Here is a 55400-nt window from a genome sequence, read left to right on the forward strand (position 1 = left end):
GCAACCACTACGTCGGCAGGACCTTCATCCAGCCCTCGCAGGACATGCGGGACTTCTCGGTGCGCGTGAAGCTCAACCCGGTCCGCAGCATGATTCAGGGCAAACGCATCCTGATCGTGGAAGACTCCATCGTCCGCGGGACCACAACTCGCACGAGGGTCAAAAAGCTCCGCGAACTGGGCGCACGGGAGATTCACATGCGCGTGAGCTGCCCGCCCATCAAGCACCCCTGTTTCTACGGCATCGACTTCTCGTCCAAGGGCGAGCTGCTGGCTGCAAACACGTCCGTTGACGACATTGCCCGCTATCTCGGCCTCGACTCGTTGCACTACCTGTCCATCCCCGGCCTGCTCAGCTCGGTTTCCGAAGGAGACGACTACTGTCTGGCCTGCTTTAATGGTGAGTACCCGGTCGAGGTAGGCGACAAAACCGGCAAGATGTGCCTTGAGCGTGACGGTGTAGTGCCGGGCATCATTAAGGAATTCTGCTAGGAGGGACAATGGCCGGTGTGAGCAAGTGGGTCGAGACGGCCCGGCGTGTCCTTGATACCGAGATCGACGGTCTGAAAGCCGTGCGTGACCAGCTTGACGGCGGTTTCACCAAAGCGGTGGAGGCCATGGCTCCTGCACCGGGCGAGTGGTCATCACCGGCGTAGGCAAATCCGGCCTTGTGGGCCGCAAGATTGCGGCCACGCTCTCCAGCACCGGGACCCCGGCCTTTTTCCTGCATCCCGTGGAGGGCGCGCACGGCGACATGGGTATGATTCGCGACGAGGACGTGGTGCTCGCCATCTCAAACAGCGGCAACACCGATGAAGTCAACGCCATCCTGCCCACCCTCAAGTCGCTAGGGGCGACGATCGTCTGCCTTGTGGGCAAGCAGGGGTCAAGGATGGCGGAGCTGTCCGACATCGTCATCGAAGCCCGCGTGCCTCGCGAGGCCTGCCCCATGGGACTTGCGCCAACTGCGAGCACCACCGCTCATCTGGCGGTTGGCGACGCCCTCGCCGTGAGCCTCATGGAGCACAAGTCTTTCAAGGAGAGCGATTTCCAGCGGTTTCACCCCGGCGGTTCTCTCGGGCAGCGATTGCTCATGTGCGTTGACAGCCTGATGCATACCGATGCTATGCCGGTGGTTGGTGTTGGCGTCGGCGTTGATGACGCGGTCCGTGTGCTCAACGAAGGGCGTATGGGACTTGTGGCGGTGGTCGATACCGAAGGACGCCTGGCCGGTGTTTTGTCCGACGGCGATGTCAGGCGGCTGTTCTGCGCCGGGACGCTGCAGCAGGCCGTGAGCATCGATGAGATCATGACCCGCGATCCCAAGCGCGTTCGTCCCGGTGACAGTGCTGCGGAGGTACTGGACATCATGGAGCTGAACCAGATAACAGTTCTTCCCGTGGTCGGTGAAAACGAGCGGCTTGCAGGGCTTGTTCACCTGCACGACCTGCTCGGCAAGGGCCAGCTCAGGTTTGCCAACCCGTAATCCGGACGGACCGAACTCCGCCGGAACAGGAGTTTCGTGACGGATACCAGCGGAAAAGACCCGCATGTTTGCGCCAGATGCGCCCAGCAGGGGCCTACTTGCTGCCGGTTGGAAGCCGGGCAGGAAGAGGTCTGTTTCCCTCTGTCCGTCACCGAGCAGGAGCGCATCCGCGAAGTCCTGCCTGATACCGGCGGGTTCGAACAGGAACCCAACTCCCGCGCCTTTATCAACAATGTGCGACGCCTTTTCCCGAACGAGGACGAGGCGGTGCATGAGCTTTTTCCGGTCAAGGGCACGCATGTGCGACTTGCTCTTGGCAAGGACGGCAGTTGCCGGTTTCTCGGTCCGAATGGATGTGTCATTCCCAAGGAATCGCGTCCATACTATTGCCGTCTGTATCCCTTCTGGATAACCGGAGGGGAAGTCCTCGTGTTTGATTCGCCAACCTGCCTTGCGAGGCGGGAGTGCCGGAGCATCAACTGCATGTTCCGGGTTATCGAAACCAATGCCGCCACCGTGCGCGACCTGTACGGCAGGCTGCGTCTTGCATGGGGCTGCCGCCGTCACGCGGCATGCGCCCGGTCAAGCGTACCTTCTAGATAGAGACTATGAAGATACTCAAAATACTCGGAATCGCCTTCATCTCCTGCGTTCTTCTCGGCATCATCGGTGCCGTGTTCCTCTACAACTGGGCCGCAAAGGATCTGCCGGGATTCAAGAACATCACCGACTACAATCCGCCGCTGGTGACCACGGTGTACGCCAAAGATAACGAGGTGCTCGGGTATCTCTACAAGGAGAAGCGTTTCCTTGTGACCATCGATCAGATGAGCCCCTGGGTGCCCAAGGCGTTTCTTGCCGCTGAGGATGCCTCCTTCTACCAGCATGAAGGCGTGGACCTGACCGCCATCTCCCGTGCCTTTGTCATCAACATGAAGGCCGGACGGGTGAAGCAGGGCGGCAGCACCATCACGCAGCAGATCATCAAGCGGCTGCTTTTAACAAGCGAAAAGAGTTACGAGCGAAAGCTCAAGGAGGCCATCCTCGCCTACCGTCTGGAACGGTATCTGACCAAGGATGAAATCCTGACCATCTATCTGAATGAAATCTTCCTCGGTGCGCATTCATTTGGCGTTGAGGCGGCCGCGAGAACGTATTTCGGCAAGCACGCCACTGAATTGACCATTGCCGAGTCCGCGCTTCTGGCCGGTCTGCCGCAGGCGCCGAGCCGCTACAATCCCTATCGAAACCCGGAATTGGCCAGAAGTCGCCAGCTTTACGTGCTGGAGCAGATGCTTGTACACGACTGGATCACACGCGAGCAATATGACGAGGCCGTGGCCCAGCCGCTGGAATACACAAGTATGCCCGAACCCTCGTGGGAGATCGGCCCTTATTATCTGGAAGAAGTACGCCGCTGGCTAATTGACCGCTATGGTGAGGACGTGACCTACAATGGCGGCCTGACCGTAACCACTGCCTGTGACATCAAGCACCAGAAAGCTGCGGACGCAGCACTCAAGCGCGGGCTGGAGGACTCGGCCCAGCGTCGCGGCTGGACCGGACCGCTGGATAATATCTCTCTCGGCAACGCCGGAGAGTTTTTCGAGGAAGGCCCCCAGACCCGCGAGGAACTTGAAGAGGACCAGTGGGTCAAGGCCGTGGTGACATCCGTCAAGAAGAAGGGTGCCAGTGTCCGCTTTGGAAAGCTGGACGGCTATGTGCCGCTTGCGAGCATGTGGTGGGTGCGCGAGCCGGACCCCAAAAAGTCGCATGAGCAGGTGCGCGATCCGGATGACGCCAGAAAGGTGCTCAAGAAGGGCGACGTCATCTGGACGTCGGTGCTCAAGGTACCCGAGAAGGCGTCCAAGCCGGTTGATCTCGCGCTTGAGCGAGAGCCGGAAGTGGAGGGGGCCATTGTATCCCTTGACCCGCGCACAGGCGAGGTGGTGGCGCTTTCCGGCGGCTACTCCTTTAGTCGCAGCCAGTTCAACAGGGCTACGCAGGCTCGCAGGCAATGCGGTTCGGCCTTCAAGCCCATCGTCTACTCCACGGCCATCGACAACGGATTCACCCCGGCCAGCATTGTCATGGATTCGCCCATCGTGTTTGCCAACGACGAAGAGGCAAGCTCTGGCGGCCGGAAAACTTTGAGAACACCTTCAAGGGGCCGACGCTCCTTCGCACCGCGCTGGTCAAGTCCAAGAACACCTGCACCATCCGCATCGCCCAGAAGCTCGGCATCCGTAAGATCATCAACCGTGCTCAGGCCCTCGGTCTGGAATCAGAGTTTCCTGAAGACCTGTCCGTGGCGCTCGGCTCGGCGTCCGTGAGCCTGATGAACATGGTGCAGGCCTTCAGCACGTTTGCCCGTGGAGGCTCCTATGTCGAGCCGCGCATGGTGCTGTCCGTCAAAAGCGCTTGGGGCGAGGACATGTATACCTCCAAGCCCCGCGTGGTCGACGCCATCAGCCCGCAGACCGCCTATATCATGGCCACGCTTATGAAGCAGGTCGTCAGCGACGGCACCGGTTGGCGCGCCCGGGCGCTCAAGCGACCGGTGGCGGGCAAGACCGGTACCACCAACAACGAACAGGACGCATGGTTCATGGGATACACGCCGTATCTCGTCACCGGCGTTTACGTCGCTTTGATGAAATCAAGCCCATGGGTCGTTGGGAGACCGGCTCGCGCGCGGCAAGCCCCATCTGGGTGGCCTACCGCAAGCAGGTCGAGGAGGACTATCCTTATGAGGACTTCCCCCAGCCCAAGGGCATTGTCATGGCCAAAGTGGACGGCAGCACCGGCAAGCTGGCCGGTCCCGGCTCGCGGGAGAGCTACTTCCTTCCCTTCAAGGAAGGGACTCAGCCTACCGAGATGGTCGGCTCCGGCTCCGGCGGTTCAAGTGACCCGGGCAAGGCCGGGGACGACCTGTTCAAGCAGATATTCTAACGAAACCACAAGGAGGAGCCCATGCGGCTGGACATGTTTCAGGTCGATGCCTTTGCATCGAAGCTCTTTACCGGAAACCCGGCTGCGGTGGTGCCGCTGTACGAGTGGCTCAGTGATGAACTGATGCAGGCCATTGCCATGGAGAACAATCTCGCCGAGACCGCTTTCTTCGTGAAGCGGGGAGAGTATTACGAGCTGCGCTGGTTCACTCCGGAGTATGAGATGGACCTCTGTGGTCACGCCACGCTCGCCACGGCGTATGTCCTGTATGAATACCTTGGGTACAGCGACCCGGTGGTAGTGTTCGAGACCAAGAGCGGGCGTCTTTTCGTGGAGCGCGACGAGGACGGCGGGCTTTCCATGGACTTTCCCGCCTGGCCGCCGCATGAGATGCAGGTGACGGAAAGGGTCGCCAAGGCTCTCGGTGCGCGTCCAGATGCGTTGTATGCAAACGATCGGGACATGATGGCCGTGTTTTCTTCCCGCGAGGAAATCGAGGCCCTCAAACCTGACTTCAGGCTGGTCTCCAAGCTCGACTGCATGTGCATGATCTGCACTGCGCCGGGGTTGGATTACGATTTCGTATCCCGTGTCTTCGTTCCTGAAGAGGGCATCCCCGAAGACCCCGTGACCGGCTCGGCGCACTGCGCGCTGGTACCGTACTGGGCCGATCGTCTCGGCAAGACAACGCTTCATGCCTATCAGGCTTCCCGGCGCGGTGGCGAGCTTCGCTGCGAGTTCATGGGCGACCGGGTGCGTCTTGCAGGAAAAGCCGTGAGCTATCTTATCGGAACCATACTGCTGGAGGACTGATGCCGCTTATTCGCGTCGAGACAAACATTCAGGTTGAGGAACGCCGCATACGGGAGACCGTTGGTGCCCTATCGCGTCTTGCGGCCGATCTGCTCGGCAAACCCGAAACGTACGTCATGGCCGTACTGGATCCGGGAAAAGCGTTGTGTTTCGGGGGAACCCACGAGCCAGCAGCGTTCGTGCAGCTACACAGCATCGGCCTGCCGGAGGATAAAACCCCGGATTTTTCGAGAGAAATCTGCATCTTTCTGCAAAGCGCTCTGGATATTCCTTCCGAGCGTATTTACATTGATTTTGGCGACATTCAGCGTCATCTCTTCGGCTGGGACGGGAGAACGTTCTGATGCGTGAGGCCATTGTCGGCCTTTTGGTGATGATGTGTCTGCTTGTCGCTGGGAACTCCAGTGCTCTTACCATTGTCGTTGAGGAGACTACTCCTGCCGTGTTTTACGGTCAGGACGGCCGCCTTACCGGAATCTTCGTCGATGTGATCGAGGAATTGAAGCGCAGGACTGGAGAAGACGCGAGTATTGAGGTGGTTCCTTGGGCACGGGCGTACAGAATTGCCCGGGAACAGCCCGACACCCTGTTGGCTCCCACGACACGTACCGCGGACCGCGAACACATGTTTTTCTGGTTGGGGCCGATCATCACGCAGAAGTGGGCTATTTATGGCCTTGAAGGGCGCGCCCCGCTCACTTCCATGGAAGAGGCGCGAACGCTTAGGAGTATTGGCGTGGTGCGCGGTGATGCGCGGGCGGAATTCCTGCGTGGACAAGGCTTTACGAATCTTGTGGAGGTCAAGGCCGGTGAGCTGAACGTGGTCAAGCTCAAGGCTCGCCGCATTGAAGCCATGGTCAGCAGCAACATCGGCATTGCCGGGTTCTCCTTCGTCGAAGACGTCAGCGCCAGTGGGATCGTTCCGCTGCTCACGCTCAAGGAAGTCGGCCTGTATCTGGCCTTTTCACAGGGATCCGATCCCGTGATGGTGGACAAGTGGCGCACCGCTCTGAACTCCATGCGCCGCGACGGGACGTTTCAACGCATCCACGAGAAATGGCTGCCCGGGCAGCCGCTTCCGGTTCGGTAAGCCCCGCTCGCTTCTCTAGTCAGCCGGGCGGTGAAGTCCTTTTCCCGGCGTGAATACCAGTTCATATCCCAGGATATTGGAATACTTCTCTGCAACCTTGTCGAGAAACCCGGACTCGACCATCTCCTCATACGCCGCATCAAGACGATTGAGTATTTCCTTGTCCGTTCCATTCGAGAGCATGATGTAGCTTGGAGCTTTCTTCAGCACGAGCGCCATTTCAAAGCTGTCCATCGGAAGGTTTTCGTCGGCCAGAAGTGCGGGCATTTCTATGTCGGAGCTGACGATGAGGGCGTAGCGGTTGGCATCGATCTTTCGGATGTTCAAGTCGAAACCGGTAGAGAGGTCCATGTTGACGCCCTTGCTCAGCAGGTAGTCTGTGCGCCAGTCGCCCAAAACCCCGCCCACTACAATTTGTTTGTTCGCTATGTCTTCCAGCGACTCGACATCGAGTTTTTCGCCACTTCGTTTATAGAGCGCATGCGTCCTCGAAATGACCGGCCCTATGAAATGAAAGCCGAGCTGTTCCCGCTCCTTTGTTTTTCCTGCCGTGAAGAGCATGACGTTGCCGTTTGACTTCGCATGTTCGTATGCTCGCGTCCAAGGCATGAGCGTCACCGTTCCCTCCAGTCCCGCCCTTTTGAGCATTTCCCGGACAATGTCGACGCTTGTACCGACAGGTTCGCCTTCGACATTCTCATAGTTAGCCGGTGCCTCAACATCGGTAAAGACTTTCAAATCAGGCTGGGCATGAACGTCTCTCGCATTGGTCAGCGCAATGGTCAGTGCAAAAAGAAAAACTATGCATTGTTTCATTGTGGGTCCGTGAGTCTATGATGTGAATGCGGTGTACGAAGTATGTATTAACACAAAATTTAACGAATCAGTTCTTGTTTTCAATTATTAATGGCTAATGATTTCATGGGCTGGCCCATGCTGGATTACCAAAAAAAGGGGCCGCTATTGCGACCCCTTGTGAGATGATGCTTCTAGAGAAGCTGGATTTTCCAGTTGAACGTACTGGTCCGATTCGGCTTGGGAACCGCCTTGGGCCAGAATTCGCGCATGGTCACGAACATGCGGAAGCCCGCCTTTTCCAGATTGCGCCGTTCCTCGGTCAGGTCGAGCTCCCAGCCCGGATATATCCAGTAATTCTGGCCGTGTTTGCGAATCCACGCCACCTCGTTCATGGGGCTTCTGATGGGCTCCTCTTCGCGGATGCCCTCAGCCAGTATCCGGGAGATGCCGAAAGGCCAGAGACCGCGAATGACGATACCGAGCGGCAAGGGCGACCCCTTGAGCAGGGCGTAGGTGTCCTCCCTCGGCAGTTCCGGGCTCACAAAGGCGCTCTTGAAGCCGAGGTCGGCCAGCGCGCCTAGCGCCATGCGGTTGGAGACGTTGCAGAACGGTCCGGCAATGAGTTCCACCTTGTGGTCCGTAAACAGGGCGGCCTGCCACGGGGCGTTCAGCACGAACCGGCGGCCTCCCTTGCGCACGGCCTCGCGGATGATGGAGCGCCAGCGTTTTTCCTCGTCAGGCCAGATGACGGGCGGCATCCACCATGTGATGTGTCCCGCGGACTTGGACGAGGCGTGTTGCAGCGTGCCTCGCTCCAGCCACAGGGCCGGGTCACCAAATACTTTGCCGGAAGGCGGCGAGCGAAACAGTGAGATGTCGCGGGGGCGTCCCTGCTTGTCTTTCACCTGTTTGGGATACTTGGGTTTGAACTCCGGTGCTTCGCGTTCCTCGCCCGTGGTCTCGGGCAGTTGCGAGGCAAGCTCGCGTATGAGCTTTTCAAGCTCGGGTTCGCGCCTGTCCACGAGGAAAACCTTGGCGTCGAACGGGGCGACCGGGCCTCGATGCCCTTTCTGGGGCATGATGTCGAAGCGCCCGCGTCTGGGGATGCGCTTGCGGACCTTGATGGTCCGGTGCCCTTTCTGGTCCTCGTAGCCGATGCGGATCAGGTCGCCCGGCAGGAGTTCCTCTCGCGTCTGGAAATAAAAGCGTTTGGCCTCGCGCTTGACCTGTCCCACGAATTTGCCGGAACCGGTCTCTTGCCCGGGCGCGACCGGAGTGAACGGACGCTGCGGTAGGAATACGGAGTGGCTGGTGGGGCGACCGAGCGCCAAATCAAGAAGGTCCTGCGCCATCTTTTTCTGCTGCGCATCCGGGTTGTCGCGCAGGATGGTGTAGGCCTTGGTGGTGTAATAAACGTAGTGCGGCCCCTTCTTGCGTCCTTCGATCTTCCAGGAGGCCACTTGGGGAACCGAGGTGAGCGGCTTGGTCAGCACATCGAGGCTCAGGTCCATGCAGGAGAACAGCCGGTCGGGCTTGGCCTGCTTTTCGGTGCGCCGGTAGAGCCTGCGGCAGGGCTGCACACAGCGTCCGCGCAGGCCGCTCTTGCCGCCAAGGAAGCTGGACCAGTAGCAGCGGCCAGAGACGCAGTGACAGAGCGCGCCGTGGACAAAAACTTCCAGCGACATGCCTTTGGGGCAGGCCTCGGCCATCTGCTTGATCTCGTCAAGGTTCAGTTCGCGCGGCAGCACCACACGGTCTATGCCGAGCTTTTTTGGCCGTTGCCAGCTGCGGGTTCGAGAGGTTCGCCAGTGTGGAGAGGTGCAGTTCTCCCTTGTATCCGGCTTGGCGTGCGATGGACGGCAGGGCAAGATCCTGAAAAATGAGCGCATCGGGCTTGACGTCTTTTGCTAGCCGCTTGATGAGCCTGCCTGCGGATTCCACATCTGAAGGCTTGACCAGCGTGTTCATGGCGACGTAGGTCTTGACGCCGCGTTCGCGTCCGAGGCTTGCCAGCGCGGCAAGCTCACTGGTAGAGAAGTTCTTCGCCTGCATTCGGGCCGAGAAGTGCTTCAGGCCCACGTAGACCGCGTCGGCCCCAGCCGCGACTGCGGCGAGGTATGAGTCGCGGTCACCGGCCGGAGCCAGAATTTCCGGTTTGTTTTTCGTCATGTATCTCTTCCAAGGATGGTTGAATGGCCCTCAGGAATTGTCGAAATGTCAAGGTATTGGATATCACCCCGGTGGGTGAAACGCAAAGGCCGGGCGAGTTCTTCGAGCTGCGGCTTGAGCGTCCGGACTGGGACGCGTGGAAGCCGGGCCAGTTCGTCATGATTCGTCCGGTGGACTGGCCCATGGATATCCTTTGGGGCCGTCCGTTTTCCATTTGCTCCGGCGACAGTCGGTCTGTGACCCTCTTCGTGCAGAAGGTGGGGCGCGGCACCGCGCGTCTTGCCGAGCTGAAGAAGGGCGACACCGTGGCCCTGTGGGGGCCGCTCGGCAACTCCTTTGCCGTGGAGCCGGACACGCCCACGCTCATGCTTGCCGGGGGCATCGGCATAGCTCCCTTTCGCGGCTATGTCGAGCAACATTCGCACCCTGAAAATCTTAAGCTCTTTTTCGCACACCGGATGCCGCTTGGCTGCTATCCCCATGAGGGCATTGCAGCGGTGGCGGATGTTGAGTGCATGGCCGAGGAAAAGCCCGAGGACCTGCAGGCCATCATTGCCCGCATGGGCGAGCTTGTGAACGAGTACAGGGACGGCCTGATTCTCTGCTGCGGGCCGACGCCGTTCATGAAGACCGCGCAGAGGTTCGCGCTGGAGGCCGGGGCGAGGCTGTACGTTTCGCTGGAGAACCGCATGGCCTGCGGCGTGGGCGCCTGTCTCGGTTGCGTCTGCAAGGACGGCGAGGGGCATCATGTGCAGGTTTGCACCAAGGGGCCGATCTTCCGGGCCGACAACGTGGAATTGTAGGAGGGGACATGGAAGTCAGTGATCTCAAGGTATCGTTCGGCGGCCTGTCCATGTCCAACCCGGTCATGACCGCGTCAGGCACGTTCGGCTTCGGGCTGGAGTTCGCCCCCTACGGCGATCTCTCCAGACTCGGCGGCATTGTCGCCAAAGGCATTTCCATGAAGCCCCGAGAGGGCAACCCCATGCCGCGCATAGCGGAGACGCCCTGCGGCATGCTCAACGCCATCGGCATCCAGAACCCCGGGGTCGAGGCGTTCGTCAAGCAGGCGCTTCCCGCGCTCAAGCGGCAGGACGTGGCCGTGGTTGCCAACCTCTACGCCTGTGACGCGGAGGAGTTCGGCGAACTGGCCGGAATCCTCTCGACAGAAGACGGCGTTGCGGCGCTGGAGGTGAATGTCTCCTGCCCCAATGTCAAAGAGGGCGGGGCGGCCTTCGGGCAGGACCCGGCGCAGATCGCCAAAGTCACCGAAGCCGTGAAAAAGAGGGCGGGCGGCAAGCCTGTCATGCTCAAGCTCTCGCCAAACGTGGCGGACATTGCCACCTGCGCTCGTGCTGCCGTGGAGGGTGGAGCAGACATCCTCTCGCTCATCAACACACTCATCGGCATGGGCGTGGACATCCGCAATCGTCGACCGAGGCTGGCCAACGTGGTGGGCGGCCTGTCCGGACCTGCCATCAAGCCCGTTGCGCTTCGTTGCGTGCATCAGGTCTGTCAGGCTGTGGACGTGCCGGTCATCGGCATCGGCGGTATCGCTTCGGCCGAGGATGCTCTGGAGTTCATCATGGTCGGTGCCCATGCGGTGCAGGTCGGCACGGCAAACTTCCTGCGGCCGGATTTCGCCTTCACATTGGCCGAGGATATGGCCCAACTGCTCACGGAACTATGCGTGGAGCGGCTTGAGGACTTCCGCGGTAGTCTTCAGCTTCCGCTGTAAATTCCATTTGTTGAGAAAAAATGTAATTTCTCTGCAATTTGGGGTTGCCAGCCCTTTTGAATTTGGGTAAACACCCATTCTCACGACGCGGAGAGGTGTCCGAGTCCGGCTTAAGGAGCACGCCTGGAAAGCGTGTGTCCCTTTACGGGGACCGGAGGTTCAAATCCTCTCCTCTCCGCCACGACACCAATAAGGCCCACCGAATTATCGGTGGGTCTTTTTTTGTTATTTGACATGCAGGGCAAGGGCAGGAGGCGGTTTCTGATTCGGGATAACGCTGACAAGTGTTGAGTAAACGTTTGTTTTACGAACCAATATTGAGTTCATCTATGTATCCTGTTATCCTTGTTGGGAAACATCTTTTATGAGGTAGGTATGAAAGGCTTCTTGAGGTCGTTGTTCTGCGTGGTTGGAAGCGCGGCTGTCTATCTTTTTATGGTTCAGTCCTGCTTTGCCAATGAGGTTATCGTTATTAACTCCAGCTACTCGGTGCCGTTATCTTCGGCAAAGAGCGACGGTTTTTTCGATCTTGTGTTAAAAGAGGCTTTTGGGGGAATCGGGGAGGTTGTGGATATTCAGCTTCGCCCCGCTGAACGCTCATTGCGGGATGCCAATGAAGGACTGGCCGATGGGGATGTCGGCAGGGTCGAAGGTATTGATCTCGTATTTCCGAACTTGGTTCGTGTTCCCGAGCCAGTCCTTGATGAACGTTCGTTCGTTGCCTTTTGCCTGAAAGGGCGTGTTCAGGGGAATATCTCCTGGAATGAACTTCATAAGTACAGAGTTGGTTATGTGCATGGCTGGAAGATTTTTGACCTGAATACGAATACTGCCAAGGAGCGAACCTCGGTCGTTAACACAGAGCATTTGTTCGAGATTCTGAAGGCCGGAAGGATTGACATAGCCCTTAGTGCCCGCCTTGACGGGCTTGCTATGGCAAGTCGGCTCGGCATTAACGATATTGAAGTTCTTGAGCCGCCGCTTGCGGTGAAAAAGATGTATCTGTACCTCAACAGCAAGCACAGCGAATTGGTCGAGCCCTTGGCGGCGTCGTTGAAAAAAATGAAGAAGAATGGTCGTTATGATGCGTTGATGCGGACAGTGGAGAAACGGTATTTTTCTCTTAAAGGCGGCCATGGCGTTGATTGAACCGGTTACTAACGCCTTTTTTGTAACGTCCCGCTCGATCCAAGTCTTTTCCCTTAATCAGACTCTGCGGGCTTGACACTTGGCCCGTCTGGTGCGTAAGAAACATCTCCCTCGCGGCGGATGCCGTTTTGAGGGAAGCCGGGCGGCGGTATCGCCGTGAACCCCGTCAGGCCCGAAAGGGAGCAGCGGTAGTGGTTGATCCCGGGTGTCCGGTTTCCCTGGAAGGGGCGTCCTGAAAAGGACGCCCCTTCTTTTTTACTAACGCCCGTTTGAATGCGGGCATCCTTCCATAGGACGCGCCATGCACGCCAGTTCCGTCCCGGCCTTTATTGAGCGGCATTTCCTCGGTCTTGCCGTGATTCTCTCTGCCGCGGCACTTTACGAACCTGAATGGTTTGTCTGGATCAAGCCGTACATCCCTCATGGCCTCGGCGTCATCATGTTCGGCATGGGGCTGACGCTGACCTTCGAGGATTTTCGGGACATCGTCCGCAAATGGCGGACTGTCGGCCTCGGCGTACTGGTTCAGTATACTGTCATGCCGATTCTGGCCTTTGCTGTCGCATCCGTGCTCGGCCTGCCGAACGAAGCTCTTGTGGGGATGGTCGTAGTTGGTGCGTGCCCCGGGGGAACGGCCTCAAACGTCGTCGCACTGCTGGCGCGGGCCAACGTGGCACTGTCCGTTACCATGACGCTTGCCGCGACTTGCGTGGCGCCGCTCGCAACGCCGCTGCTTACGTGGCTTATTCTGGACGCCCGTGTGGATATTGACGTGGCGGCCATGATGCAGTCCGTGTTCTGGATTGTGGCATTTCCCCTTTTCGATGGCCTCGTGCTGCGCCACCTGCTCAAGAAGCGCCTCGATCCGGTGATCCACTGGTTCCCTTCGGTTTCCATCGTGACCATATCGCTGCTCATCGCCTGCATCATCGGTCTGAATCGCGACACGCTACTGGCGTTTCCGGCGCTCGTTGCTCTTGCCGTGGCACTCCACAACGCGGGCGGACTGCTTGCGGGGTATGCCGCCGGGCTCGCTGCCGGGTGTGACAAACGCGACAGGCGCACGCTCGCCATTGAGGTGGGTATGCAGAACTCAGGGCTCGGCGTGGCGCTTGCTGTGAAATACTTCGGTGCTGCCTCGGCTCTCCCTGGTGCGCTTTTCAGCCTCTGGCACAACGTCACCGGCATCCTGTTGGCCCGACGCTGGAGCCGCTGACTTTCCATTAATGCATTTTGTGAACAGAAAATCCGGATTTGCGCTTGACTGGTAATACTAATTTTATAACAGTATGCCTCCAGTGATGAGGGATTTGTGATTTTTATTTTTACTGTATGTATTCACGGGAGAATGTGATGAAACGGATTGTCTGTCTCAGCCTGTCGGCTCTGCTTGTGGCTCTTTTTTCTTTCAACGCTTTTGCGCACTTCGGCATGGTTATTCCCGATACCGATGAGCTTACGCAGGACAAGCGCACGGTGAACATGGACCTTTCCTTCTCACACCCCATGGAAATGCAGGGGATGGAGCTTGAAAAACCGGCCAAATTCTTCGTGGTTGAAAATGGCGAGACCCGCACCGACCTGCTGGGAACGCTCAAATCCGCCAAGGTCATGGATCATCAGGCTTGGACCGCTTCCTATACTCCCAAGGCACCTGGCCTGTATGCATTCGTGATGGAGCCGGTCCCCTATAAGGAAGACGCCGAAAACAACTACATTCAGCACATCACCAAGGTGTATGTGGACGCTTACGGCGAAGGTGAAGAGTGGAACAAGCCGCTTGGCCTGCGTACCGAAATCGTCCCCCTGACCCGCCCGTTTGGCAACTACGCCGGGAACGTTTTCCAGGGTATCGTCTACTTTGAAGGCAAGCCCGCGCCGTTCACCCGTGTGGAAGTCGAATACTACAACGAGAAAGGCGAAAAGCAGGCTCCCAATGATCGCATGGTCACGCAGGAAGTGCTGGCCGACGCCAACGGCGTGTTCACTTTCGCCTGTCCGTGGAAAGGCTGGTGGGGCTTTGCTGGCCTGACCACTGCTCCCGAAGAGTACAAGGGCCGTGAGTTTGAACTCGGTGCAGTGCTTTGGGTTGAAATGAAATAGAAGTAGGATGAGTGAAATGGAAAGGGCCGCCGGTGTTCCGGCGGCCCTTTTTTATTGATGCTGTTCAGATGGCTCGAGGCGATCGTCGTTGTCCTTGTGCAGCAACTCAATCATGGGTGTTACGAACTCATCCGGGAACGTTCCGGCCATGGAGCCGATGAAGCTTCCGACAACAGAGCCGACAACCAGATTGGCACCATCGGCACTTCCTGCCACCTGAACAAGTGTGCCGAGCAGGGTGCCTGTCATGCCGCCGAGCACCATGCCGTCATAATGTACGCCACGATACGGCTTCATGCCTCGGATTACGCGTGAAGCGTCCTTGATGATAAACCCGGCAAGCCCGCCAACGAATGCGGCGCTGATCGCAAGAATTGCGCCGGGAAATAGGTAGCGCAGGGAAAAGCCGTGGGCGATTGTGCCTTCCACCAACCCGGCTAGCGCACCGATCAACATGATGGCATAGAACGCCTTTTCCTTGATATCCAGTTTCGGCTTCATGTTTCCTCCGGAAAGAAATTCCTCTTTCAGGTTGATGCGAAATGCATGCCGCGCAGCCATTTTCTAAACGTATAATTTAAACACCTGTTTACATTAAACTTTTGTTTACAAAATTTGACGGACTGGTTACACAGCCAAAGGCTTGCGTTTGCAAGGAATTTGACTGGCTCGTCACAGGAGTGGGTACCTTGTGACGAATTCTATGACAAAATGGTATAATTCTCGTTGTTTGCAAGGGGGAAGGATGAAACGGTTCATTTTCTGTATCGCGACGTGTTTTTGTGTCGCATTGATGGCTGCGGCGACACCTATGGAGTCCCGTGCAGCAGGTTTTGCTCTTTATGAATGGAGCAACCGCGGCAACGGTATGGGCGGAGCAATGATCGCGCTCGCTGACGATGCTTCTGCGCTTGCCTATAATCCGGCCGGTATCACGCAGCTTGAGGGCACACAGACCATGGTGGGCGTAAGCCTTATCGCACCGAGTGCCAGTGTGGATATGGGCGGCAAGACATATAAAAGCAAAAACAAGCTTTATGCTGCCCCGCACGCCTATGTCACCCAGCAGATGAGCGATAAATTATGGTTCGGTGTTGGTGGTTTTTCCCGTTTCGGCGTCGGCACCAACTACGACCATGACTGGGCGGGCAGGTACAACGTCTACAAGGGCGTTATGAAAAGCTACACTGTCCAGCCAACCATGGCTTTCAAGGCGACGGATAACTGGTCCTTGGCTCTTGGCGTTGATATCATGCGTGCCGCTTTTGAGCAGAAGAAAAAAAGAAACATTGCGGGTACTGATTACGACATTCACATCAACGCGGAGGGGTGGACCATTGGTTACAATCTGTCCACCCGCTATGAGTTTGATGATCAATGGAGTCTCGGGCTGGTCTACCGCGCCAAACAGAAGATGGTCGGGCGTGGCAGTTTCAACATGAATCTTGCAAACACTGCCAGCGGTGTGACCATGGAAGCCTATTTGCCCGGTAGCGCTGCAGCCGGCCTTGCCTACAAGCCCACTGAAGACCTTAGCCTCGATTTTGATGTCGTCCGGACTTTCTGGGCCGACTACAAGCAGATCGAGTACTACTACAATAACGACACCAGCTCCATGACGGCCAAAAATTACAAGGATGTATGGCGGTTCCAGCTTGGTGCAGAATACGAGTTTATTGACAATAACTACCTTCGCGCCGGTCTCGTCTACGACCAGAGCCCCATCCGCGAAGGGTACGAGGACTTCATGCTGCCGACCAATGACCGTACCATCTACTCCCTCGGTTACGGGTACAGCAACGGTCCGTGGACCATCGACTTGTCCGGAATGTATGTGCATATGGAAGGCCGAGTGATCGAGGCTCGAGGAAACGAAATTCCCACCACCGCACACATTCAGGATAGCCGGGCGCTTATTACCGGTCTTTCCGTTGGATACAAGTTCTAGACAGCAATGCCATACGGCTAATCAGGCGGGAGTCTTCGGACTCCCGCCTTCTTTTTGTTGACAGGCCGGGCGGCTTGCATTGAACTGTCCCGACAATGCTCACCGTCAGCAATCTTCAGCACATCTATCCGGGCAATGTGGAAGCCCTTCGCGGCGTTGCCCTTGATCTGCGCGAGGGAGAACTGCTCTGCCTCGCAGGTGCCAACGGGTGTGGTAAGTCCACGCTGCTCGCCGTTTTAGCGGGCATTCTGCCCGTTACCGAAGGGGCCGTCTCCGTGAAGGGGCGCGAGGCTGGGCCGGAAGATTTGAGGGGCGTCTGCCGACTGCTCATGCAGGACCCTGACATGCAGATACTCGGTGCCACCGTCGAAGAGGATTTGCATCTGGGGCGTGGCGACAATGATCCGGAGCAGGCTCGGGCCGTGCTTGACGGGCTTGGCTTTGACGCCCCGCACGATCGTCCGGTTCACGCGCTCTCATGGGGTATGAAGCGTAAGCTCTGTTTAGCCGGGGCGTTACTGGACGATCCCGGCGTTCTTCTCTTCGATGAACCGTTCAGCGGTCTCGACTATCCCGGCATCCGCGAAATGCGCCGCGTGCTTCGGCATAATAGGGAACAGAAACTGACGCAAGTGGTAGCTGCGCACGATCTCGAATGTGTGGCCGACATTGCGGACCGGTTTGCGCTGCTTGCAAAGGGGCGCATCGTGGCCGTGGGCAGTGCCGATGACGTCTTCGACAAACTGCGTGAGAACGCCGTACGCCCGCCGTGTTCATGGCATCTGGGACGTACGGTCGCCCCTTGGGATGGTTCAGAATGAGGGCGGCGGCGTTTCTGGACCGCCTGGACCCCCGGTTGGCCCTTGGTGCCTCTTTCGTGTTCGGGGTGCTCATTTGGCGGGTGGATCCGTTGATAGTGGCCGTCCTCGCGGCACTGCTCGTGCTGCTCGCCTACAGTCTAGGCTGGAACCGTCGCGGCGGAATCGGCCTCAAGCCTTTCCTGCTCTTTGTTCTACTCTGGTCCGGTATCAAGTTCGCCTTCGAGCTCTGGGACGGAGCGACGATTTCTGATGCCGGCATGGTGGCGGGAGTGGTTGCGGTGCGACTGGCCGCGCTGCTCCTCCTTGGTTTGGTGCTCGCCAACGGTGTTTCCACCAGAAAAGTCGGGCTTGCGCTTTCGTGGGCGTTGAAACCATTTGCGGGAAAGAACGCGTGGCAGGGAGCGCTCGCCTTTGCCATCATGCTGGACATGATCCCCCAGACCCGCAGAACGCTGGAGCAGCTCAAGCAGGCCCAACAGCTCCGCCGTGTTACGTTGCCGGTTTTCAAGCGGTTGACCGTGGTCCCCATGGCGCTGGTGCGGATCATGGCCCGGTCTACGTGGACGCGCAGCGTCGCTATCGCCTCGCGCCGGTTGGATCGACCGGAGGCGTGGAGCGGCGGTCTTTGCTGGCAGTCATCCGACACCGCTTTTCTTGCGCTCTTCCTTGTCATTGTTCCGGTTCTCGCTATATATTGAGTTTTGATCCCTTTCCGTCATTTGTCTGAATCGAGATTGGAGGTTGTCATGGCCGGGTATGAGAACATGACCGTGCAGCAGACCCGTGAGTTCATGGGCAGCAGAAAACCGGACGAGTACCTTCTTCTGGATGTGCGCCAGCCGTGGGAATACGAAGAGCTGCACATTCCGGGGGCCATGCTCATTCCGCTCCCCGAGGTGCCGGAGCGGCTCGGCGACATCCCCCGCGACAGGCCGGTGATCACCTATTGCCGTTCCGGGGGCAGAAGTGCGGCTGCCGCGCGGATTCTGGCCGGGGAGGGCCGGGAGGTTGTCAATCTAGTGGGCGGAGCCTCGGCATGGCAGGGAGATGCGGCCTTCGGGCCCGTCGACATGGGCCTTGTAGGTATTCCTGCCGACTCAACAGTGGAGCACGCCCTCGCTGCTGCCTATGGAATGGAGATGCGGCTAGAGCGATTCTACGGCGAGCGCGTTGTTGCCGCAGAGTCGGAAGACGAGGGCGAGCTTTTTCTTACGCTGGCGGGGTACGAGGACACGCACAAGCGAACCATCTACGTCTCTATGAAAAGATGACCGGCGAAGCCGTGAGTCGGGAAACGTTTGAATCGATGGCCCGTGAAGCAGGGGCCAACCTAGCCGAAGGCGGCGTGGAGCCGGAGGTGTTCATTCAAGAATTTGGCGATATGTTTGAGGGCCTTGAAGGGATCATTCAGCTCGCCATGATGTTCGAGGCACAGGCCCTCGACTACTACTCCCGCTGTGCCCGCCGGGCGCAGGACGGGGACGCGGCCGATGCGTTCGTGCATCTTGCGCGCGAGGAAAACGCCCATCTCAAGTTGCTTGGTAAGTTTATGGACAAACTCGGGGAGCGCGAATGAGGATAGATCTGCAGAGCGAAATGCTGATGGAGTTTGATGACGACGTCCGTTTCAAATGTCGCTTCGTCGGCTTCATAAAAGACGAATGCGTGATCGTTCGTGTACCGGTGGTTCCGGGAATTCGTGGCCGTATTGAGCCGGGCAGCGAACTCACGCTTCGGTATCTCTTTGAAGGCAACATCGTATCCTTCGCCACAGAGTCCCTCCAATACAAGGCCACGCCGTACTCGCTGCTCTTCGTTCGCTATCCCAAGGACCTCGAAACCTACGAACTTCGGAGCGAAAAGCGTGTCTCCTGCCGCCTGCGCGGCCAGATAACCAAGAGCAAGACCTCGTTCAAGGGGATGGTGACGAATCTCAGCGAGAGCGGATGTGCGTTCACCATGGATTCATCGCAGGACATGACCGATTTTATTGAAAAGGATGATATTGTTTCCGGCGAATTCCGTACCATCGACGGTCAGACGCCGTATCCGTTCCGGGCCAAGGTCATGCGACGCAGCGCGCGCGGCAAGGAGGTCACGCTCGGGCTTGGGTTTGAGAAGAGTTCCGGCGGGTTGCCTGAAGCGGTGGTGGAATATCTGAAGGAAGTGAGGGAGTTCGAGGCGCTCCTCGCTGCCAGCGGAGACTAGCCTTCGAATTTCCTTTCAAGCCGAAGCATTTTGAGGTTCGGCAAAACAATGCCGACCACCACAAGGACCGCTCCGCCCACCTGCAGCGGCACCACATGCTCGTCCAGCAGCCAGTGGGCAGCCATAAGTGTTGCCACGGGTTCCACGCTGGAGAATATCGAGGCGTAGGCGCTGCCCACCTTTTCCACCGCCAGATAGAGAAATCCCACCGCGATGACCGAGCAGATGAGGCCGAGCGAGAGGCCGATGGCGAGCGTCTGTCTGGTCATGTTCAGGTAGAAATCCATATCTCCGGCAATGTTATATGCCAGCCCAGCGAAGAGCAGCACGTAGAGGGTGGCCTTGAGCGGCTCCGTGTCCCGCAGAAGCACCTGCACCACCATCAGGTAGGTGGAGAAGGTGGCCATGGCCCCGAACGCCAGCATCAGGCCGAACGGATCCATCTTCTGCAGGAAGGCGTCATAGAAGACCAGTGCACACCCGGTGAAGACCAGCAACAACGAGAGAATCACGGTCCTGTCGATCTTCATCTTGAAGAAGATCGCCGAAAGGATGGTCACGGTGACCGGATAGAAATAGAGGATCAGTGCGTCCGTGGCTGCCGGGATGTATTTCGCTGCCGTGAGGAAGCAGTATGACTGGATGGGATAGATCAGAAGACCGATGAGCGCGCAGCGAACGAGCATTTTCGCATCGGCGACAAGGGCACGGCGGTTGGTCGCGAAAAGCCACAGGAACAGCAGGGCCGCCCCGAAGGTGAAGCGGCATTGCAGCATCTCCACGGCGGTCATGCCTACGGCGTAGCCCATCTTGGCAAAGATGACCAACATGCCGAAGGCTATGGCGGATATGATGGAATAGATCAGTCCTGCAAGCATAGTTTCCCGTGATTATGGTATATTTACCAGAATCGGGAGCGTACGCCGCACCAAAGGGTCATGCAAGCTTTTTCAGGTAGGCCAGATATTCCTGATTGCCCTTGGGGCCGAGAATTTTCGAAGGTACGACGCCAAGGCATTCAAGGTGCAGTTCGGTTCGGAGGAAGCCGAGCACTTCCCGGACAACCCTGTCCCTGAGCTCCTCGTCGCGGACCACGCCCTTGTCGGTCTGGCCCGGGCCCACCTCGAACTGTGGCTTAACCAGCGTGACCACCTCGCCGCCGTCGCGCAGGAAGCGCATGCAGGCGGGCATGATCTTGGTCAGGGAGATGAAGGAGACGTCGGCCACCACCATGTCCACCGATTCGGGGATGAGGTCCGGCTCGGCGTGCCGGAGGTTGGTGCGCTCGATGTTTACCACGCGTTCGTCCGTACGCAGCCGCTCGTGGAGCTGGCCGTATCCCACATCAACGGCGTAGACGCGCGTTGCACCGTGCTGGAGCAGACAGTCCGTGAATCCGCCGGTGGAGGCTCCGGCGTCGAGGGCGACCTTTCCGGCGCAGTCGATGTCGAAGGTCTCGATGGCGGTGAGGAGCTTATGCGCGCCGCGGCTCACGAAGCGGGTGTCTTCGGGAACCGTGAACTCCGTATCTTCCGGGAACTGCTGTCCCGGCTTGTTCACGGGCGTTTTTTGGCCGCGCTCCATGAAGTGGACCTTTCCGGCCATGATAAGGCGCTTGGCCTTTTCACGGCTCTCGGCGAGGCCCTGTTGATGGATGAGCTGGTCTGCACGGAACTTCTTTGCCATGGCGGAGTTGCTATCACTCCCGGCGGGAGCAGGCAAGCGTCATGAAGAGGGCCGCCCGAAGGCGGCCCTGTGATGCTACTTCATGTCATAGGACGTCGGTCCGTCGCTGTAGTCGGTTTCATTGAGCCACCGTGCGGGGTAGCCGATCGCCTTTGCCGGGGAGCCGGGGATGTTGATGTACCCGTCGGAATACTTGGCGATGAGTGTCTTGCCGAGTGCCCGCCAGTGACTCAGCACGTCTTCCGCGTTCTTCATGCCGAATTGTGTCATGGCCTCGATGGCCTTGTCTTTCGGCAGTCCGGCAACTTGCTTGTCCACCATCGCCACGGCTGCAAGAGCGTTCTCTTCAAGTTCGTTTTGCAGGGGAAGGATGTCCACCTGCGTCATGCGCTGGAAGTTGAGGCGCGACCAGTTGTTGACGAAGTCGAACGCCCACCACGCGGAGGATTCGTCGTACTCCTGCGGGTTGCCGCTCTGGTAGCTTTGCGGCAGGGCCGAGGCCTTGACGTAGAACGGGGCGAAGACGGTTGTGTAGGAAACGTCCGGTCCGAACCAGAGTACGCCCTTTGCCGGTTCAGGGGCGTCAGGACGGGTCTGGCACACAAAAGTATATCCTTGATAGAACACCGAAATGGCCCGTTCCCACGCACCGTAGAATTTCTTTGAACTGCTGACGTCGTTCTGGTTGCCGTCATAGGGGCCGACAAAGCGGTGCGGGTCGCCGTAGGGACCTGCGGCAACGCCTTTTGTGAGGTCGAACTGGGTGCCTTCGTAATGGTCGCGGTAGAGGCTGAAGACGTCGCGGACATGAAGCTTGCGGGCGGGCTTGACCGAGAAGGGATAGTCTCGGGTGAAGCCGTCCTCGACCCACGGGGAAAGCCCGAGGTCCGGATTGACGCGGTCCAGCACGCGCCAGACGCGGCGTAGCGAGTAGTAGGGGTGGTTGTATTCGCCGGGGCTTACCGCGCGCAGCCAGTCCAGCCTGGTCTTGCCGTCCCACCATCCAACGGCCTTCAAGCCGGATTTGAGGTGTGTCGAATAGAGGAAATTGTCCGGGTCGTCCCAAACCACGTCACGGATGCGGAATTCGTTGGCAGCCACGAAGAATTCACCGTCCGGGACGCGCTTGGCCACCCATGCGGAGTGGTGCCGCTTGTCGGGCAGGGCGCACATCTCGAAGACCCATGCCTCGTTCTGGTCGGCCACAAGCAGGGTCTCGCCCGTGGAATAGTAGCCGTATTCGTCGATGAGCCAGCCCATGAGTTTCACGGCCGTTCGGGCGTCGCGGCAGTTTTCAAGCGCGATGCGGGAAAGCTCGGCGCTGTAGAATATTCGCATGGGCTTGCCGCTCTTGCGGGCCTGTTTCGCGGTCACGGCATCGGGTTCGAATTTGGCGCCGTTGGTGCATTCGCCCATCATGAGGTTGTGCTCGTTCATGATGCCGTAGTTGCCGTCGAAGTAAACGTAGGACATGGCGTCCTTCTTTCCGGCTTTCTCGCGAATATCCTCGAACGGCACTTGTCCGAGGGGCTGGGTTTGGGGGAATCCCGGCGTGTCGTATCCCGGCCCGCGGTTCTTGGAAACGATTCGCGGATAGGCGATGTTGTCGCCGAGGATCGTCCGTTCTCCGGTCTGTTTGACGGACGGGACCCGAATGAGCCGCTGGTCGCCCAGTTCATCGTCGTCGGAGTGGGCCACCATGGCGGAACCGTCCGCGCTGGCCCCTTTGGTGACGATCATTGTTGTGCAGGTCAGGCCGGGAACGGCCCATACCGCGAGGGCGACGAGGGCAAGCAGGGTGGCGAGAATGCGTTTCATGAGTGCTCCCGTATGGTTGTGGTATTTTTTATCCATCTAGCACATACGCTGGCGATTGTATTGTATAGATTCGTCGGGCATGGCTTGCGGGTTGTGCGGTTTGGTGACACAGTGCGCCTCATCAAGCCCAAGGAGTGGAGTCGATGCGAGTAGCCGCTGCGGTGAGCGGAGGAATGGACAGCCTTCTGGCGCTTGTGGCCCTCATTGAGGAAGGCCATGAGGTCATGGCCGTTCATGGTCTTTTTCTGGAGTCGTCAAAAGAACAGGAGCAGGCGGTTGCCGGGCTGCGACAGTCCTGCGATGCCCTTGGGGTTCCATTTCACGCCCTTGATCTTCGCCGTGAGTTCCGGGAACGGGTGGTGCAGCCGTTTCGTGAGGCGTACGCCGCCGGATTGACTCCGAACCCCTGCGCCGTGTGCAACCCGTCGGTCAAGTTCGGCATTTTTTATGACCGTTGCCGTGAGCTCGGGGCTGATACCATCGCCACCGGCCATTATGTTAAGACCGGCGAGGTGCCGGGCATGGGCCTGATGCCGTTGAGAGGCGCGGATCTGAGCAAGGATCAGAGTTATTTTCTTTCCCTCGTCCCGCGTGAGCGATTGCTTTCGGCCATCTTTCCGCTGGCGGACGTGTACAAGAAGGACACTCTCGCCAAGTTGCGTGAGCGTGGTCTTGAACCGCCGATTCCTTCTGAGAGTCAGGATGTCTGTTTTGTGCCGGACGATGACTACCAGTCGTTTCTTCAACAGCTTGGGACCATGCCAAAGGGCGGCCCCATCGTGCTGCGGGACGGAACCCGCGTCGGTAGCCACAAAGGACTCTGGCGGCATACGCAGGGCCAGCGGCGAGGGCTTGGCGTGGCGTGGTCCGAAGCGCTTTATGTGTTGGACAAGGATGTGGAGGCCAACGCGCTCATCGTCGGACCGAAAAGCGAATTGCCGAGCGGTGGATGTGTGGTGCGCGAACCGAATCTCTTTTCTGACACGTCCACATGGCCCGAGGTGGTGGAAATCCGCACCCGTTATCGGCAGGCCGGGAAGCCCGGACGCTGGGAGTTCTCAAAGGACAGGTTGGTGCTGACCTTCATTGAGCCGCACTCGCGGCCCACGCCGGGGCAGGTTGCCGCTTTGTATACCGAGGACGGCGTACTGTTGGCAGGCGGCGTCATCGAACAGGCGTTGTAGCTACATTCCCCAGCCGAGCCCCGGCTCCCAGCTTTCTTCCATCTCCTGCTGCTGCGCTTCAGCGCGTACCCGTCGCATGGTGTTCAGGATTGCGTCCGCGTCGCGGTCCGTGTGCTTGAGGAAGTATCCGGCCCACCAGCGAATTTCCGAGGTCTGCCGGAAGTGGTCCCTGTCCCGGAAGGAGGCCAGTTGCCGCAGCCCTTTTCCCCGTTCACCCATGGCCACCTGCGAGAGGCCGAGGTAGTACTGAGCGTCCGGGCTTTCCGGGTACTGCTTCAGAGATTCGGCAAAGATTTCGGTGGCCTTTTTATAGTTACCGTTCTTGAACTCCCTGAATCCCTGTTTGTTGAGCTTGTAGGCCCCGGGAGGCGAGGGGTAGAGGAAATCGCCGTATCCGCTTACGGTGATGGCCCCGGCACCGTATCCCACGCTGCCGCTCGTCGCTATGGTTTGGCATCCGCCCGTCAGGCAGGCCAGCAGTAAAATTGTCAGTGTCACGCTGATAGTGTGTCGCATTTTCTTGACCCTTGATGGCTTTGGGGGTAGCACCCCCGGTCAAGGCGAGTGGCCGGTACCGATTCGCCGGGAACAATATACATGAAAACGTATTATACCGCCACGCTGGGCTGCAAGATAAACCAGTACGAAACACGCTCCGTCAGCGAAGCGTGGACCGCCGCCGGTGCCAAGGAGACTGAGGATCCTTCCCGGGCCGAGGTCATCCTCATCAATTCCTGCGCGGTCACGGCCAATGCCGTGGCCGATCTGCGCCGTATGGTGCGAAAGCTCAAGCGTGAGAATCCCGAAGCAGAGATCGTCATCACCGGCTGCGCTGCACAGGCCGCCCGTGACGAGATCGGTGAGATGCCGGAGATTTCCCGCATCGTGCCGCACAAGGACAAGGCCGCACTGCTGCAGGGGCCGACAGCCCCGTTGCCTGAAACGCGCACAAACGCATTTCCGCCGTTTTCCGTGTCCGGCTACGGCCGCGCCAGAGCGGTGGTCAAGGTGCAGGACGGCTGTTCCCACCGCTGCACATACTGCATCGTGCCGCTCGCTCGCGGCCGCAGCGTCAGCCGTCCTGAAGGTGAAGTGCTCGACGAGCTTGCCCGCCTTTTGGATGCGGGCTTTCGGGAGATGGTGCTTTCCGGCGTCAACCTTCGCCAGTTCGGGCGTGATTTGCCAAATGAACCGGATTTTTGGGATCTGCTGCGCCGCATTGAGGACCGTTTCGGCGACGAATGGGGCGGCAGGGCGCGGCTGCGGATTTCTTCGCTTGAACCGGGTCAACTCGGCGACAAGGCGCTGGAAACACTTTCAGAATCTCGGCTGGTTTGCCCGCAGCTTCATCTTTCTCTGCAAAGCGGAGACCCTGATGTGCTGCGCCGCATGGGACGCGGGCATTACCGGGCCGAGCAGGCATTGGAATTTCTTGAGCGATTGAAGGATGTTTGGCCGGTTTTCGGACTCGGTGCGGACGTTCTGACAGGCTTTCCCGGCGAATCCGACGAAGAATTCGGCCGGACCGTTGAATTTTGTAGGCGACTGCCTCTTTCCTATGCGCATGTTTTCCCGTATTCTCCGCGCCCAGATACTCCGGCGGCTGTCATGAAGGATCAGGTGGCCCCGGCAGTGAAGAAGGCCCGTGCGAAGAAGCTCAGGGAGCTTGCCGGAAAGAAGAAGTCGGCGTTCCTGAAGCGACTGCTGGAACTGCCGAGCCTTTCGGTCCTTGTGCAGGACGAAGAGGGCAAGGGCGTGAGCGAGTTTTACAGCTCATGTCGACTGGAGCCACCCGGCGGCGATATCAGATCGCTGGTCGAGTGCAGGCCGCTTCGCATAGAGCGGGGCGTCATTGTTTGTGAAGAATTGAAACGCCGCTGCTGACAGTAGCGGCGGCTTCGTATACCGTAGCGAAAATGCAACGAGGATTCATCGTATGGCCGTGAGTATGACCGGATTCGGCAGATGTGAGACCGGTGGCGAGGGATTTACCCACGTGTGGGAAATCCGCAGCGTCAACGGAAGATTTCTGGACGTCAAATGGCGGCTTCCCGGCTTCCTGCGCTGCATGGAGACCACCTGGGAAAAGACCGTCAGGAAGTTCGGTAGCCGCGGCAGGGTGGATATCTCCCTCAATCTCGAGGTCAAGAGCCCGGAACTGCTGGGCGTGACCCTCAACGAACCGCTGGCCGTGTCCATGATTTCCCAGCTTGAAACGCTGGCAGAGAAGTACGGACAGGCTTACTCCCCGGATTTCAACCGTGTCCTCGGCATGGCCAACCTCTGGCGCGACGCCGGGGCCGAGCCGGACCCGGAGCTTCTGGAAAGCCTCGGCAAGGGGCTTGAAGAGGCTTTGGCCGAGTGGCGCAAATCCCGCGAGGCCGAAGGTGTGGACATGATCCGCGACCTCAAGGACCGCGTGGCTGTGCTTTCCGGGTATGCCGAAGGCATCGCGCAGCGCATCCCCGAAGTGCTTGACGTTAAGCGTGAGGCTTTGCGCAAACGCATTCAGGAAACGCTTGAATCCGCGGGTGCCGAATTCGACGAGGATCGCATTCTTCAGGAAATCGCGATTCTCACTGACAAGCTGGACGTTTCCGAAGAGCTGACGCGTCTTGACTCCCATCTCCAGCGTCTGGACGAAGTGCTGGACGTTGACGGTGACGCGGGCAAGAAGCTCGACTTCATCCTTCAGGAAACCTTCCGTGAAATAAACACCTGTGGCAACAAGGCTCAGGACACCCGTGTCAGCAGGCTCGTGGTGGACTTCAAGGCCGAACTGGAAAAGTGCCGTGAACAGGTGCAAAACATAGAGTAGGTGCGCATGCAGAAACAGGGACAGAGACATGGACTCCTGAACATTGGTTTCGGCAACTTCGTGGTCATCGGACGCGTTGTCAGCATCGTCAACCCCACGTCCGCGCCCATGCGGCGATTGCGTGAAGACGCCCGTCAGGAAGGACGGCTCATCGACGCAACGCAGGGCAGGAAGACCCGCGCCATCATCATAACCGACTCCAATCACGTCATACTATCGGCCATTCAGGCAGAGACCATCGGCCAGCGTTTCAGCGCAGAGGAGGGCGAGTAGATGTCGGAGGCTCCGAAACCCGCGCGCAAAGGCCTCGTCTTCGTGGTCTGCGCGCCCAGCGGAACCGGCAAGAGTACCTTGATAGCCCGGCTCCGCGAGGAGTTTGACGGCATCGGATTTTCGGTCTCCTATACTACGCGTCAGCCCAGAAAGGGCGAAGAGGACGGCGTGCACTACCACTTCGTCAGCCGTGAAGGGTTTGTGGCCATGCGCTCTCGCGGTGAGTTCTGCGAGTGGGCCGAGGTTCACGGCAACTTCTACGGGACGGCCACCCAGCCGGTGAAAGACATGCTGGCGGATGGGCGCGACGTGCTCTTCGACATCGACGTGCAGGGCGCGATACAGCTTCGCAAGACCTTTACCGACGGCGTGTTCGTCTTTTTGTTGCCTCCCTCCCGCGAGGAGCTGCTCAGGCGGCTCGAGGGGCGCGGTACTGACGCGCCTGATGCGGTCCTGAAGCGCATGAACAACGCGCGTGGTGAAATGGAGCAGGCTGAGAACTTCGATTTCTGGGTTGTGAACGACGATCTGGAAAAAGCCTACAGCGAGCTTCGTTCGGTCTATCTGGCCGGAAAAACCCGTCCTGCGCTCTATAACGGAATCCTTGAAAAGCTGCTGAAGGAGTGGGACTGATGGCCGAATTGGTCATTGCGCTCGACTATCCCGAGGCCGCCCCGGCGCTGGATATGGCGCGCCGTCTTTCCGGGACGGTCCCGTGGGTCAAGGTAGGGCTCGAGCTATTCACCGCCGAGGGGCCAGCACTCCTCAACGAGCTGAAATCGCTCGGCTTCAACGTCTTTCTGGACATGAAGTTCTTCGACATCCCCAACACTGTTCGCGGTGCCGTGCGCAGCGCTGTCCGCAGTGGTGCGGACATGGTCAACATCCACCTTTTGGGTGGTCGGCGCATGGCCGAGGCGGCTCTGGAAGGGCGTGACGAAGGTGCCTCGCCCGGCGCGCCGCTGCCGATTCTGCTTGGCGTGACCGTCCTGACGAGTATGGATCAGGAAGACCTGCCGTTCGAATACTCCGGGGCCATCGGGGAGCTGGTTCTTGACCTTGCTGTAAAAGGCGAGCAATATGGATTAAATGGCGTTGTATGTTCCGCTTGGGAGTCCGAGCGCATAAAACGCCTCTGCGGCGACGGTTTTTTTTGCCTGACTCCGGGAATCCGCCCGGCTGGCAGCGATGCCGGAGATCAGCGTCGGGTGATGACGCCTTCACGGGCGGTCGCAGCCGGTTCGGACTACCTTGTGGTGGGCAGGCCGGTGACGCAGGCCGAAGATCCGTTGCAGCAAGCCGTTGCAATCATGAACGATATGGGAGCCTGAATCCCGGGCTCCGCACGAGGTGCACATGAGCGCTGATCAGCAGGGAACCAAACAGCCATCCCAGCCGGTTGCCGGTCTCGGGGACAACAGGATCAGCGGCGTCTTCTCAACCCAGAGCGTGGTGAAGGTCGGCACTGGCACTACCCAGCGTAAGACTATCCAGAAGACCTACTGGTTCTGCGAAGAACGCGAAGACGGCGGCATTGATGTCCAGCCGCTCAACAAGCATTATGTTCCCTCCGGACCCAAGAGGGATGTCCCACGCGAAGAGTTTCTGGAGAAATTCAGCCCCGAACCCGAGTTTTACGTGCAGACGGTTTACCCCGCCATGCAGGAACTTAACGACACCATCGTGCGTGGCGAAAAACACCGTGCGCGCGGGGCCCAGTATAGCGCGGAGTTTGAATTCAAGCAGGCCACCAATATTGATGAAGAAAACGTGCGCGCCAACTTCGGCCTCGGGCTCACCTATCTGGATCGTGGCGACCAGGCCAAGGCCAACGACATTTTTAAGCGTCTTGTCAAGCTCGACGCCACTTTCGAGACCGAACACAAGCATCTGTTCAATGATTTCGGCATCAACCTTCGCAAGAACAGGATGTACGATCAGGCGTTGGACTATTACCTCAGGGCCGAAGGGTTGGCCGATAATCGGGACGAGCACCTCTTTCATAACATCGCGCGCGTGTTCTACGAGCAGGGTGATCTTGAAAAATGTGCTGAATACTTGAAGAAGAGCCTTGAGTTGAACCCGAACCTCGAAGAAAGCAAAAAGTTCTGGGAGTTTCTGGAAAACAACGGTCAGATGGGCCGTCTGGGCCAGAAGTCCGATAAGAGAGGCGGAAAGAGGAAAGTGGAGATAGACCTGTAGCCCGGAGGCGACCATGCAGGCAAATGTACAGGAATTCCTTGAGGTTCTTCCAGAACTGAAAGAGGACTTGCCGTTTTCTCCTGAACTGTTCCAGAAGCTTTTTCAGCAGACCGGGCAGGATTCAAACGCCTCCATGGACGACATCGCAGAGACCATTTCCTTTGACCAAGGGTTGACCGCCCGCATTCTCAGTCTGGCAAATTCCGCATATTACGGCCTTCAGGCGGAGGTCTCTTCCGTACAGCGGGCCGCTGCCGTGCTCGGTCTGTGCGAGATTCGAAACATCGTCATGACCATAGGGGTCACCTCGCTGGCAGAGAAATACGAAGTCCCGAAACAGTTTTCGCTGAGAGACTACTGGACCCACCAGTTCCTGACTGCGGATCAGGCCCGGCATATCTCCAAGTCGCTTGGAAAAGGCGTGCCGGACACGCTGTTCACGGCCGGACTGCTGCATGACATAGGCAAGCTCATCACTGCGCTCAAGCGTCCTGTCGATTGGCAGGTCATGGCCGAGACTGCTGTCACGAAGGGGATTCCGGACTACAAGGCCGAAGACGGCTACTGGGGCATGGACCACGCTGTCATCGGAGCGCTGGTGCTCAAGTATTGGGACCTTCCGCCCGAACTCGTGGAACCTGTCAACTGGCACCATGCGCCCAAGCTTGCCGGAGACTACCGCTACGAGGCCGCCATTCTTTGCCTGTCTGACGCCGTGGCGCACGTCACCCTTGATGCGGACCATCCCCTCAACGCTGTCACAGCCAAGGTTGCTCCACAACTCGGATTGCAACAGGATGCGCTTATTGAGCGGGCCACCGAACAGATGGAATCCGGCGAGGCCGACCACTTCGCGCGCATGGCCGCCTGAACGAATTCACAACATACGAGGAGCACGCATTGCCCTGCCAATGGATACCTCGCCATGACGAGGAGGTCCCTGCGGACGTCCACGACATGGCGGATCAACTGAATATTACGCCGCTGCTGGCCGAAATCCTCTGGCAGCGTGGCTACCGGACTGTCGAGCAAATGGACCGTTTTCTTTCCCCAATGCTTGTCAATCTGGCACAGCCTTCAGCCGTCCCGGGACTTGAGGACGCCGCCCATGTGGTGAACGAAGCGCTTCGGGCCGGGAAACGAATGGCCGTGTGGGGTGATTACGATGTGGACGGCATCACCTCTACAGCCGTAGTCAAGCAGTTCATGGCCGAGCGCGGCTTCGAGGTTGCCCATCATCTCCCGAACAGGCTTGAGGAAGGCTACGGAATGAATGTGTCAGGGGTTGAAAAACTGGCCGAATCCGGGATCGGTTTGCTGCTCACCGTGGACTGCGGCATCACTGACTTTGAGCCGATTGAGCGGGCAAAAGAACTCGGAATGACGGTAGTCGTTACCGATCATCACCTTCCTGCTCAAAATCTTCCCGTAGCAGATGCCATCGCAAACCCCCGTCTTCCCGGCGGAGAGGGCGGCCCGTACGAGTCGCTTGCGGGTGTCGGCGTTGCCTGGGTGCTCATGGCAGCGCTCAATTCCCTGCTTCCTGGAGAACGAGTGGACATGCGAAAAACGTTGGATCTTGTGGCCTTGGGAACCATTGCCGACGTTGTTCCATTGTCCGGTCAGAACAGAATTCTCGTGAAGAACGGCCTGCTCCGCATCAAGGAAGCGGCCCGTCCGGGCATGGCCGCCCTGAAGGTTGTGAGCAATTTTGACAGACTGGCTGACTTGGGTGCCGGACAGATCGGCTACCATCTTGCTCCGAGAATCAACGCGGCCGGACGTCTTGGAAGTCCGGAGAAAGGGCTTGATCTTTTGTTGGCTGAGTCCTATGAGGCTGCGCTTCCGGTTGCTAACGAGCTGGATGCGGTGAACGCCGAGCGAAGAAAACAGGAGCAGGAAATCACGGAAGAGGCCATGAAACAGGCCCATTCCATGCTCGATAAACGTGGTTTCGTGCTCTTTTCCGAGGGCTGGCACTCCGGAATAATCGGTATTGTTGCATCAAGAATAGTGGAAAAATTCCACCGTCCGTGCCTGCTTTTGACCGAGGACCCCGAGACCGGGTTGGTCAAGGGATCGGGCCGGAGCATTGATGAATACGATCTCCATGGTGGGCTCTGCAAGCTTGAAGAATTACTGGAAGGTTTTGGCGGACACCGTCAGGCTGCGGGACTTTCCTTAAAAAAAGAGAATGTTGAGAAGCTTCGGGAGCGCTTTGATCGCATCGTCGCCGACGAACTTGGGGAGCGACCGCTCCCTGCAAAGATCAAGGTTGATCGCGAGTTGACCTTTGCCGAGATCAACCATGTACTTCTGAAGGAGCTTGAACACATGCAGCCTTTCGGCCTTGGAAACCCCGAACCGGTGTTCGTTTCCGAGCCGGTTGTGGTTCAAGAGTACCGATGCTTTGGGCGCGAAAGGGAGCATGTGAAGCTCGTTTTGCGTGATGAAAAGACCGGCGCAAACCTTCCTGCAAAGGTCTGGCGACAGGCAAAAGCCCTGCGCCGGGAGGTTCAAGGGACGCAGTTGAGCTTTGCGTTCACGCCAAAGATTGACCGGTATAATGGTATTCCAAACATAGAAATGAACGTTAAAGACTGGAATTAGGGTCGAAAAAAGCGGCCTCTCTTTCGAGGGAGGCCGCTTGTTTTTTCAGGGCAAAAAGAGACTATTTTTTGGCAAGACCCAACTTTTCGACGACCTTTTGGGCGGTAGTTTCCGTGTATTCTTCTGGGGCAAGACGTTCTTTTTCTTCCGGAGAAATGACCAACTCCGGGAGGTTGGCAAGGTCCATGTCGGGCTGCACTTCATAATCTTTCGGGAAGCTGTTTTCAAAGTACATCTGCTGGAAGTCAACGAACTTCAGGTGATGTGCCGTTGAATCCAGCACGCAAATTTCGTCTTCGGCCACCAGACCAAGCGCATTTGCGCGCACTGCACCGGCAAGACATTCACCACCCTGAGTGCACGCGATATGGCCGTTTCGGTTGGCGAGAATCATGGAGTCCATGATCTGCTGCTCCGTGACCTGAATCACCTGAAACGCGTTTTTGCCGCCGATTGCCTCGAAGCGTTCGGCAAAATGCTTGACGCGGGGAAAGGAAACCGGGTTGCCGATCATGGCGGCCTGCGCCACGCTCGGGGTCACGGTCACGGGTTTGTATTCGCGTTCGTTGGGATCGTCCACGGCGTAATAGCGGTACACCGGATCGGCGTGGTGCGACTGCACGCCGAAGATGCGCGGCAGTTCGCTGATGATTCCCAGCGCATAGAGCTTCAGGAAACCGGCCATGATGGCGGTGACGTTGCCAGCGTTTCCGATGGGGACGAAAATGTTCTTGTTGCCGAGATCCCAGTCATACCACTGCGCGATTTCGAAAGCGTAGGATTCCTGACCGAGGATTCGCCATGCGTTCTTGGAATTGAGCAGGGCCACGCGGTAGTTGTCGGCGAGGTATTCCACGACCTTCATGCAGTCGTCGAATACGCCGGGGACTTCCAGCACCGTGGCACCGGAGCCGAGCGGCTGCGAAAGCTGCGCCGCCGTTACCTTGCCCTGTGGCAGTATGACCACGGACTTGATGGGACCGCCCACATAGGAGGCGTACAGCGCGGCTGCGGCGCTGGTGTCGCCTGTGGAGGCGCAGACAGTCAGAATTTCATCCCAGCCCTTGGAGCGGATCAGCGACTTGAGATAGCTGAACGCGCATGCCATGCCGCGATCCTTGAAGGATGCGCTCGGATTCTGGCCGTCGTTCTTGTAGGCGGTGCTGATGCCGGTATGACCGTTGAGGGATTCGGAAGAGCCCACAACCGGAGTGTTGCCTTCGCCGAGGTAGACGATGTCTTCCTCCTCCATGACCGGGGCCATCAGTTCGTAGAAACGAAAAATGCCGCGCAGGGCTGTGTTCTTGGAGCTTGCCCGCTCATCGAAAATGGCCCGCCATTCATCGCCCGAGGTCTTCTTCAACTCGTCGAAGTTCAGATCTTCAAGAAGAAACACGCCGCCGCATTCCGGGCAGGTGTAATGCAGTTCATCTGTGGGATACCGTTTGCCGCAGCCGAGGCAGAAGTATTCCATCCTGCCGCGATAGCTTGGGAAAATGTCCTTGGTCATGGTTTATACTTCCATGGTTGAATTACGGATGGGGGCTCATGTCGAACCCGTTTCGAGTACAACAGGAGGGCCGGAATTTCATCAAGTTTTTCGGCTGGTGTCTCGGTCAGGCTATGGCCAGACGCGGGGGATGCTCAGAACCACCATGGCCGCGCCGAGGCTGAACTTCACCGTGAAGCCGAACGCCTTGCCCCAGAAAGCGCCCAATGCGGCGTGCCTGGCCTCCGGCATGCTCTTGCCGGGGAGTTCAAAGACGAGGCAGCCAACGTAAGCGCCGACCAGCGCGCCGAGAATAGCGCCGATGCCAAACAGGAACGGTGCGCCGAAGATTGCGCCCACGATGGCGCCGACAATGCCGCCGATGTTTCCCTTGGAGGACGCTCCGTATCGTTTCGCGCCCCATGTCTGGAGCACGAATTCCAGCACTTCGCCCACAACGGCCATGGCAGCAAGAACGCCCACGAAACCCCAGCCCATGGACTCGGGGTAGAGCCATTTCCATAACGCGACAAGCCCAAGGGCAATCCAGTTTGCCGGGCCGCCGAAGATGTTCACGGCCTGTGAAACGAGAAGCAAAAGGATGATGAGCGTGGCCCAGAGGTACTCCACGGCTACTCCTTGTCGCGCAGGTCGACCACGCGCACGGCCTTGCCCGGCGATTTGGGGATGGAGTCGTGCATGACCAGCTCAACGCGCGGGGTGACGAGAATCTCGTTGCAAAGCGAACTTGCGATGCGCTTCTGGAGTCCCTGAAGGGCACGCATGTCCTCGACAAAGTACTCGTCCTTGATCTCTACCTTGACCTTGATCTGGTCCATGTAGCCTTCGCGGATGAGCTCGATGAGATAATTCTGGCCGACTTCGGGCATGGACATGAGCGCCTGTTCGATCTGCATGGGGTAGATGTTCACGCCCTTGATGATGAGCATGTCGTCAGCACGTCCGGCGATGCGGTCGATGCGGCGGCAGGTGCGGCCGCAGGCACATTCGCCGGGCATGAAACGGGTCAGATCCCGTGTGCGGTAGCGGATGATGGGCATGCCCTCGCGGGTCAGGGTGGTCATCACCAGCTCGCCAATTTCGCCTTCGGCAACATGCTCGCCAGTGGCGGGGTCAATGATTTCGGCAATGTATGCGTCTTCCCAGACGTGCATGCCGTTTTGCTCCGTACACTCGAACGCCACGCCGGGGCCGTTCATCTCGGAAAGTCCGTAGGAGTTGTAGGCCTTGAGTTTCAGAAGTTCTTCAATGCGCTGGCGGGTCTCCTCGGTGTGCGGTTCGGCACCGATGAGGGCGATGCGCCACGGCATTTCAGCCGGGTCATAGCCTTCCTCCCGGACCTTGGCCGCGAAGTAGAGCGCGAACGAGGGGATGATGTGCATGACCGAAACGCTGAAGTCGCGGATAAGCTTGATTTGTCGCTTGGTGTTGCCCGCGCGGCCGGAACGGTCAGGCAGCCAAGGCGCTCGGAGCCGTAGTGGATACCGAGACCGCCGGTGAACAGGCCATACCCGCTCATGTTTTGCAGCACGTCCGAGCGGCGGACGCCGACGGCGTACATGGAGCGGGCCATGAGGTCGGCCCAGGTGTCGATGTCCTTCTGGGTGTAGAAGACGGCCGTGGGCGTGCCGGTGGTGCCGGACGAGGCGTGCAGGCGCACGAAATCGTCAAGGGAGCGGGTCAGCAGACCGTAAGGGTATTGGGAACGCAGGTCGTCCTTGGTGGTAAAGGGGAGCGCGGTGATGTCCGAGGCGTTCTGGATGGATTCGGGGTCGAATCCCTTGAGGCGTTCGGCATAAAAAGGGGCGTTCTTGGCGTTCTTGATGACTTCACGGAGCCGTTTGGCCTGGAGGTTTTCCAGTTCCGCACGGGGGAGAGTCTCGGCGGGATCGTAGTACATGCGTGCCCCTTTTTTGCTGTTGATTAATCGGATGGTTGGGCGTCTTCTCCAAACTCGGAACCGTACGGCATGGTCTCCATGTTTTCGAAGAGTGTGCACTCTTTCTTGAAGAAGAGCGTGAGCGCGCCCGTAGGACCGTTACGCTGCTTGCCGATGATGATCTCCGCCTCGAATTTGCGCGGGTTGTCGTCGGCCTTGTTGTAGGCGGCGTCGCGATAGAGAAAGATGATGATGTCCGCGTCCTGTTCGATTGCGCCGGATTCGCGAAGGTCCGACATCATGGGACGCTTGTCCGTTCGCTCCTCGACCTTGCGGTTGAGCTGCGAGAGGGCGATGACCGGGACGTTGAGTTCTTTGGCCAGCGCTTTGAGGCTCCGGGAAATGTCGGAAATCTCCTGCTCGCGGGAGTCGGGCCGCGCGCTGGAGCGCATGAGCTGAAGATAGTCGACCACGATCAGCCCGATGTCGTGTTCAGCCTTGAGCCTGCGGCACTTGGCCTGCAGGTCGAGCGTGGAGAGCGCCGGGGTGTCGTCGATGAATATCGGGGCCTGCGAGAGCACGTCGGCAGCGTCGTAGAGTTGCTGCCAGTCATTGTCCTCAAGGTAGCCGGTGCGCAGGTTGCTCAGATGAACATGACTCTGCACGGCCAGCAGGCGGGTCATGAGCTGCTCCATGGACATTTCCAGCGAGAAGATGGCCACGGGCGTTTCGGAACGCACGCCGCATCGAAGCGCAACGTTGAGCGCGAAGGCGGTTTTGCCCATGGAGGGACGGCCCGCGATGATGAGCAGGTCGGAGTTCTGCAGCCCGGCTGTCATCTTGTCGAATTCGGTGTAGTGGGTCTGGATGCCCGTTACCGCGCTCTTGTTTTTGTACTTCTGCTCAAGCTCTTCGAATACGCGTTTGACCAGCCGGTTGCTGTCCAACATGTTGGTTTCGGCCTTGGACTGCGCGATCTTGAAGATGTCCTTTTCAGCGACGCTGAGCATTTCGTCCACACTGCCGGTCTCATAGCAGTTGCCGATGATTCCGGCTGAGATGTCGATGAGCTGGCGAAGAATGGCTTTGTCGCGGACGATCTTGGCGTGATAGCTGGCGTTGGATGCGCTGACCACGGAGTCGGCAAGTTCGGCGAGGTAGACCGGCCCGCCGATGGAATCGAGGGTGCCTTTGGAACTCAGGTGGTTGCCGACAGTGATGAGGTCGATGGGCTGGTTGGTGCGGGAAAGGTCGACAAAGGCCTCGAACACGGCCTTGTGGGTGGGCGAGTAGAAATGCTCGGGTGAGACGATTTCCACCAGCGAGTTGAAAAGTGTGGGCGACTGGAAAACGCCGCCAAGTACCGCCTGCTCCGCTTCAAGGTTGTGCGGCGGCACTTTACGCAAAATGTCGGAGGAGGCCCTTTGCAGGGCATCCTCCGACGTCATTGCGTTCTGGTTGTATCCAGACTTATTCGGTCTCGGCATCGGCGATTTCGGAAGCCTCTTCGGCTTCTTCCTCGGCATCCAAGACTTCTTCGAACGGTTCTTCGATCACGCCACCTTTTTTGGCGACGGTGAGCTTCAGCTCGCCGCGAACGTCCGGATGCAGCTTGATTTCGATGTCGAATTCGCCGAGGGCGCGGATGGGTTCTTCGAGAACGATCTTGCGGCGATCGATTTCGACACCCTGTTCGGCCATTGCATCGGCGATGTGGGTCGGGGTTACGGAGCCGTAGAGCTTGTCGCCTTCGCCGACACGGACGGTGATTTCCACCGGAGTAGCAGCGATCTTGGCGGCCATTTCCTCGGCCTCGGCACGGACTTGGTCCGCTGCGGCCTGAAGCTTTTTGCGTTCGAGTTCGAACTGCTTCATGTTGGCATTGGTCGCCGGGGCAGCGAAGCTGCGGGATCAGGTAGTTACGGCCATAGCCAGCCTTAACGGTAACAATGTCGCCAAGGCGGCCAAGGGAGTCGATGTCAGCGCGAAGAATGAGTTTCATATCGTCCTCCCTACAGGTTGGTCTTCTTCTTCACGTCCGCGGAGTGGACAGTGGTGTAGTACAGAAGAGCCATCTGACGGGCGCGCTTGATCTCGGTGGTGAGCCTGCGCTGATGCTTGGCGCAGGTGCCGGTGATGCGGCGGGCGATGATCTTGCCGCGCTCGGTCACGAAGTCCTTGAGGACGTCCGGGCGCTTGTAATCCAGGGGCATTTCAGCGTCGGCACAGAAACGGCAGAACTTGCGACGCGGAGTGAATTTCTTGCGGAATGCCATGATAAATCCTCCTTACGCGGCCTGCTTGACGGTGATGAACTTGAAGATGCCGTCGGTGATGCGGATGATGCGCTCCATCTCGGCGATAAGAGCACCGGGAGCGTTGAACACGAGGCGCACGTAGTAACCGCGGGACTGCTTCTGAACGGGGTAGGCGAGAGGGCGCATGCCCCACTCGTCGGTCTCGGTCAGTTCACCGCCCTGATTGGCGATGATGCCGCTGACCTTTTCGACAATTTCCTTGCGGCCCTCTTCGCCCAACTCGGGCGAGAGCAGCAGAAGGGTTTCGTAAGATGCCATAATTTCCTCCTTTTGGTCGTGGGCCCCATCCTGTGGCGCAGGATGAAGCAAGGCAAAGAGACGGTTGTTTAGTCCCTTTCTTTATGGGTGTCAACCCCTGAGGAGTCTTTGTCCTCCGGCGGCGTCCAGCCGCACGAACGTCCCGGGCCTCATCCGCCCTTGATGCCCAGCTTCGGAAAGACGAAGCGGGCCAGCAGATAGCCGCACAGGAAAACAAGGGCGAGAATGCCGAGGTCTTTCATGGACCTGCTCCTTATACCTTAAGCTCGCTCCCGGTCAGCAGCCTGTACGCTTCAAGATATTTGTCGCGCGTGACTGTCGCGATCTCGGCCGGAATGGCCGGTCCGGGGGGCTGCTTGTTGAAGCCGATTTCCACCAGCCAGTCGCGCATGAACTGCTTGTCGAAGCTGGGCTGGCCCTTGCCCGGCTCGTAGCCATCCATGGGCCAGAAGCGCGAGGAGTCCGGGGTCAGCACTTCATCGATGAGGATGAGTTCCCCGTCGATGGTGCCGAATTCGAATTTGGTGTCCGCAATGATGATGCCGCGTTCGCGGGCGTAGTCGCGGGCGCGGGAATAAATGGCGATGGAAAGGTCTTCGACTTTGCGCATCATCTCTTCCCCCACCAGCTCGGCGGCGCGGTCCAGCGTGATGTTCTCGTCGTGGTCACCGAGGTCGGCCTTGGTGGACGGCGTGAAGAGCGGATCAGGCAGCATCTCGGATTCTTTGAGATTCTCCGGGAGCTTGTGGCCGCAGACTTCGCCGGTTGCCTGATAGTCCTTCCAGCCGGAGCCGGTGATGTAGCCGCGCACGATGCATTCGATGGGCAGCGGTTTGGCCTTGCGAACCACCACGGAGCGGCCTTCGAGCATGTCGCGGTAGGCCTTCAGCGGTTCGGGAAAGTCGTCCACCTTGGAGGCGATGATGTGGTTGGGCACCAAATCCTTCATCCGTTCCATCCAGAATAGGGTGATGCTGTTGAGCACCGCGCCTTTTGCGGGATGGGGTCGGGCAGGACCACGTCGAACGCGGAGATGCGGTCCGAGGTGACGATGAGCAGGGTCTCGTCATCAATTTCATAAATGTCGCGAACCTTGCCCCGGGAGACCAGCGGGTATTCCTTGATGTCGGTATTCACTACGGCATTCATGGCACTCTCTCTTCCTGTTTAAGGTATTATTTGTTGCGGCATTCCACGCTGCGGGCGTGTGCTTCCAGTCCTTCCAGCCGGGCCAGACGGGCGATCTTGTCGCCGTGGCGGGCCACATATTCCGCACTTGCGGCAACGACGCTCGACTTCTTGCAGAATGTCTGCACCGAGAGGGCGGAGGAGAAGCGTACCGTCCTGAGCGTGGGCAGTACGTGATTCGGTCCGGCAAAGTAGTCGCCTACCGGTTCCGGGCTGTGGTGGCCCATGAAGATGGCCCCGGCGTGGCGGATCTTGCCGAGCTTGGCCCACGGGTCGGCCAGCGAAAGTTCAAGGTGCTCGGGTGCGAGCTTGTTGATGAGGTCGGCGCCGGTGTCGATGGTGTCCACGACGATGGTCGCTCCCCAGTCTTCAAGGGATTTGGCTGCGATCTCGCCACGCGGAAGCTCGGCGGTCTGGCGCTTGAGTTCGGCGCAGGTGGCCTCGGCCAGTTCAGAGCTGTCGGTCACGAGGATGGATGCGGCAAGCGGGTCGTGTTCGGCCTGCGAGAGCATGTCCGCGGCCAGCCATCCCGGAGTGGCGGAGTCGTCCGCGAGGATGGCGATTTCGCTCGGTCCTGCGACCATGTCGATGCCGACCTGCCCGATGAGTTGCGTTTTGGCCGTGGCCACGAAGATGTTGCCCGGACCGGCGATGACGTCGCACGGGGCGATGGTTTCGGTGCCGTAAGCCAGTGCGCCGATGGCCCATGCGCTGCCGCAGAGGTGGACCTCGGTGATGCCGAGCAGGGCGGCCGTGGCGAGGATGTGCGGGTTCAGGGTGCCGTCCTTGCGAGGCGGGGAGGTCATGGCGATGCTTTCGACGCCCGCAACCTGTGCGGGGACTGCGTTCATTATCAGGCTTGAGATGAGCGGGGTTTCGCCGCCCTGACCACCGGGAACGTACAGCCCGACGCGCTCTACGGGCGTGACCATCTGACCGAGCACGGTGCCGTCGGGCGAGGTGGTCCACCAGGACTTCTCTCTTTGATTGATATGGAACGCACGAATGTTCTCGATTGCCTCGCGCAGAATCTCCACGTCGCTTTCGGGAACCTCGGTCAGCGCGCGATCAATGGCGTCCTGCGGAACGCGGATCATGTTCGGGGCGAAGTCGGCGCAGTCAAACTTGGCAGTGTATTCGGCCAGCGCCTTGTCGCCGTTTTCACGAACGTTTTCGAGAATGTCGCGCACGATGCCGTCGACGTTGGTGTCGGGGTCTTTGCGCTTGTCCAGCCATTCCTGAATGGCGGGCCAGTCCTTCGGGCCTGAGTATGTGAGTCGTTTGCAGGGCATTCGGTCCTCTGGCTGGTCGTAATGCTTGGTTGTCCCCGGTCCGTTGCCGGGAGGCCATCTATATCGAAGGGGTGGGCAAAAGTCGAGAGGTCACGCAAAGAGACGCCGGGGTACGAAGGCCCGGCGTCAGGTAAAATAATCTTATGTAATGGCTGGTTGGCTCTCTGGACGACAGGGTTATATCTTGTTCTTCAACAGGCTTTCGGCGCTGATTGCCGAAGCCGCGACCGAGGTTTCGGGCAGTTCCGCCTGCATGGCGTATGCGTTGGCGGCCAGACGTTGCTGGAAAGACATGAGTCCCTCGCCGACATCCTGCCTTACGGGTGCGTGTACGTGACGGGCGATGTTTTCGTGCAAGGCAAACCCTTTTCGGCGCAGCATCGGGTCGCCGCCTTCCTCGCCTTCTTCCTCTTCCTTGTCGAGCTTGGCCTTGTTCAGCGCGTGGACGCCGTCGGAGAGGCGGGTCTTGACCTCGACACCGGTGATCTCTTCGATTTCTTTCTCTATATCCCTGATGCGTCGTTTCTGGGCCTCGGTGGGACTGTCGCCCATGTCCAGCAGCAAGTCGTTGAGCATGTCGCGCAGCTTGGCGAGACGTCGCTCTTCTTCGGGAGTCAGATCCCGTAATGACATGCCTTGGGATTCGCCGGACTCGCTCTTTTCATTGAAGTCCACGCCTTCATTGGCAAGAAACGTTTCGGTGAGCGAAAACTCTTTCTTTTCCTTTCGCTGCTGGAACGGATCGATGCCAGTACTGCTTGTGACTGCGCCTATGCTGCTCATGGTTTATCTCCGGAAAGGATTTCCTCCTGGTTTAAATGAGCAAGTATCGTGCCTTGTGAATGTGTTGGCAATGCATTGAAATGGCAGAAAAAAAGAGGCGGACAACCCCCGGAAGGATTGTCCGCCTTGTGCGTGTATTCAGCTGGGCGCTATCGGTTGAGCTTTATGTCGATATTATTTTTGATCCAGTGGCCGTCGAACCATTCGAGGGGCTGCACCGGGGTGCCGGAGACGTAGACGCCGAAGTGCAGGTGATCGCCGCCGGCCAGTCCGGTGGAGCCGGTCTTGCCGATGATGTCGCCGCGCGTGACGTCCTGCCCGACCTGAACGTCGATCTGGCTCATGTGCGAGTAAAGGCTCTGGAGGCCGAGACCGTGGTCGATGATGACGCAGTTACCGTAAATGCCGAGCGGCCCGGCGTGCATGATCTTGCCGGTGTTGGCTGCCGGGATGGGGGCGTGCCGCAGGCTGGCGAGGTCGAGGCCGAGGTGGGTCTGGTTGTCCACGACCTTGTCTTTATACATGTAGTCGCGGTAGTCGGCAAAGCGCGCTCGGTTGGCGGCGTTGGGCAGCCGCATGAACGTCCCTTCCCAGAGAGGAACCGAGGCGGTCTGCTGGCCGATCTTGTGAATGGCTTCGGCGTTCTCGCGGCGCAGGTTGTTGTTGACGTTCACATACTGCTGAAGCATGTCGGCCTCGCTCTGGCCGATGAACTGGGAGAACTGCGGCAGCACGCGCTCCATGAAACGGTCGGAAAGCCTGATGCGGTCCTTTCGGAAATTGCGCGCATTGGCGTGGTAGTTGAAGGAACGCATGGCGCTGTTGCCAGCCTTGTCGCGGGCGGTGATGACCGGCGAAAAGGTGTCGGGCGGGGTGTCCCACGGCATGGCGAACATGCAGAGGTAGTTGATTTCCTGATCGTTCTCCTGACGGTAGGCCGGGAAGAAGCGCTCTCCGACACGGATTCCGGCTTCCACTGCCGGTTCGGAAAGGGAGAACTCGACCAGCCCGGCACCTCCCTGATTCAGGTTGGTGGTGTGCGTCTTGACGTAAACGCGCGGCGGCGTGGCGTCGAAATTGAATTCCTTGGAAGCCTTGGACAATCCGGAATCGCCGAAGGGGTAGAAGGATGCGTCCTTGGCCTCAACTTCCACGGTAAACGGACCTTCCTTGAGCCGGTCCTTGTCGAAGCTCATGGTTTCGCTGAAGCTCATGGTTCCCTGCGAGAGCTGTTTGTCGAACAGGGGGATGGTCTTGTCGTTCTGTACTGCCACGGCCTTTACCCATTTCAGTCCGCTTCCGGGGTCGGATGCGGTGATGGTGATCTTGGCTCCCTTGCCGAGGTCGGTGATGTCCGGCGTCATGGCAAGCTTGGGGGGCGTGGTGTCGCGGAATACAAACCAACTGCCCGCCGCGAGCATGGCAAGAATGAGTATCGGCAGGATGTAAGCGGATATGTTGCTTTTCTTTTCTTTGTTCATGGTACGGGATCTCCCGGTCTTTTTCGTTGCGAAAATATCTAGAATATGTCTACACACACCGGGGCCGGAAGACAAGCGATGAATGGAAAACGCCCGCTCCGGAAGGCCGGAACGGGCGCAGGTGTCGCGCTTGAAGTGCCGGGGTTACTCGTCCAGCGCTTCCATGAGGTTGATGGCCAGCTTGAGGAAGTCTGCCTCGGTCAGGATGCCGCAGAGTTTTCCGTCGTCAAGGATGGGCAGGCAGCCGTACTTGTGGTTCAGCAGAATCTCCGCCGCGTCCTTGAGGGCCGTTTCCGGGGTGCAGGTGCGGATGTCCGTCCGCATGATCTCGCGGATGGGGATGCCGGAGTCGATTTCCTTGAGCGTCTCGGCGTCAAGGTCTGCAAGCTGCGAGATGGTCGCCCGCAGCAGGTCGCGGTGGGTTATGAGGCCCACGAACCGTTTTTCGGAGTCGACAATGGGGACGTGCCTGATGCGCTGGAGGTTCATGAGGGACTTGGCATGATGCAGGGTGTCCGTCTCGTAGAGAGAGAACACCGGACTGGACATCCAGTCGTGAATCTTGAGCATGGGTACCTCCGTGTATTTTACGTTACAAGCATCACCGAACCGCCGATTCCTGTCAATGGGAAGAGGCCGCAGAGCGCAAGGTTGTTGACTTGATTCTCAAATGGAGTAAGCATCCGCCAACGGTTGCAGAGCAGCATAGTGGAGGGGTTTGATGATTGATCCGCGCAGACTGCGCGAGCGCATGGTCAAGGAACAGATCGAGGCGCGCGGGATTTCCGATCCCGCGGTGCTTGCTGCCATGCGCGAAGTGCCCCGGCATCTCTTCGTCGAGCCTGCGCTGGCCATGAAGGCCTACTCCGACTCGCCGCTGCCCATTGGAGAGGGCCAGACCATCTCCCAGCCCTATATCGTGGCGCTCATGAGCGAGCTGCTGGATGTGAAACCCGGCATGAAAGTGCTGGAGATCGGCACCGGATCGGGGTATCAGGCCGCCATACTGGCGCACATGGGTGCCGAGGTGCATACCGTGGAGCGCATCAGAAAGCTCTTTTTCGCCGCCCGCAAGCGATTTGCGGACATGCGGCTTTTTTCCATCCGGCCAAAGCTGGACGACGGAACCCTCGGCTGGCCCGAGGAGGGACCATATGACCGAATCATCGTCACGGCTGGCGGACCGCGCGTTCCACAGCCGCTGGTCGATCAACTGGCCGATCCCGGCAAGCTGGCCATCCCGGTGGGCGACACCCGCCGCCAGCAGTCCCTTATCCTCGTTACCAGGGAAAACGGCGAAGTCACGGAACAGAACCTCGGCGGCGTCGCCTTTGTGGACCTCGTCGGGTCACACGGCTGGACATAAAAGGAAATAAAGACGGTATTCGTGAATAAACAGACCCTTTCCAAGGCTTTCATGGCCAGCCCTGGCCCCCGGAGTTTTCCTGAGGCCGGACTTTTGGCGCTCAAGGGCATGTTCATGGGCGCAGCCGACATCATCCCCGGGGTTTCCGGCGGGACCGTGGCCTTCATCACCGGCATCTATGATGACCTAGTGGATGCCATCCGCTCCTTTGATTTTTCCTTCATCCGCAGGTTGCTCAAGTTCGACCTCTCCGGCGCGCTTGCCGGGGTTCATCTGCGGTTTCTGATCTGTCTGGTCAGCGGCATCTTTCTGGCCGTGGTCGGTATGGCCCGTATTATCCACCATCTGCTCGCCAACCATCCGGTACAGGTCTGGTCCCTCTTTTTCGGGCTCATTGCCGCTTCCGTGATAGTGGTCGGTCGGCGCGCAGGAGGTTTTACGCTGGTCAATGCGGTCTGCTGCGCCTTCGGGGCGGCCTTCAGCTATACGCTCGTGGGCATGATTCCGGTGACAACGCCGGAGACCTCGTGGTTCGTTTTCCTGTGCGGCATGATCGCCATCTGCGCCATGATCCTTCCCGGCATCAGCGGGGCATTCATCCTGCTTATGCTCGGCAAGTATGCCTACGTCACCGGAGCCTTGCGCAATCCCTTCGATCCCGGCAGCATGACGGTGATCGGCGTGTTCGCGGCGGGAGCCGCGTGTGGTATTGTTGTGTTTTCCCGCATCCTGCACTATCTTCTGCACCGTTGGCATGCCGCCACGGTGAGCGTGCTGACGGGTTTTATGATAGGCGCATTGCGCAAGGTCTGGCCATGGAAAGAGGTGCTTGAGAGCACCCAGATACGCGGAAAGATTCATGTGCTGCGCGAAGCGAATATTCTTCCTCCGGCACTGGACGGGGCTTTCTGGCTGGCCGTCCTGCTTGCGTGCGCCGGAGTTATTGCCGTACTCTTGCTGGAGCGTTGCTCTGGCGAGTGTGTTTCCATTAAGAGCGACAGACAGTAAACTAACAGAATGAAAGGTGAAATACAGTGAGCGACAGTTGCAAGTCCTGCGGTGGCGGTGATTCCAACGCCAAGTTCGAGATTCAGAACCAGCTCATCAAGAATACGCTGGGCAACATCAAGCACAAGCTGTTCGTCATGAGCGGCAAGGGCGGGGTGGGCAAGAGTTCCGTGGCCGTCAACATTGCCGCCGCGCTGGCGGAAAAAGGGTACAAGGTCGGCATCCTTGACGTGGACATTCACGGTCCGAGCGTCCCGACCCTGCTTGGCATTACCGGCACTCTCGACATCGAACGCGGCTCGCTTGTGGTTCCCAAGAAGTACAACGAGAATCTTTTCGTGGTTTCCATGGAATCTCTTCTGGAAGACCCGGATCAGGCCGTTCTGTGGCGCGGTCCCATGAAGACTTCCGCCATTCGTCAGTTCGTCTCCGACGTGCAGTGGGGCGAGCTGGACTTTCTGGTCATCGACTCGCCTCCGGGCACCGGCGACGAGCCCATGACCGTGCTCAAGACCGTGCCCGAAGCGCTTTCCATCGTGGTCACCACTCCGCAGGAGGTTTCTCTTTCGGACGTGAGGAAGTCCATCAATTTCCTTCAGTACGCCAAGGCCAGCATCCTCGGCGTGGTGGAGAACATGAGCGGTATGGTCTGCCCGCATTGCCACCAGTCCATTGATCTGTTCAAGAAGGGTGGCGGCCGCGAGCTTGCGGAAAAGTACGGACTCGAATTTCTCGGCGGCATCCCGCTTGATCCCGCGACCGTGGTCGCTGGCGACAGGGGGACGCCCGTCGTATTGCTTGAAGAGGATTCCTTTGCCAAGAAGGCTTTCCTCGCGCTGGCCGATACGGTGGCCGAGGCCGCCGAAAACAGTCTTGAGGCCGCGGCCTCCAAATCCGATTAGGCGGAACGAATGCCCAACAAGGTACTCAACCTCCCCAATTGTCTTTCGCTGACACGCATCGTGGCGGCTCCGGTCATCGTCGGGCTGCTCTACATTGAATTGTGGACTGGCGCGCGTTACTGGGCCTACATGTCCTGCGTGCTCTTCATGATTGCGTCGGCGACCGATCTGTTTGACGGGATGATCGCCCGGCAACAGAACACCATCACCAATCTCGGGAAGTTTCTCGACCCGCTGGCGGACAAGCTGCTGATCTGCTCCGTGCTCATCATGCTGGTCCGGCTCGGTCCCGAGTGGCGTGTTCCCGCTTGGGCCGTGATTATCATCATCGGCCGGGAAATCGCCGTGACGGGCATGCGGGCCGTGGCGTCCGACATGGGACAGGTCATCGCTGCGGACAAGTTCGGGAAGTTGAAGACCGTACTGCAGAGTTTCGCGCTGGTTCCGCTCCTTTGGCATTACCCCTTCATGGGGTATGACGTTCGCCAGATCGGACAGCTTCTGTTCTGGGCCGCAGTGGTCCTGACCGTGATTTCCGGTGCGAACTACCTGTACAGTTTCTACAAAAAGTGGTTAATATCCGAGGTGAATTGATCGCTTGACCGAGGCGTAACATGGCCGGAGACGACCTGAAGAATCATCTTGTGCGCATAACGAACTGCCTCCAGACCATTCTGGACCTGGAGCCGCAGATCGAGGGCCTCGAGCTGGGTGACGCCTTGCTCGATGAATTCAACGTGCTCAAGTCGTTTCTCGGGAAGATCGATGTGGTTGACGTCGCGGAAGAGGATGTGGAGCGCATTGAACGCGCCACGCCAACTTTCTTCACGAACTGGAAGGCGCGCTGGCCGAAAACGACTCCGAAGACGGGAAAAGGCTGCAATAGTGAAATCGCTTGCGCGAAATGTTGTCATTGCGGTCCTTGTTGCCGTAAACGTGTTGTTGTTGGCCCGGCTGCTTTTCAGCGACCAGAGCATGTTCGCCTATTCTCGGCTCAAGGAGCGTCACGAGGACCTCTCGCGCAGACTGGAGGAGGCCGAGGAGCGCAACGTGGAACTGAGCCGCGAGATCAAGCGGTTGAAAAGCGACCGCAAGTATCAGGAGAAAGTGGTGCGCGAGCGGCTCAATTTCGTTCGCGAGGACGAGATTCTCTACGTTTTCCCAGAGGATGGACAAACCGGCGGAGAAGCGAATAATGAAAGCGAAAATTGAGTGGTATCAGGAAGTTCTCTCCCTTGAGCCGGGTTCCAAGGTCTTTTTCCCGCTCGCGAAGCTGTTTGTCGAACTCGGCAACCTCGACGACGCGGCCATCACGCTGCAGAAAGGGCTGGACCGGCACCCCGATTTTTTCGAGGCAAGACTGTTGCTGATTCAGGTGCTCTCGGAACTCGGGCGCGATGATGAGGTACACGGACACCTCGAACAGGCCGTTGCCCCACTCAAGGAATTTCCCGGGTTCTGGCGGACCTGGGCGCGCGCATTGACGGAAGAAAACCGCGATCTCGCGGTTTTTCTCATGCTTGTGGCCTCGAATGTTTCCGGCAACCCCATCAATTGGACCGACGTGGTCTTCGAGGGCATCGGCGCGCTCTCCAAGCGTCTCGTGGGCGAGCCGCTTCCCGCTCCGGCAGAGGACGCCTACCAGCCGTCCATGCCGGTCATGCCCAGCGTCGAGGAAATCGACGGGCATGTGGACGAGGAAGACATGGTGCGCCCCGAAGCGGGCAGCCTGCGAACCCGGACCATGGCCGAACTGCTTGCTTCGCAGGGAGATTACGGCGGAGCGCTTGACATCTATCGTCATCTGCTTGAAAACGCCACGGCGCAGTCGCGTCCCTCCATTGAGGAGCGGATTGCCGAATTGGAACAACTGGGAGGCGGTGCGGACGCCGGGCAAGGCGATGATCCGTACAGCGTCCATTCGAAAAACCGGCTCATCAGCACCCTTGAGATGCTGGCCGCCCGGTTCGAGGCAAGAGTCGGAGAACTGGGGAACACCCGGGATTAAAATATGACACGTACTTTGGCGCTTCTGCTGGCGCTGACCGTTATGGCGGTCTCTGGCTGCAGAACCTGGTATGACACCAAGAAATACATGAAGGGTTCGTGGGAAGAGGCCCGGAGCTGGGTCGACATCCAGCCCACCGTGGACACCGATGCCTACGAATTCGAGAACCCCAATCAGGAAAAGCTGGCTCTGCTGTTCGCGCCGGTGGACGGCCCCATGGGGTCGCTGATCCGTTTTCTGGAGGATCAGGACACTAGCCCCGAGCAGGAGTGGATCGAGTTGCTCTTCCTGCGGTTTCCCTGGGTCAATCGCGTCATTGTGACCGATCCCGAGGGGAATATCCTTACGCAGGAACCCGCACAGCCGTTCAAGCGGTTCAGTCAGCCGCTCGTATTTGAAGGTGTCTGGCGTCAGACTTTCCTGAAGACCGTCGCCGACTACCCGGACCTTGGCCCCGAACTGTACGTGGGCACGCCGTATTTCGAGGATGTGGATTTCAAGGGCCTGATTATTGCCGGTTTCGATCCGCGCAGCCTCATGCGATTGAGTCCCAACCCCGATGAACTGCTGATTATTCATCCCGGCGGCGGCGTCTGGACTGCTGGCGGTGAAGTGGATGAAGAAGGGCTGCTTGCCGTACCGTGGGAAGAGATCCTCACGGAAGACGTGCAGGGTCAGGTCAAGGTTGGGGAAAAATATTATACTTGGATTGCACGATATATCGGGCAAGATTCCTACATATACGCCACCGAAAGCGTCGACCCCGAAGCTGACGGCAAGTTGTGGTGGTTTTAACGTGACACTAAGGAGATACCGTGCCCCAGCAGGTTACCGTCACTGAGCATCTGCTTCTGCATCAAAAGCGCATCCCCGGTGCCACCGGCCAGTTCACGCGGCTCTTCAACGAGATCGTGCTCTCCGCGAAAATCATCAACCGCGAGGTCAACAAGGCCGGACTTGTCGATGTGCTCGGCTTCACCGGCAAGACCAACGTGCAGGGTGAAGAGGTCAAGAAGCTTGACGAGTACGCCAATCGCATTCTGATTCATCGGATGGCGCGCTCCGGTGTGCTCTGCGCCATGGCCTCGGAAGAGAATGCGGACATCATTGAAGTGCCCCACGGATTGCCTGTCGGCGACTACATCTGCATTTTCGACCCGCTGGACGGTTCTTCCAACATCGATGTCAACGTCAATATCGGCACCATTTTTTCCATTTTCAAGCGCGAGAGTCCCGAGGCAGCCACCTGCTTTCTTCTGACGTGCTCCAGCCGGGGTTGCGTCAGGTGGCGGCGGGGTACGTCCTGTACGGCACCTCCACCATGCTCGTCTTTACCACGGGCGACGGCGTGCACGGTTTCACCATGGACCCCGGCGTGGGTGAATTCCTTCTCTCCCATCCGAACATTCGCATCCCCGAGCGCGGGCGCATATACTCCGTGAACGAAGGGTACTACAGCTACTGGGATGAGCCGACCAAGGCGATACTCGAATACTTCAAGTCCTCCGATAACAACAATCGCAAGCCCTACAGCGGCCGTTACATCGGTTCACTTGTGGCGGATTTTCACCGTAATCTGATTTACGGCGGCATTTTCATGTATCCGGCCGACAACCGCGACCCGAAGAAGCCGCAGGGCAAACTACGGCTGACCTGCGAAGCCAACCCCATGGCGTTCCTCGCGGAGCAGGCTGGCGGAATGGCCGTGGACGGTCGCAACCGCATTCTCGAGCTTGAAGTGGAGCACCTGCATCAGCGTACGCCGCTGTTCATCGGCTCCCGTGAGGATGTTCTCAAGGTTCGCGAAGTCTACCGCGAGTTTGACGCCAAAGGGTAACTCATGCTGACACTCGGTATTGAGACCTCCTGTGACGAGACTGCTGTGGCGCTCGTGGAGGATGGTCGTCTTGTGGGGCAGCAACTGGCCTCGCAGGTGGATCAGCACGCCGTGTTCGGCGGCGTTGTTCCCGAAATAGCCTCCCGCGAACACCTCAGGCTGCTTCCCGTTCTTTTTCGCGAACTCATGGGCGAGTCCGGCAGGGCTCCGGAAGACATCGACGTCGTGGCTGTTGCACGCGGGCCGGGACTGCTCGGTGCGTTGCTGGTAGGCGTGAGCTTTGCCAAGGCGCTGTGTCTGTCGACCGGGGCGCGGTTGACCGGTGTCAACCACCTTTGGGCGCACCTGCTTGCTCCTTCTCTTGAGCGCGAGTTGCCGTTTCCGGCGCTTGGTCTGCTGGTTTCCGGCGGCCATACACATACATACCGTATCGACTCGGCCACCGAGTTCGAGCTGCTTGGCAAAACGCTTGATGACGCGGCGGGTGAGGCTTTTGACAAGGTCGCCAAACAATTAAATTTTCCTTATCCGGGCGGCAGGCATCTCGACAATTTGGGGCAGGAGTCGCAGCCGGACACGGCCCTGTTCCCGCGCGCTTTTGTCGACAACCCGAGTCTCGATTTCAGCTTCAGCGGGTTGAAGACCGCTGTGGCGAATCACATTGCCGCGCATCCTCATTTGGTGCTTGAGAGCATGGAGGCGGAGTCGTTGGAGCGGCTAAGCGCAGAAAAACGGGCCACGTTGGCCAAGGTCTGCGCCTCGTTTAACTGGAGCGTGGCCGACACGCTGCGGATCAAGGTGGAGCGAGCTTACCGGAAGGCTCCTGACGCAAGAGCGATCATCGTCGCCGGTGGCGTTGCCGCCAACATCATGGTCAGGGCGTTCATGAAGGATTTTGCCGACTCGCATGGTCTGGAACTCGTGTTGCCCGGCTTTTCCCTGTGTACTGATAACGCCGCCATGGTGGCTGCGGCAGGGGAACTCATGGCCCGGAACGGGAAGTATCACAGCCTCGATATGGAAGCGATTCCGAGAGGGCGAACCGTGCCGCTGGACTGGATTTCCGTGTAGTTTCCGCCGGGTATTTCGCCAATCCTTCTTGACACGGCGATGTGGGAACACTACTTTTATTGACTGGTTCATCCTGCCGTTTTTCGGCAGCACAATATGAAAGCAATGCGGCTGAGCCGTAGTAACAAATGAAAGGAGCTATTCATGGCCAATCAAGTCACTGACAGCAATTTCGAAGAAGAAGTGTTGAAGAGCGATATTCCCGTGCTGATCGACTTCTGGGCTCCGTGGTGCGGCCCCTGCCGTGCAATGGGTCCGGTCATAGACGAACTGGCCGGTGAGTTCGAAGGCCAGGTCAAGGTTCTGAAAATGAACGTCGACGAAAACTCCGGCACCCCCGGCAAGTATGGCATCCGCGCCATCCCGACCCTGATCCTTTTCAAGGACGGCGAAGTCGTCGACCAGAGCACCGGTGCCGTCTCCAAGAGCAGCATCAAGGAAATGATTGCCAAAAAGGCTCTGTAGTTCCATGAAGCAATATGACGCCATTGTAATAGGGGGCGGACCGGCAGGAATGACGGCTGCCCTCTATCTTTTGCGTGCCGGTGTGAAGACGGCGATGATCGAAAAGCTCTCGCCCGGCGGGCAGGTTCTCATGACCGAGAAGATCGAGAACTATCCCGGTTTCCCCGATGGGCTTGAGGGCTGGCAGCTTGCCGACTTCTTTCAGAAGCAGCTTGACCTTTACCCGCACGACACCATTAGCGACGAGGTCCGTTCCATTAAGGTCGGGTCCCCGTACCACGAAATCAGCGTGGGCGACGAAGTGGTGCAGGCCAAAAGCATCATCCTCTGTTCCGGTGCCCGCTATCGCAAGCTGGGCATTCCCGGCGAACAGGAGATGATTGGCAGGGGCGTGTCCTACTGCGCGCTGTGCGACGGGAATTTCTATCGCGACAAGACGGTCGCGGTGGTGGGCGGCGGCAACTCCGCGCTCGAAGAATCCCTGTACCTCGCGCGTCTGGTCAAAAAGCTCTATCTCATCCACCGCCGTGAGGAGTTTCGCGGTGCGCTTTGTTACCAAAACAAGTGCTTTACGCACGAGCGCATCGAAGTTGTCCGCAATGCCGTGGTGGAAGAAATCGTCGGCGAGAATGAAGTCACCGGAGTGGCCATCAAGGATGTCAATACCGGTGAGAACAAGGTTCTCGATGTGGACGGCGCCTTCATTTTCGTTGGTTTCGAACCCATTCTTGATTTCGTGCCCGAAGATGTCGAGCGCGAGCCCAACGGCATCCTGACCGACAACGAAATGCTTACCAACGTGCCGGGCATCTTCGCTGCCGGGGATATCCGTTCCAAACTCTGCCGCCAGGTCGCGACGGCCGTGGGTGACGGTGCCACCGCTGCCACGTCCGCGTTCGCCTATCTGGAACAGCTCGAGGACTAATTCATGCGGATCGGTGCCGCCTTCAGGGCGTCTTGCGTGTTGCTCATCCTTCTCGCTTCAGGCTGCAGCCTGATCGATTATTACTTCCTGCCCCCGCCGGAAGATACCGCTTTCGAGCTGTATGAGGCCGGGCTGGATTCCATGAAGGAGAAGCATTACGAGGCTGCTCAGGAGTATTTTGCCAAACTCAAGGATCGCTTTCCGTTCAGTCCCTACGCCGTGAAGGGTGAATTGGGACTGGCGGATGCGTATTATCTCGACGAAAAATACGTTCAGGCCACGGAAGCCTATAAGGAATTCGAGGCATTACACCCCGGGAACGAGAACATTCCTTATGTGCTTTTTCAGGTGGGCATGTCCAACCTGAACCAGTTCGAGTCCATAGATCGACGTCAGGACAACATTAAGGAAGGGTTGGAATACTTCTACCGGGTTGAGCAGGCGTATCCTGACACTGAGTACGCCAAGCAATCTCGTGAATTGATTAAAAAAAGTCGTAGAATTCTTGCAGAGCATGAATTGTTCGTGGCCGACTTTTTCTTTACGCGCAGCCAGTTCGGTCCGGCGTGGCATCGCTACCGCTATGTGGTGGAGAACTACTCCGACATCCCCGACCTGCGCACTTACGCCCACAAGCGGGCGCAACAGGCCTACTTTGAGTACCAGAAGGAGCTGTCCGAAGAGGAACGCATGGAGATTCAGGACAGCTGGTATCTCTGGCTCAGAGAGTGGCTTTAGCACCGGTCACCAAGCCGGACGGGAAGGATCATGCGAGACGGTTTCGCGTTTCCCCGGTGGCTGGCGGACAGGGTGCCCGACGACTCCCGGTTCGCAGATGCCTATGACTCCATCGCTCCCGAACGTCGTGCGCTTCTGAAGACCTGCATTGCACGGCTTTGGGAGTGGCGCGGAGCGGAGCGTGTCTCCGCCCGGCAATCCATTGTCGACTATCGTGCCGGTTTCACGGCATCCGACAGCGTCCGTCCTTTGGACTGCGCTGTCATCATCCTTGATGATTCATCTCCTTCGCCCGCCGATCTGCTGGCAGGGCTTGTCCCTGCACTGGCGGCGGGCGTGCTTCATGTGCTTGCGCTTCATGTCGGTTCCGGCTGGACCGACGCGCAACTCACCGCCCTTGAACTGGCCGGTCAGGAAGACGTTGCGGAACTGGCCGTCGACGAGGCCGCCGCGTGTCTGCAGGAAATTGCGGGCCACGGCGACTGTGTTGCCGTGTGCATTGGCGGAGCGTTAACCCACGCAGCTTCCCGGGCTGGCATGAAGGTGTGGCGAAGCGTCCCCGGTCCTGCCGTTGTGGTAGGCGAAGGGTTCGATCTCGACGCACTGGAGTTCATGCATCCCGGATCGCTGGTGCAGGCCGCAACAATCCAGGAAATCAACGAAAAACCTGCGGGGGTATTCACCGAAAGCCCGGCAAGGGCAGCTTTCACGGCCGGACACGGCATGGAGGCCTGCTGGGCGTTTACAGACATGCCGATTGATCTATTTCTCAAGCGCGAAACACGTTGGACAAAGGGAGGACTGTCGTGAGCAAGGTCAAGGGTCCGAGTAGAAAGTATCTGGAAAAGCTCAGGAATATCGGGATCATCGCCCACATTGACGCGGGCAAGACCACGCTGACCGAGCGCATTCTCTATTACTCGGGGAAGATTCATCGGATCGGAGAGGTGCATGAGGGCACCGCCACCATGGATTACATGCCCGAAGAGCAGGAGCGCGGCATCACCATCACCTCTGCCGTGACCACTTGCCCTTGGAAAGACAGCACAGTCAACATCATTGATACCCCCGGACACGTGGATTTCACCATTGAGGTCGAACGCAGCCTGCGCGTCCTCGACGGCGCGGTCGGCGTCTTCTGTGCGGTGAGCGGTGTGGAGCCGCAGTCCGAGACGGTGTGGCGTCAGTCCGAGCGGTATCGCGTGCCCAAAATTGCCTTCGTAAACAAGATGGACCGCCTCGGCGCTGATTTTTCGGCAGTCCTTGACTCCATGGTCGATAAACTCAAGGCCAACCCTGTACCTGTCACCGTGCCCAATGGCGAAGGGCAGGAATTCAAGGGTATTTTCGATCTCGTGGAGATGAAGCGCCTTGAGTTCACCGGGGAGCAGGGCTCGGAAGTCCTGACCCATGAACTGACAGACGATGAGGCCGGCAGTATCGCCGGTTGGCGTGAAAAGCTCATTGAGGCGGCATCCGAGGCGGATGAGGATATTCTTGATCTTTATCTCGGCGGTGAACCCGTGCCTGCCGAAACAATCCGAGCTGCGTTGCGCAAGCTGACGCTCTCGCGTGAGATCGTTCCTGTATTTGCTGGCTCCGCGCTCAAGAATTCCGGTGTGCAGCCCGTTGCGGACGGGGTCTGTGCCTATCTTCCAAGTCCGCTGGAGACGCCCCCGGCCATTGCGGTTGATGAAGAATCCCATAGCAAGGTCGAGTACGAATGCGACACCAAGGGGCCGCTCGCCGCGTTGGTTTTCAAGGTCGCCATGGATTCGGGGCGCAAGCTTGCGCTCATGCGGATCTACTCCGGCAGCATCAGTGCCGGGGACGTGGTGTATAACGCCACTCAGAAGACCGACGAGCGCGTTGCCCGTCTTTTCCATTTGCATGCGGGGCGTAAGGAAAAGCTGGAGACCGGTTTTGCCGGGGACATCGTGGCCGCGGCCGGAATGAAGTACGCAAAGACCGGCGACACACTCTGTCTCAAGGAATCTCCGGCTCTGCTGGAACGTATCGACGAGTATAAGCCGGTTATCTCCGTGGCCATTGAGCCGCGTAACTCCGACGAAGGCGACAAGCTGGAGGAGGTCCTGAACAAGTTCCTGCTCGAAGACCCCACGCTGGTGGTGGAAAACGAGGAGGAAACCGGGCAGGTTATTCTTTCAGGCATGGGTGAGCTGCATCTGGAAGTTATGCTTGAACGTTTATTCCGCGAATACAACCTCAAGCCGAGAACCGGTAAGCCGCAGGTTGTTTATCAGGAGACTCCGGCCAAGAGCGCAGAGAGCACCGAAGAATTTCACCGTGAACTCGGTGAGGTCATGCACCATGGCGGCGTGCGTCTCAGCGTTGAACCGTTGGAGCGGGGCAAGGGCCGTGACATCGTATTCGAGGTTGATCCCGAAGCATGGCCTGCGCAGTGGATGGAAGCCGTTGCCGAAGGTATTGAGGACGGCTTGCAAAGCGGCGTGGTCAGGGGCTACCCCGTTCAGGACGTCCGCGT

The 55400-nt window shown here is 58.6% G+C and carries 56 protein-coding genes, 1 tRNA gene, 1 other RNA gene and 6 pseudogenes (2 of these 64 cut by a window edge); 44 read left to right on the top strand and 20 right to left on the bottom strand.

All coding sequences use genetic code 11. The features are described from left to right. The 8 genes and pseudogenes from purF to JCM12178_RS01465 all read left to right on the top strand — a co-directional run. A protein-coding gene (gene purF / locus JCM12178_RS01435) for an amidophosphoribosyltransferase (protein ID WP_054648197.1) crosses the window boundary here: on the top strand, positions 1-491 show its end. The gene continues 934 nt to the left of window position 1, outside the view; 491 of the gene's 1425 nt are visible here — the last part of the coding sequence; the start codon falls outside the window, past its left edge; the stop codon is at positions 489-491. 8 nt (positions 492-499) lie between these two features. Further along, the gene (locus JCM12178_RS21185; protein ID WP_439646677.1) at positions 500-655 is read left to right on the top strand and encodes a hypothetical protein; all 156 of its coding nucleotides are present in this window, start codon (positions 500-502) and stop codon (positions 653-655) included. Further along, on the top strand, positions 637-1485 hold the full coding sequence (locus tag JCM12178_RS01440; protein WP_439646678.1) for a KpsF/GutQ family sugar-phosphate isomerase: 849 nt from the start codon (positions 637-639) through the stop codon (positions 1483-1485). Before JCM12178_RS21185 ends, JCM12178_RS01440 begins: the two co-directional genes overlap by 19 nt. A gap of 36 nt (positions 1486-1521) precedes the next feature. Then, positions 1522-2088 (top strand): YkgJ family cysteine cluster protein, encoded by a 567-nt coding sequence (locus JCM12178_RS01445; RefSeq protein WP_369404442.1) that lies wholly within the window; start codon positions 1522-1524, stop codon positions 2086-2088. 5 nt (positions 2089-2093) lie between these two features. Beyond that, positions 2094-4437: pseudogene (locus JCM12178_RS01450) on the top strand (penicillin-binding protein 1A). Between the two features lie 21 nt (positions 4438-4458). Further along, the gene (locus tag JCM12178_RS01455) at positions 4459-5250 is read left to right on the top strand and encodes a PhzF family phenazine biosynthesis protein (protein WP_054648198.1); all 792 of its coding nucleotides are present in this window, start codon (positions 4459-4461) and stop codon (positions 5248-5250) included. Then, positions 5250-5594 carry a phenylpyruvate tautomerase MIF-related protein gene (locus tag JCM12178_RS01460; protein WP_054648199.1) on the top strand — a complete coding sequence of 115 codons (345 nt, stop codon included), beginning with the start codon at positions 5250-5252 and terminating at the stop codon, positions 5592-5594. The genes JCM12178_RS01455 and JCM12178_RS01460 overlap by 1 nt, the downstream gene beginning before the upstream one ends. Continuing rightward, positions 5594-6340, top strand: a complete 747-nt coding sequence (locus JCM12178_RS01465; protein ID WP_054648200.1) for a substrate-binding periplasmic protein — start codon at positions 5594-5596, stop codon at positions 6338-6340. Before JCM12178_RS01460 ends, JCM12178_RS01465 begins: the two co-directional genes overlap by 1 nt. 15 nt (positions 6341-6355) lie before the next feature. Here the strand turns inward: JCM12178_RS01465 and JCM12178_RS01470 are convergent, their stop codons facing one another. Then, positions 6356-7156 (bottom strand): substrate-binding periplasmic protein, encoded by an 801-nt coding sequence (locus JCM12178_RS01470; protein ID WP_054648201.1) that lies wholly within the window; start codon positions 7154-7156, stop codon positions 6356-6358. A gap of 173 nt (positions 7157-7329) precedes the next feature. Beyond that, positions 7330-9307 (bottom strand): annotated as a pseudogene (locus JCM12178_RS01475) (peptidase U32 family protein). 23 nt (positions 9308-9330) lie between these two features. Here JCM12178_RS01475 and JCM12178_RS01480 point away from each other — a divergent pair. The 7 genes from JCM12178_RS01480 to JCM12178_RS01505 all read left to right on the top strand — a co-directional run bounded on the left by JCM12178_RS01480 (position 9331) and on the right by JCM12178_RS01505 (position 14297). Beyond that, the gene (locus tag JCM12178_RS01480; protein ID WP_054648202.1) at positions 9331-10110 is read left to right on the top strand and encodes an iron-sulfur cluster-binding protein; all 780 of its coding nucleotides are present in this window, start codon (positions 9331-9333) and stop codon (positions 10108-10110) included. 8 nt (positions 10111-10118) lie between these two features. Next, on the top strand, positions 10119-11045 hold the full coding sequence (locus JCM12178_RS01485; protein WP_054648203.1) for a dihydroorotate dehydrogenase: 927 nt from the start codon (positions 10119-10121) through the stop codon (positions 11043-11045). Positions 11046-11134: 89 nt separating this feature from the next. Then, positions 11135-11226 (top strand) — tRNA-Ser (locus JCM12178_RS01490). Between the two features lie 194 nt (positions 11227-11420). Further along, on the top strand, positions 11421-12194 hold the full coding sequence (locus JCM12178_RS01495) for a substrate-binding periplasmic protein (RefSeq protein ID WP_054648204.1): 774 nt from the start codon (positions 11421-11423) through the stop codon (positions 12192-12194). Positions 12195-12323: 129 nt separating this feature from the next. Further along, positions 12324-12419: signal recognition particle sRNA small type (gene ffs / locus JCM12178_RS17515), an RNA gene on the top strand. 76 nt (positions 12420-12495) lie between these two features. Continuing rightward, positions 12496-13410, top strand: coding sequence for a bile acid:sodium symporter family protein (locus tag JCM12178_RS01500; protein WP_054648205.1), 915 nt, complete (start codon positions 12496-12498; stop codon positions 13408-13410). Positions 13411-13547: 137 nt separating this feature from the next. Further along, positions 13548-14297: a DUF4198 domain-containing protein gene (locus tag JCM12178_RS01505; RefSeq protein ID WP_054648206.1), complete on the top strand. Its 750-nt coding sequence runs from the start codon at positions 13548-13550 to the stop codon at positions 14295-14297. Positions 14298-14348: 51 nt separating this feature from the next. Here the strand turns inward: JCM12178_RS01505 and JCM12178_RS01510 are convergent, their stop codons facing one another. Next, positions 14349-14798, bottom strand: coding sequence for a hypothetical protein (locus tag JCM12178_RS01510; RefSeq protein WP_054648322.1), 450 nt, complete (start codon positions 14796-14798; stop codon positions 14349-14351). 244 nt (positions 14799-15042) lie between these two features. Between JCM12178_RS01510 and JCM12178_RS01515 the strand changes: the two genes are divergently transcribed. From JCM12178_RS01515 to JCM12178_RS01535, 6 genes are all read left to right on the top strand, one after another. Beyond that, a complete protein-coding gene (locus tag JCM12178_RS01515; protein WP_172677053.1) occupies positions 15043-16245 on the top strand; it encodes an OmpP1/FadL family transporter in 1203 nt (400 codons plus the stop codon). Positions 16246-16340: 95 nt separating this feature from the next. Continuing rightward, a complete protein-coding gene (locus JCM12178_RS01520; RefSeq protein ID WP_054648208.1) occupies positions 16341-17066 on the top strand; it encodes an energy-coupling factor ABC transporter ATP-binding protein in 726 nt (241 codons plus the stop codon). 89 nt (positions 17067-17155) lie between these two features. Further along, positions 17156-17764, top strand: coding sequence for a hypothetical protein (locus JCM12178_RS01525; RefSeq protein ID WP_157054665.1), 609 nt, complete (start codon positions 17156-17158; stop codon positions 17762-17764). 48 nt (positions 17765-17812) lie between these two features. After that, entirely contained in the window at positions 17813-18337 is a 525-nt protein-coding gene (locus JCM12178_RS19140; protein WP_245628551.1) for a rhodanese-like domain-containing protein, read from the top strand. Positions 18338-18348: 11 nt separating this feature from the next. Next, positions 18349-18642, top strand: a complete 294-nt coding sequence (locus tag JCM12178_RS19145; RefSeq protein ID WP_245628552.1) for a ferritin family protein — start codon at positions 18349-18351, stop codon at positions 18640-18642. Next, entirely contained in the window at positions 18639-19274 is a 636-nt protein-coding gene (locus tag JCM12178_RS01535; protein WP_054648210.1) for a flagellar brake domain-containing protein, read from the top strand. The genes JCM12178_RS19145 and JCM12178_RS01535 overlap by 4 nt, the downstream gene beginning before the upstream one ends. On the opposite strand, the gene JCM12178_RS01540 is transcribed toward JCM12178_RS01535, so the two are convergent. The 3 genes from JCM12178_RS01540 to JCM12178_RS01550 form a co-directional block, all read right to left on the bottom strand. Further along, on the bottom strand, positions 19271-20152 hold the full coding sequence (locus JCM12178_RS01540) for a DMT family transporter (protein WP_054648211.1): 882 nt from the start codon (positions 20150-20152) through the stop codon (positions 19271-19273). The two genes, JCM12178_RS01535 and JCM12178_RS01540, sit on opposite strands and share 4 nt — an antisense overlap. 58 nt (positions 20153-20210) lie before the next feature. Beyond that, positions 20211-20960, bottom strand: a complete 750-nt coding sequence (locus tag JCM12178_RS01545) for a TlyA family RNA methyltransferase (RefSeq protein WP_054648212.1) — start codon at positions 20958-20960, stop codon at positions 20211-20213. Between the two features lie 75 nt (positions 20961-21035). Further along, complete coding sequence (locus JCM12178_RS01550) at positions 21036-22778, bottom strand: dipeptidase (protein WP_083465677.1); 1743 nt, start codon at positions 22776-22778, stop codon at positions 21036-21038. 143 nt (positions 22779-22921) lie between these two features. Here JCM12178_RS01550 and mnmA point away from each other — a divergent pair, with 143 nt between their 5' ends. After that, positions 22922-23962: a tRNA 2-thiouridine(34) synthase MnmA gene (gene mnmA, locus JCM12178_RS01555; RefSeq protein ID WP_054648213.1), complete on the top strand. Its 1041-nt coding sequence runs from the start codon at positions 22922-22924 to the stop codon at positions 23960-23962. Here mnmA and JCM12178_RS01560 read toward each other — a convergent pair whose 3' ends face one another. After that, positions 23963-24478 (bottom strand): hypothetical protein, encoded by a 516-nt coding sequence (locus tag JCM12178_RS01560; protein ID WP_157054667.1) that lies wholly within the window; start codon positions 24476-24478, stop codon positions 23963-23965. It lies immediately after the preceding gene. Between the two features lie 81 nt (positions 24479-24559). Here JCM12178_RS01560 and mtaB point away from each other — a divergent pair, with 81 nt between their 5' ends. From mtaB to recJ, 8 genes are all read left to right on the top strand, one after another. Next, on the top strand, positions 24560-25846 hold the full coding sequence (gene mtaB / locus JCM12178_RS01565) for a tRNA (N(6)-L-threonylcarbamoyladenosine(37)-C(2))-methylthiotransferase MtaB (protein ID WP_054648215.1): 1287 nt from the start codon (positions 24560-24562) through the stop codon (positions 25844-25846). Positions 25847-25898: 52 nt separating this feature from the next. Beyond that, complete coding sequence (locus JCM12178_RS01570) at positions 25899-26780, top strand: YicC/YloC family endoribonuclease (protein WP_054648216.1); 882 nt, start codon at positions 25899-25901, stop codon at positions 26778-26780. Between the two features lie 6 nt (positions 26781-26786). After that, the gene (locus tag JCM12178_RS01575; protein ID WP_054648326.1) at positions 26787-27053 is read left to right on the top strand and encodes a DUF370 domain-containing protein; all 267 of its coding nucleotides are present in this window, start codon (positions 26787-26789) and stop codon (positions 27051-27053) included. After that, positions 27054-27686, top strand: coding sequence for a guanylate kinase (gene gmk / locus JCM12178_RS01580; RefSeq protein ID WP_054648217.1), 633 nt, complete (start codon positions 27054-27056; stop codon positions 27684-27686). Then, positions 27686-28384 carry an orotidine-5'-phosphate decarboxylase gene (gene pyrF, locus JCM12178_RS01585; protein ID WP_054648218.1) on the top strand — a complete coding sequence of 233 codons (699 nt, stop codon included), beginning with the start codon at positions 27686-27688 and terminating at the stop codon, positions 28382-28384. The genes gmk and pyrF overlap by 1 nt, the downstream gene beginning before the upstream one ends. Positions 28385-28409: 25 nt before the next feature. Then, positions 28410-29255: a tetratricopeptide repeat protein gene (locus tag JCM12178_RS01590; protein ID WP_054648219.1), complete on the top strand. Its 846-nt coding sequence runs from the start codon at positions 28410-28412 to the stop codon at positions 29253-29255. A gap of 13 nt (positions 29256-29268) precedes the next feature. Beyond that, entirely contained in the window at positions 29269-30126 is an 858-nt protein-coding gene (locus JCM12178_RS01595) for an HDOD domain-containing protein (RefSeq protein ID WP_054648220.1), read from the top strand. A gap of 86 nt (positions 30127-30212) precedes the next feature. Beyond that, positions 30213-31865 carry a single-stranded-DNA-specific exonuclease RecJ gene (gene recJ, locus JCM12178_RS01600; RefSeq protein WP_083465678.1) on the top strand — a complete coding sequence of 551 codons (1653 nt, stop codon included), beginning with the start codon at positions 30213-30215 and terminating at the stop codon, positions 31863-31865. A gap of 61 nt (positions 31866-31926) precedes the next feature. On the opposite strand, the gene thrC is transcribed toward recJ, so the two are convergent. The 12 genes and pseudogenes from thrC to JCM12178_RS01660 form a co-directional block, all read right to left on the bottom strand. After that, positions 31927-33375, bottom strand: a complete 1449-nt coding sequence (gene thrC, locus JCM12178_RS01605) for a threonine synthase (protein ID WP_054648222.1) — start codon at positions 33373-33375, stop codon at positions 31927-31929. A gap of 111 nt (positions 33376-33486) precedes the next feature. After that, positions 33487-33984 (bottom strand): DUF456 domain-containing protein, encoded by a 498-nt coding sequence (locus JCM12178_RS01610; protein WP_054648223.1) that lies wholly within the window; start codon positions 33982-33984, stop codon positions 33487-33489. Between the two features lie 2 nt (positions 33985-33986). Continuing rightward, a pseudogene (locus JCM12178_RS01615) lies at positions 33987-35275 on the bottom strand (phenylacetate--CoA ligase family protein). A 23-nt stretch (positions 35276-35298) separates the two neighbouring features. After that, positions 35299-36741 (bottom strand): replicative DNA helicase, encoded by a 1443-nt coding sequence (gene dnaB, locus JCM12178_RS01620; protein ID WP_054648224.1) that lies wholly within the window; start codon positions 36739-36741, stop codon positions 35299-35301. Continuing rightward, a pseudogene (rplI, locus tag JCM12178_RS01625) lies at positions 36725-37256 on the bottom strand (50S ribosomal protein L9). Before rplI ends, dnaB begins: the two are co-directional and overlap by 17 nt. A 10-nt stretch (positions 37257-37266) precedes the next feature. Further along, on the bottom strand, positions 37267-37530 hold the full coding sequence (gene rpsR / locus JCM12178_RS01630; protein ID WP_054648225.1) for a 30S ribosomal protein S18: 264 nt from the start codon (positions 37528-37530) through the stop codon (positions 37267-37269). A gap of 12 nt (positions 37531-37542) precedes the next feature. Beyond that, positions 37543-37830, bottom strand: coding sequence for a 30S ribosomal protein S6 (rpsF, locus tag JCM12178_RS01635; protein ID WP_054648226.1), 288 nt, complete (start codon positions 37828-37830; stop codon positions 37543-37545). A 253-nt stretch (positions 37831-38083) separates the two neighbouring features. Continuing rightward, positions 38084-38979: pseudogene (locus JCM12178_RS01640) on the bottom strand (phosphoribosylaminoimidazolesuccinocarboxamide synthase). A gap of 26 nt (positions 38980-39005) precedes the next feature. Next, positions 39006-40310: a histidinol dehydrogenase gene (gene hisD, locus JCM12178_RS01645; protein ID WP_054648227.1), complete on the bottom strand. Its 1305-nt coding sequence runs from the start codon at positions 40308-40310 to the stop codon at positions 39006-39008. Between the two features lie 177 nt (positions 40311-40487). Next, positions 40488-41093: a hypothetical protein gene (locus JCM12178_RS01650; protein ID WP_054648228.1), complete on the bottom strand. Its 606-nt coding sequence runs from the start codon at positions 41091-41093 to the stop codon at positions 40488-40490. A 149-nt stretch (positions 41094-41242) separates the two neighbouring features. Next, positions 41243-42574, bottom strand: a complete 1332-nt coding sequence (locus JCM12178_RS01655) for a M23 family metallopeptidase (protein ID WP_054648229.1) — start codon at positions 42572-42574, stop codon at positions 41243-41245. 144 nt (positions 42575-42718) lie between these two features. Continuing rightward, positions 42719-43144 carry a CBS domain-containing protein gene (locus tag JCM12178_RS01660; RefSeq protein WP_054648230.1) on the bottom strand — a complete coding sequence of 142 codons (426 nt, stop codon included), beginning with the start codon at positions 43142-43144 and terminating at the stop codon, positions 42719-42721. A gap of 148 nt (positions 43145-43292) precedes the next feature. Between JCM12178_RS01660 and JCM12178_RS01665 the strand changes: the two genes are divergently transcribed. The 4 genes from JCM12178_RS01665 to pgsA are packed head-to-tail and all read left to right on the top strand — an operon-like array spanning position 43293 to position 46444. Further along, on the top strand, positions 43293-43940 hold the full coding sequence (locus JCM12178_RS01665) for a protein-L-isoaspartate(D-aspartate) O-methyltransferase (protein ID WP_172677054.1): 648 nt from the start codon (positions 43293-43295) through the stop codon (positions 43938-43940). Between the two features lie 21 nt (positions 43941-43961). Beyond that, complete coding sequence (locus JCM12178_RS01670; RefSeq protein ID WP_245628554.1) at positions 43962-44948, top strand: DUF368 domain-containing protein; 987 nt, start codon at positions 43962-43964, stop codon at positions 44946-44948. A 26-nt stretch (positions 44949-44974) separates the two neighbouring features. Further along, positions 44975-45850: an Mrp/NBP35 family ATP-binding protein gene (locus tag JCM12178_RS01675; protein ID WP_054648232.1), complete on the top strand. Its 876-nt coding sequence runs from the start codon at positions 44975-44977 to the stop codon at positions 45848-45850. Between the two features lie 9 nt (positions 45851-45859). Then, a complete protein-coding gene (gene pgsA, locus JCM12178_RS01680; protein WP_054648233.1) occupies positions 45860-46444 on the top strand; it encodes a CDP-diacylglycerol--glycerol-3-phosphate 3-phosphatidyltransferase in 585 nt (194 codons plus the stop codon). On the opposite strand, the gene JCM12178_RS20570 is transcribed toward pgsA, so the two are convergent. Beyond that, positions 46411-46827, bottom strand: a complete 417-nt coding sequence (locus tag JCM12178_RS20570) for a hypothetical protein (protein WP_172677049.1) — start codon at positions 46825-46827, stop codon at positions 46411-46413. The two genes, pgsA and JCM12178_RS20570, sit on opposite strands and share 34 nt — an antisense overlap. Here JCM12178_RS20570 and JCM12178_RS01685 point away from each other — a divergent pair. The 10 genes and pseudogenes from JCM12178_RS01685 to fusA form a co-directional block, all read left to right on the top strand. Continuing rightward, complete coding sequence (locus JCM12178_RS01685; protein ID WP_245628563.1) at positions 46826-47062, top strand: FtsB family cell division protein; 237 nt, start codon at positions 46826-46828, stop codon at positions 47060-47062. The two genes, JCM12178_RS20570 and JCM12178_RS01685, sit on opposite strands and share 2 nt — an antisense overlap. Then, positions 47046-47858: a tetratricopeptide repeat protein gene (locus tag JCM12178_RS01690; protein ID WP_054648234.1), complete on the top strand. Its 813-nt coding sequence runs from the start codon at positions 47046-47048 to the stop codon at positions 47856-47858. Before JCM12178_RS01685 ends, JCM12178_RS01690 begins: the two co-directional genes overlap by 17 nt. Positions 47859-47861: 3 nt before the next feature. Continuing rightward, on the top strand, positions 47862-48653 hold the full coding sequence (locus tag JCM12178_RS01695) for a hypothetical protein (RefSeq protein WP_054648235.1): 792 nt from the start codon (positions 47862-47864) through the stop codon (positions 48651-48653). 20 nt (positions 48654-48673) lie between these two features. Further along, positions 48674-49695: pseudogene (gene fbp, locus JCM12178_RS01700) on the top strand (class 1 fructose-bisphosphatase). 3 nt (positions 49696-49698) lie between these two features. Beyond that, positions 49699-50766 carry a tRNA (adenosine(37)-N6)-threonylcarbamoyltransferase complex transferase subunit TsaD gene (tsaD, locus tag JCM12178_RS01705; RefSeq protein ID WP_054648236.1) on the top strand — a complete coding sequence of 356 codons (1068 nt, stop codon included), beginning with the start codon at positions 49699-49701 and terminating at the stop codon, positions 50764-50766. Positions 50767-50910: 144 nt separating this feature from the next. Then, entirely contained in the window at positions 50911-51231 is a 321-nt protein-coding gene (gene trxA, locus JCM12178_RS01710; protein WP_054648237.1) for a thioredoxin, read from the top strand. Positions 51232-51235: 4 nt separating this feature from the next. Continuing rightward, on the top strand, positions 51236-52156 hold the full coding sequence (gene trxB, locus JCM12178_RS01715; RefSeq protein WP_054648238.1) for a thioredoxin-disulfide reductase: 921 nt from the start codon (positions 51236-51238) through the stop codon (positions 52154-52156). Positions 52157-52159: 3 nt separating this feature from the next. Beyond that, complete coding sequence (locus JCM12178_RS01720; protein WP_054648239.1) at positions 52160-52894, top strand: outer membrane protein assembly factor BamD; 735 nt, start codon at positions 52160-52162, stop codon at positions 52892-52894. Positions 52895-52924: 30 nt separating this feature from the next. Further along, the gene (locus JCM12178_RS01725) at positions 52925-53704 is read left to right on the top strand and encodes a hypothetical protein (RefSeq protein ID WP_054648240.1); all 780 of its coding nucleotides are present in this window, start codon (positions 52925-52927) and stop codon (positions 53702-53704) included. Continuing rightward, positions 53701-55400: the 5' portion of an elongation factor G gene (fusA, locus tag JCM12178_RS01730; protein ID WP_054648241.1), read on the top strand. The gene runs 349 nt beyond the window's last position; only the first 1700 of its 2049 coding nucleotides appear in the window; its start codon is at positions 53701-53703; its stop codon lies beyond the right edge, outside the window. Before JCM12178_RS01725 ends, fusA begins: the two co-directional genes overlap by 4 nt.

Source organism: Salidesulfovibrio brasiliensis JCM 12178 (genome assembly GCF_001311825.1).
Lineage (GTDB): Bacteria > Desulfobacterota > Desulfovibrionia > Desulfovibrionales > Desulfovibrionaceae > Pseudodesulfovibrio > Pseudodesulfovibrio brasiliensis.

What these genes read in the sequence shown, in the direction of transcription:
- JCM12178_RS01535 (WP_054648210.1), top strand. Translation starts at nt 18,639, where the DNA reads ATGAGGATAGATCTGCAGAGCGAAATGCTGATGGAGTTTGATGACGAC.
- JCM12178_RS19140 (WP_245628551.1), top strand. Translation starts at nt 17,813, where the DNA reads ATGGCCGGGTATGAGAACATGACCGTGCAGCAGACCCGTGAGTTCATG.
- JCM12178_RS01575 (WP_054648326.1), top strand. Translation starts at nt 26,787, where the DNA reads ATGCAGAAACAGGGACAGAGACATGGACTCCTGAACATTGGTTTCGGC.
- JCM12178_RS01545 (WP_054648212.1), bottom strand. Translation starts at nt 20,960, where the DNA reads ATGGCAAAGAAGTTCCGTGCAGACCAGCTCATCCATCAACAGGGCCTC.
- JCM12178_RS01570 (WP_054648216.1), top strand. Translation starts at nt 25,899, where the DNA reads ATGGCCGTGAGTATGACCGGATTCGGCAGATGTGAGACCGGTGGCGAG.
- JCM12178_RS01485 (WP_054648203.1), top strand. Translation starts at nt 10,119, where the DNA reads ATGGAAGTCAGTGATCTCAAGGTATCGTTCGGCGGCCTGTCCATGTCC.
- JCM12178_RS01455 (WP_054648198.1), top strand. Translation starts at nt 4,459, where the DNA reads ATGCGGCTGGACATGTTTCAGGTCGATGCCTTTGCATCGAAGCTCTTT.
- JCM12178_RS01720 (WP_054648239.1), top strand. Translation starts at nt 52,160, where the DNA reads ATGCGGATCGGTGCCGCCTTCAGGGCGTCTTGCGTGTTGCTCATCCTT.
- rpsR (WP_054648225.1), bottom strand. Translation starts at nt 37,530, where the DNA reads ATGGCATTCCGCAAGAAATTCACTCCGCGTCGCAAGTTCTGCCGTTTC.
- JCM12178_RS01650 (WP_054648228.1), bottom strand. Translation starts at nt 41,093, where the DNA reads ATGAGCAGCATAGGCGCAGTCACAAGCAGTACTGGCATCGATCCGTTC.
- dnaB (WP_054648224.1), bottom strand. Translation starts at nt 36,741, where the DNA reads ATGCCGAGACCGAATAAGTCTGGATACAACCAGAACGCAATGACGTCG.
- JCM12178_RS01695 (WP_054648235.1), top strand. Translation starts at nt 47,862, where the DNA reads ATGACACGTACTTTGGCGCTTCTGCTGGCGCTGACCGTTATGGCGGTC.
- mnmA (WP_054648213.1), top strand. Translation starts at nt 22,922, where the DNA reads ATGCGAGTAGCCGCTGCGGTGAGCGGAGGAATGGACAGCCTTCTGGCG.
- mtaB (WP_054648215.1), top strand. Translation starts at nt 24,560, where the DNA reads ATGAAAACGTATTATACCGCCACGCTGGGCTGCAAGATAAACCAGTAC.
- JCM12178_RS01725 (WP_054648240.1), top strand. Translation starts at nt 52,925, where the DNA reads ATGCGAGACGGTTTCGCGTTTCCCCGGTGGCTGGCGGACAGGGTGCCC.
- JCM12178_RS01495 (WP_054648204.1), top strand. Translation starts at nt 11,421, where the DNA reads ATGAAAGGCTTCTTGAGGTCGTTGTTCTGCGTGGTTGGAAGCGCGGCT.
- JCM12178_RS01590 (WP_054648219.1), top strand. Translation starts at nt 28,410, where the DNA reads ATGAGCGCTGATCAGCAGGGAACCAAACAGCCATCCCAGCCGGTTGCC.
- JCM12178_RS01655 (WP_054648229.1), bottom strand. Translation starts at nt 42,574, where the DNA reads ATGAACAAAGAAAAGAAAAGCAACATATCCGCTTACATCCTGCCGATA.
- JCM12178_RS01550 (WP_083465677.1), bottom strand. Translation starts at nt 22,778, where the DNA reads ATGAAACGCATTCTCGCCACCCTGCTTGCCCTCGTCGCCCTCGCGGTA.
- rpsF (WP_054648226.1), bottom strand. Translation starts at nt 37,830, where the DNA reads ATGGCATCTTACGAAACCCTTCTGCTGCTCTCGCCCGAGTTGGGCGAA.
- JCM12178_RS01595 (WP_054648220.1), top strand. Translation starts at nt 29,269, where the DNA reads ATGCAGGCAAATGTACAGGAATTCCTTGAGGTTCTTCCAGAACTGAAA.
- JCM12178_RS01685 (WP_245628563.1), top strand. Translation starts at nt 46,826, where the DNA reads ATGTTCGCCTATTCTCGGCTCAAGGAGCGTCACGAGGACCTCTCGCGC.
- JCM12178_RS01690 (WP_054648234.1), top strand. Translation starts at nt 47,046, where the DNA reads ATGAAAGCGAAAATTGAGTGGTATCAGGAAGTTCTCTCCCTTGAGCCG.
- tsaD (WP_054648236.1), top strand. Translation starts at nt 49,699, where the DNA reads ATGCTGACACTCGGTATTGAGACCTCCTGTGACGAGACTGCTGTGGCG.
- JCM12178_RS01510 (WP_054648322.1), bottom strand. Translation starts at nt 14,798, where the DNA reads ATGAAGCCGAAACTGGATATCAAGGAAAAGGCGTTCTATGCCATCATG.
- JCM12178_RS01505 (WP_054648206.1), top strand. Translation starts at nt 13,548, where the DNA reads ATGAAACGGATTGTCTGTCTCAGCCTGTCGGCTCTGCTTGTGGCTCTT.
- recJ (WP_083465678.1), top strand. Translation starts at nt 30,213, where the DNA reads ATGGCGGATCAACTGAATATTACGCCGCTGCTGGCCGAAATCCTCTGG.
- JCM12178_RS20570 (WP_172677049.1), bottom strand. Translation starts at nt 46,827, where the DNA reads ATGCTCTGGTCGCTGAAAAGCAGCCGGGCCAACAACAACACGTTTACG.
- hisD (WP_054648227.1), bottom strand. Translation starts at nt 40,310, where the DNA reads ATGCCCTGCAAACGACTCACATACTCAGGCCCGAAGGACTGGCCCGCC.
- JCM12178_RS01465 (WP_054648200.1), top strand. Translation starts at nt 5,594, where the DNA reads ATGCGTGAGGCCATTGTCGGCCTTTTGGTGATGATGTGTCTGCTTGTC.
- JCM12178_RS01520 (WP_054648208.1), top strand. Translation starts at nt 16,341, where the DNA reads ATGCTCACCGTCAGCAATCTTCAGCACATCTATCCGGGCAATGTGGAA.
- gmk (WP_054648217.1), top strand. Translation starts at nt 27,054, where the DNA reads ATGTCGGAGGCTCCGAAACCCGCGCGCAAAGGCCTCGTCTTCGTGGTC.
- JCM12178_RS01560 (WP_157054667.1), bottom strand. Translation starts at nt 24,478, where the DNA reads ATGCGACACACTATCAGCGTGACACTGACAATTTTACTGCTGGCCTGC.
- pyrF (WP_054648218.1), top strand. Translation starts at nt 27,686, where the DNA reads ATGGCCGAATTGGTCATTGCGCTCGACTATCCCGAGGCCGCCCCGGCG.
- JCM12178_RS01460 (WP_054648199.1), top strand. Translation starts at nt 5,250, where the DNA reads ATGCCGCTTATTCGCGTCGAGACAAACATTCAGGTTGAGGAACGCCGC.
- JCM12178_RS01660 (WP_054648230.1), bottom strand. Translation starts at nt 43,144, where the DNA reads ATGCTCAAGATTCACGACTGGATGTCCAGTCCGGTGTTCTCTCTCTAC.
- JCM12178_RS01515 (WP_172677053.1), top strand. Translation starts at nt 15,043, where the DNA reads ATGAAACGGTTCATTTTCTGTATCGCGACGTGTTTTTGTGTCGCATTG.
- JCM12178_RS21185 (WP_439646677.1), top strand. Translation starts at nt 500, where the DNA reads ATGGCCGGTGTGAGCAAGTGGGTCGAGACGGCCCGGCGTGTCCTTGAT.
- JCM12178_RS01480 (WP_054648202.1), top strand. Translation starts at nt 9,331, where the DNA reads ATGGCCCTCAGGAATTGTCGAAATGTCAAGGTATTGGATATCACCCCG.
- thrC (WP_054648222.1), bottom strand. Translation starts at nt 33,375, where the DNA reads ATGACCAAGGACATTTTCCCAAGCTATCGCGGCAGGATGGAATACTTC.
- JCM12178_RS01540 (WP_054648211.1), bottom strand. Translation starts at nt 20,152, where the DNA reads ATGCTTGCAGGACTGATCTATTCCATCATATCCGCCATAGCCTTCGGC.
- pgsA (WP_054648233.1), top strand. Translation starts at nt 45,860, where the DNA reads ATGCCCAACAAGGTACTCAACCTCCCCAATTGTCTTTCGCTGACACGC.
- JCM12178_RS01500 (WP_054648205.1), top strand. Translation starts at nt 12,496, where the DNA reads ATGCACGCCAGTTCCGTCCCGGCCTTTATTGAGCGGCATTTCCTCGGT.
- JCM12178_RS01470 (WP_054648201.1), bottom strand. Translation starts at nt 7,156, where the DNA reads ATGAAACAATGCATAGTTTTTCTTTTTGCACTGACCATTGCGCTGACC.
- trxA (WP_054648237.1), top strand. Translation starts at nt 50,911, where the DNA reads ATGGCCAATCAAGTCACTGACAGCAATTTCGAAGAAGAAGTGTTGAAG.
- trxB (WP_054648238.1), top strand. Translation starts at nt 51,236, where the DNA reads ATGAAGCAATATGACGCCATTGTAATAGGGGGCGGACCGGCAGGAATG.